The organism is Afifella sp. H1R (genome assembly GCF_021462425.1).
Taxonomy (GTDB): domain Bacteria; phylum Pseudomonadota; class Alphaproteobacteria; order Rhizobiales; family Afifellaceae; genus Afifella; species Afifella aestuarii.
Window position 1 is genome coordinate 1 of the sequence record NZ_JAKEDY010000003.1, and the last position, 57671, is coordinate 57671.

The window sequence follows — 57671 nt, forward strand, 5'->3', positions numbered from 1 at the left end:
ACTGCGGCGTCTGCATCAAGGGGCCGACATCCTTCACCGGGCGCACATCGACCTGCGAACGCGGCAGGAACGCCACGGCGCCGTCGAGATCGACGGTGAAACCGCCATTCACTTGGTTGCAAATAACGCCCTGAACGGCCTCGTTCTTCTCGAATATTTCCTCTAGTCGAGCCCAAGATCTTGAATATTCGAATCGCTTATAGCTTTTGCTCGATCTTGAAGTATAATCATGACATTGGTCGGGGGATATTTGCGTATAATTATCAATATAAGACTTATCAATATTTATCTTGAGGTCGAGACCTCTTAAGTCTTGCCCGCGTATATCAGCTCCATCGAGATTGATGCCTCGGTAAAAAATTTTCGGATCTGCCCCGGCAATTTGCGCAAGAATGCGGAGATCTCCCGTGTCGCTATCGAGTATTTCTACGACTTTATCGAGCCAGTTATTCATATAATATTACGTAGATTGTGATATAACATTTGCAATTGTTATGTACGCAAATTTTTCGTCAAGAGGTCCTGTATATAAACCCTCTCTAGATAGCACATCTCGAATGTATGCTTCAGCAGCTGCTATTTTATTTCGCGAGGAGGTGTTTTGTTTAACAATATCCCAGCGTTTTCGGTCTTTTAATTCCAGTTCGCTGATATGTAGATCTTCTCTGTGGGCTCGAATTTCGACATGAACGGCAGGCGGTATGCCGCTAGATGGGTCGTCTCTGCAGTCGATGAGCCGTAGTCTAGGATAGGATGTTGCGTCCCAAGGCTTTCCGTCAAGGTGAAGTTTATCGGAGCCAGCATACGGGCTAACTCTCCATCGATAAAATCCGTCTTCGGTTATTGATTGGGTGACAGAAAAATCTTTTGATCTTCTTTCTACGGTCAGTTTGTCGGATTCAGAATGGGTTATATTGGCGGAAAAACTTCCCCCTAAACGAGCGCGTGGCGTAACGTTGCTTAGGTGCACCCCTGCGGCCGTCCCGGCATCAACGCCGGAACTCTGCTCAACGGTCCGAAGGTGCACCGTCCTCAGTGATACGTGGTCCCGTGAGACAGAGGACGGATCAACACGAACGGGCTCCGTCTCGGGAATAACTACGACAATCTCTGCATTCTTGAGGCTTAGTCGAAAGCGTACGGGAGATGATTCTTCAGCACCAAACCTACCTACACCGAACGTAACGTCTACGTGCAAGTCGGCGCGTGGATGTTCGGAGCCGAGTTCATTATGCCAAGCGTCGACGCTTACAACATCTGAGAGTATCCGAGCATAATTGTTTCTCTGCATTGAAGCATGAAAGAGCAACGTACACAGAAAATCAACTGCACCCGCTCGTCGAGCCGCACGTGTCGCACTTCAGGCAGGTGCCGTTGCGGACCATGGTGAAGTTGCCGCATTCGGTGCAGGCTTCGCCCTCGTAGCCCTTCATGCGGGCCATCGCGACTTGCGTCGCCTTGTCGGGGCTGGCGGCCGTTTCCGTCTGTGGCTCTTCGATGTCGAGCGGTGCCACATGGGCATGCTGTTCCGCCTCCGGGGCGAGATCGCGCTTGAAGGCGAGGTTGCCCTTGGCCATCGGCTGGCCTGAGGAGATCGCCGTCACGTTGGAGCTTGCAGGCTTTGCCGGAGCCGTGTCGGCGGAGCCTTTCGGCTCGTTGCCGGCGAACACCCGGAAGCGGCTCGTCTGGCCGCGCACCAGCCCGTGCGAGACGGGGGCAGGGGCCGGCCGGTCACCTTCCACGCCGCGTCCGATCGAGGTGGAGCGGATGTCCTCCGGGGCGACATGTGCGAGATCGTGGCGGCCGAGATAGGAGATGGCGAGCTCGCGGAAGACGTAATCGAGGATCGAGGTGGCGTTCTTGATCGCCTCGTTGCCGGTCACCATGCCCGCGGGTTCGAAGCGGGTGAAGGTGAAGGCGTCGACATATTCCTCAAGCGGCACGCCGTATTGCAGACCGAGCGAAATGGCGATGGCGAAATTGTTCATCATGGCGCGGAAGGCGGCGCCTTCCTTGTGCATGTCGATGAAGATTTCGCCGATGCGCCCGTCGTCGAACTCGCCGGTCCTGAGATAGACCTTGTGGCCGCCGATGATCGCCTTCTGGGTATAGCCCTTGCGGCGGTTCGGCAGTTTTTCGCGCTCGCGCACATGCACTTCGCGCTCCACGATCCGCTCGACGATCTTTTCCGCCGCGATCGCCGCCTTCTGCGGCGTGTTGGCGGCGGCGATCTCTTCCACGAGATCCTCCGCCTCCTCCTCGTCGTCGGAGAGAAGCTGGGAGTTGAGAGGCTGCGAGAGCTTTGAGCCGTCGCGGTAGAGCGCGTTGGCTTTGAGGCCGAGCTTCCACGACAGCATATAGGCGTTCTTGCAATCCTCGACGGTCGCATCGTTCGGCATGTTGATCGTCTTGGAGATGGCGCCGGAGATGAAGGGCTGGGCCGCCGCCATCATGCGGATATGGCTCTCCACCGACAGATAGCGCTTGCCGAGCCGTCCGCAGGCATTGGCGCAGTCGAAGACCGGCAGATGCTCGTCCTTCAAGTGCGGCGCGCCTTCAAGCGTCATCGCCCCGCAGCAGAAGGTGTTGGCGGCCTCGATCTCGCTCTTGGAAAAGCCGAGATGGGCGAGAACGTCGAAGGCGGGATCGGCCATCGCTTCGGCGGAGACGCCGAGAGACGCCATCTCTTCGTCGCCGAGCGTCCAGCGGTTGAAGACGAATTTGATGTCGAAGGCGGAGGCAAGAGCTGCCTTCACCTTGGCGATCGCCGCCTCCGACAGGCCCTTCTCCTGAAGGGCCGCAATGTTCACGCCCGGGGCATCGTCGAGCGAGCCGTGGCCGACGGCATAATCGGCGATGTCGGACATCTGTTCGGCCGTATAGCCGAGCCGCTTCAAGGCTTCCGGCACCGCCCGGTTGATGATCTTGAAATAGCCGCCGCCGGCGAGCTTCTTGAATTTCACCAGCGCAAAATCGGGCTCGATGCCGGTCGTGTCGCAATCCATGACGAGGCCGATCGTGCCGGTCGGGGCGAGCACCGTCGCCTGGGCGTTGCGATAGCCGTGCTTCTCGCCGAGATCGAGCGCCCGGTCCCAGGCCGCCTTGGCGTGCTCCGACAAGGCCTTGCCGTCGTCGCCGAGGCGAACGCAGACGTCGTGATCGAGCGGCACCGGATTGGTGTTGAGTCCGTCATAACCCGAGGCCTCGCCATGCGCGGCCTGCCGGTGGTTGCGGATGACGCGCAGCATATGCGCCCGGTTCGGCGGAAAGCCCTGGAAGGCGCCGAGTTCGGCCGCCATTTCCGCCGAGGTGGCATAGGCGGTCCCGGTCATGATGGCGCTGATCGCCCCGCAGATGGCACGGCCTTCCTCGCTGTCATAGGGGATGGCCGAGCTCATCAGAAGCCCGCCGATATTGGCGAAGCCGAGACCCAGCGTGCGGAACTTGTAGGAAAGCTGTGCGATCTCCTTCGACGGGAACTGCGCCATCAGGACGGAGATCTCAAGCACGACCGTCCACAGCCGCACGGCATGCTCGAAAGCTTCCACGTCGAAGGCGCGGTGGCCGCTCTCGTCGGCCTCCTTCAGGAACTGCAGAAGGTTGAGCGAGGCGAGATTGCAGGCCGTGTCGTCGAGGAACATGTACTCCGAGCACGGATTGGAGGCGTTGATGCGCCCCGAGGCCGGGCAGGTGTGCCAGTCGTTCATCGTCGAGTTGAAGTGGAGGCCGGGATCCGCAGAGGCCCAGGCGGCAAAGCCGATCTGGTCCCACAGCTCGCGTGCCCGCACACGCTTGGCGACCTTGCCGTCGATGCGGTTGATGAGGTCCCAGGTGCCGTCGGATTCCACGGCGCGCAGGAAGTCGTCGCGGATCGAGACGGAATTGTTGGAGTTCTGGCCCGAAACGGTGAGGTAGGCCTCCGAATCCCAATCGGTGTTGTAGGTCGGGAATTCGATGTCGGTGTAGCCCTGGCGCGCGAACTGGATGACGCGGCGGATATAGGCCTCCGGCACCTGCGCCTTCTTGGCGGCGCGCACTTCGCGCTTCAGGGCCGGGTTCTTGGCGGGCTCGAAGCAATCGCCGCCCGGACCTTCGCAGTTCACGCAGGCGCGCATCACGGCTTTGAGGTGCTGCGAAACGATTTTCGAGCCGGTGACGAGGGCGGCCACCTTCTGCTCTTCGCGCACCTTCCAGTCGATGTACTGCTCGATGTCGGGATGATCGATGTCGACGATCACCATCTTCGCCGCGCGCCGCGTCGTGCCGCCCGACTTGATGGCGCCCGCCGCGCGGTCGCCGATCTTGAGGAAGCTCATCAGGCCCGACGATTTGCCGCCGCCCGACAGCTTTTCGCCTTCGCCGCGCAAGTTCGAAAAGTTCGAACCGGTGCCCGAACCGTATTTGAACAGCCGCGCCTCGCGCACCCACAGATCCATGATGCCGCCCTCGTTGACGAGGTCGTCGGCGACCGACTGGATGAAGCAGGCATGCGGCTGCGGATGCTCGTAGGAGCTCTTCGACTTGACGAGTTTTCCGGTCTGGAAGTCGACGTAATAATGGCCCTGGCTCGGCCCATCGATGCCATAGGCCCAAAAGAGGCCCGTATTGAACCATTGCGGAGAATTCGGCGCCGCCTTCTGGGTGGCGAGCATGTAGCGCATCTCGTCGAAGAAGGCTTCCGCATCCTCTTCGCCGTCGAAATAGCCGCCCTTCCAGCCCCAATAGGCCCAGGCGCCGGCGAGCCGGTCGAAGACCTGACGCGCGTCGCTCTCAGAACCGGTGCGCTCTTCCTCGGGCAGATCGGCAAGCGCCTCCGAATCGGCGACCGAGCGCCACAGGAAGGAGGGCACGGAATTTTCTTCGACGCGGGTCAGCCGCGCCGGCACGCCCGCCTTGCGGAAATATTTCTGCGCCAGGATATCGGCCGCCACCTGGCTGAACTGCGCCGGCACCTCGAAATTCTCCAGCCGGAAGACGACGGACCCGTCCGGATTGCGGATCTCGCTGGTGGCTGTGCGAAATTCGATGGACGCGTAGGGCGACTGCCCCGCCTGCGTGTAATGGCGCGAAATCCGCATAATCTCTCCTCATCCCAAGGGCCGGCCATGCTGACCGCCCTTTGCCTGGAGTCCGTTTGAAAGGACTGCCGCATTTGTCCCAGAGAATGGCTCGCCCCGATGTTGGCGGGGTCGCAAACCGATCCTCCATATATAGTGTAAACAAACCCCTAAATCCACCATATATTGCGGTTTTGTGACGACGGGGTTCGTTTGCTCAAGGCACAGCTAAGGGCCGAGCGCGGGGCCCGGACTCTCACTCGAAAACTGTGATTTTACGCTGACTTATGACGGCGACGCCGTGGGCGCCTGTCGTTGTCCGGAAGCTATGTGCTTCGGCGCCGCTTCGTCAATCCCTTGTGGGCATCACAAGCGATGAATCGAGATGTTGTGGAGGAAGCGCAGATATGTGGGGAAAAGCGTGCACGCAGCCCCGAGGCCGGCAGCAGGCAGCGAGGCGATTCGCTCAAGGCAGCAAAGGCTTTGCGGGCAGTTTCTAAGGCTTTCTAGGGGCGTTGCCGGCCCGGCCAGCCAAGCACACAGCCGTGCAGATCGAGAAGCGGCATCGCCATGCCGAAGAGGCGTCCCTGGCCTTCAGGACAGCCATGCGTTTTGAGCCATTGCGCCTGTTCTGAGGTTTCCACGCCTTCAGCCGTCACCCCGAGACCGAGGCTCTTGGCGAGAGACAAGATCGCCTCGACGATCGTCGCATGGGTATCGTCAACGCACACCGAGCTGATGAAGCTCTGCTCGATCTTGAGACGCGTCACCGGATAGCGGGTGAGCATGGAGAGCGAGGCATAGCCGGTCCCGTAATCATCGAAGGCGAGGGAGCAGCCGAGATCGGTGATTCGGTCGAGCCTGGCGAGGGTCGCCTCGTCGTTGGACAGAATCACGTGCTCGGTGATCTCGATCTCGAGGAGATGCGCCGGCAGACTGCTTTCCGCGAGACAGCGCTCGATCGTGCGGTCGAGCGCGCCGCTCTGCAGCTGGGCTGAAAACAAATTGACGGCGACGCGCAAAGGCTCGCCCTGGGCCGCCAGTTTTGCCGCGTCGAGACAGGCCCGTCGCAGCACCCAGTCTCCCGTCGGTCGCGCCCAGCGACTTTGGGCGAGGATCGGCAGAAAGTCCTTCGGTTCGAGCAGGCCCCGCTCGGGATGACGCCAGCGCAAGAGCGCCTCGGCGCCGATGATGTTGCCATCCTGCAGCGCGACCTGCGGCTGATAGAAGAGATCGAACTCGTCCTCGTCGAGCGCCCGCTCGAATTCGTCGAAAAGCTGCTGTCGTCGATGCAGACGCTCACGCAGCGCAGGCGCGAAGAACGCCGTTTCCCCTTGGCCGGCCCGTTTTGCCTCCGCAACGGCAAGATCGGCTTCGACGAGAAGCGTGCCCATGCCTTCGCGGCGCTCTTTGGCAAAAGCGATGCCGATGCCCGCTGAAAGATGCACGCTGCGTTCGGGAGCCGGGAAGGGGCAGGCGAACGCCTCGTGGATCTGTTGCGCCATGGCGAGTACCTCGCCGCTGCGATCCATTCCGGGGAGGAGCACACCGAATTCGTCGCTGCCGAGGCGGGCGATCGGCGCCTCGTCCGGGATCACATCGCGCAGACGCCGCGCCACGGCGCGCAGAACCTCGTCGCCGATCGCATGACCGAATCGGTCGTTCGTGTCTTTGAAATTGTCGATGTCGACGATCAGAAAGCCCATGCGCGACACGCGCGCCCCATGCTCTGTGAAGAGCTGCGCGAGCCGTCGCCTGTTCGGGAGACCCGTGAGGTGGTCGTAATGCGCCAGTCGGAAGAGCGTCTCCTGCTGCCAGCGCCTCTCGGTGATATCACCGAGCGTACCGATGATGCGCGAGAGCGTGCCGTTCGCACGAAAGACGAGGCGGGCGGAACATGCGGCCCAGATCGTTTCGGCCGGGTCCCCGCGGCGGATGCGAAACTCGGTCTCGAAGCGCTCCTCGCTGCGCCGTGTCACCGCATCACGGAAAAGAGCCATCAACGCCGGGCGATCATCGGGATGGAGAACGGCATGGCGTTCCTTCGGCGTCAGGCGAAGGCCGGGACGCTGCAGCAGTTGAGCCGCGGTTTCCGACAGCCAGGTGACGCCTGTCGCAACGTCATATTCCCAGATGCCGAGGCCGGTGCTCTCCAGGGCGAGCCGCAAGCGTTCCTCGCTCAGACCGAGAGCGGCTTCCATCGTGACGTGGTCATGGATGTCGCCGACCGTGCCGACCCATTCCTGCACGCCTCCCTCGTCCGTCATCAGCGGGATGCCGCGCCCGCGTGTCCAGCGATACGAGCCGTCCGCCTGACGAAGGCGATAATGCATGTCGAAGGGCGACACCTCGGCAAGGCAGCGATGCCACTTCGCACGCATCGGCTCCTGGTCTTCTGGATGCACCAGCGCGATGCAGGCGAACGGCAAGACCGTCGGAGCCTCCATCTGGCGCGTATCCGCAAGGGCCGCCAAAGGCGTTCCATCCGGCGCCGCGCGCCAGATCAAAAGAGCGCCCGCCTCGGCAATGGCGCGAGCGCTTTCTTCCAGCGAATAGCGCTGCATCTCGCTGCTCGTTGCGGACACCGTGCCTGCCTGCCTTTCCCGTGCTTTGTTCAGCTTGTTTTTGGCAAGATTGACGAGGAGATGGACAGGCGGATGCCTTTGCTGCGATGCACCCATACGGCCCTTATTCGCCGTGGGGTAGAAATCGGTCGGGCCGTTCGCCTGGACGAATCACTTACCCGGGAATTATCGCTCTTTTACGTCGTGTCTGGAATGAGACGAAACGTACAAATTGTCGAAAAGTTATGTCTTTTTCACGCTTTGTGTGAAGCCTTCAGGTCGCCGGAACGGCTTCTCGAATGGGCTCTTCCGATGGCCTCGGCGGCTGCGAATACGCGGTGATGAAGCCGCCCAAATCGGCAAGGAGAGGGGCTCTGCGCTGCAGCAATGGCAGCAGAGTCCCGATAAGCTCCGCATGGCCGATTTTCGGATAGACGACATGCGTGACGTTCTCGTTGCCAAAGCTGCGCAGCTTTCTGGCGAGGCGTTCCGAATTGGCCGGATCGACGGTCCGGTCGGCGGTGCCGGTGGCGAGGAAGACCGGCGGTGTCGGGCCTTCCACGAAGGCGATGGGTTGGCTTGCCGCGCGCGTCTCCAAGGGAAAGACGCGCTTGTAGCGTTCCTCTTCGAGCGGCAGGAAGTCGTAAGGACCGGCGAGACCGATCGCGCCTTGCACAGCGGTCTCCACCGCGCTGCCGGCTTTTGCGAGATAGCGGCGGTCGAGCGTCAGAAGGAAAGCGATCTGGGCTCCGGCCGAATGCCCGGCGAGAAAGACCGGGCGACGGAGCCCGTCGGCCTTGCCGGAGGCGAGGAAGGCGACGGCCTTCGCCCCGTCTTCGACGAACTGAGGAAAGTGCACGTCCGGATAGAGGCGGTAATCGGGGATTGCGACGTCGCAGCCGAGCGCGGTGAACGCCTGGGCGACGAATCGATAATCCGCCTTTTTGCCGCTGTCCCATCCGCCGCCATAGAAAAACACCACCAGCGGTGTGTTCTCACGTGGTGATTCGCTCTTGTAGAGATCGAGCTTGCGGCGCGGTCCAACGCCGTACGCGATGTCGGATATCCGCTGATAGCCCCGCTTCGGGGAGGTGAGGTCGGCAAACCGCAAGGCGGCGTCCTGCCAGAGATAGGAAAGTGACAACATGGTGAAGAAGTTGGTGGGAACCTTGCCTCTATTATGGCTGCCGCGGCGAAATGGTTGCGGGAAACCCGCCGCGTTCGTTTGACCCGCTCGTCAAAACGTCTAAAACACGCCCAATTGCCCACCTCCTTAATGGCTGCATGGCGCCCGTCCTCCATATCCTCAACGGTCCAAATCTCAACCGTCTCGGTGTCCGGGAACCGTCGATCTATGGAATGGCTACGCTTGCCGATATCGAAGCGATGTTGCGCGACCGCCTTCAGGAGCGGGGATACGATTTGATTTTTCGTCAGACCAACCATGAAGGCGAACTTGTCGAGTTCGTCCATGCGGCGGATGGCGCGAAGGGTGTGGTGCTCAATGCGGGCGCCTACACCCATACTTCTGTGGCGCTCGCCGATGCGGTTCGTTCCATCGCTGCGCCCGTCATTGAAGTGCATTTGTCGAACGTCTTCGCTCGCGAAGCGTTCAGACACCATTCTTATATCGCGCCGGTGGCGCAAGGTGTGGTCTGTGGCTTCGGCGCGCAGTCCTACTGGCTGGCAGCCGAAGCGCTGATCGAGATGAACGAGGCCGGGAGGCTTGAGACTTAGGCATGGCTGAAAAGAAGCGTGCGATCGACAAGGAGCTGGTGCGTGAGCTGGCCGAGCTCCTGAAGGAAACCGAGCTTTCCGAGATCGAAATCGAAAACGAAGATTTGCGCATCCGCGTGGCGCGCAATCTGGGGCCGGCGCCGGCGGCGAATTATGCCGTCTCCGTGCCGGCGGAAGCTGCACCCTCCGCACGCGACGCGGCGGATGCATCGGAAGCGATGGACGATCCGAGCCGGCATCCGGGCTGTGTTCCTTCGCCCATGGTCGGAACGGTCTACCGTGCGCCCGCGCCAGGCGCGCGGCCTTTCGTCGAAATCGGCGATACGGTGCGCGAAGGCCAGACGGTCCTCATCGTGGAAGCGATGAAGCACATGAACGAAGTCGCGGCTCCGCATTCCGGACGCGTCAGCGCCGTCCTCGTCGAGGATGGCCAGCCGGTGGAATACGGCGAGCCCCTGTTGATCATCGAATGAGACGAACAGGCGGGCCGATGTTTTCCAAGGTTCTGATCGCCAATCGCGGGGAAATCGCACTCAGGATCCTGCGTGCCTGCAAGGAGCTGGGCGTGCAGACCGTGGCTGTGCACTCGACCGCCGATGCGGACGCCATGCATGTGCGTCTCGCCGACGAGAGCGTGTGTATCGGTCCGCCCTCGGCTTCCCAGAGTTATCTCAACATTCCTACGATCGTCTCCGCCTGCGAGATCACTGGCGCAGACGCCGTGCATCCAGGCTACGGCTTTCTGTCGGAAAACGCGCGCTTTGCCGATATTCTCGCCGCCCACGGCATCACCTTCATCGGCCCGACGGCCGAACATATCCGCCTTATGGGCGACAAGGTGCAGGCCAAGGAAACGGCGATGGCGCTCGGCATCCCCGTCGTCCCGGGCTCCAAGGGTGCGATCACCGACGCCGCCGAAGCCTCGCGGATCGCTGCCGAAGTCGGCTACCCCGTCCTCTTGAAGGCCGCAGCCGGCGGCGGTGGCCGCGGCATGAAGGTGGCCAACGGGCCCGATGAAGTGGCGTCGGCGCTCGCAACAGCCAAAGCCGAAGCGATGGCGGCCTTCGGCGACGATTCCATGTATGTGGAAAAATACCTCGCCAATCCGCGCCACATCGAAGTTCAGGTCATGGGCGACGGCGAGGGGACTGCGATCCATCTCGGTGAGCGCGATTGTTCGCTGCAGCGCCGCCACCAGAAGGTCTGGGAAGAGGCGCCGTCTCCCGCCCTCAACGAGGAAGAGCGCAGCCGCATCGGCGAGACCGTCGCCAATGCCATGGCCAATCTCGGCTACCGCGGCGCCGGCACCGTCGAATTCCTCTACGAGAACGGCGAGTTCTATTTCATCGAAATGAACACCCGTCTGCAGGTGGAGCATCCGGTGACGGAGGCGGTGACGGGCATCGATCTCGTCGTCGAACAGCTTCGGGTCGCCGCCGGTTCGCCTCTCTCCGTGCGTCAGGAAGACGTGGTCATAAGGGGCCACGCCATCGAATGCCGCATCAATGCGGAGAACCCGGAGACGTTTTCGCCTTCTCCGGGCCGTATCAGCTATTATCACCCGCCGGGCGGCCTTGGCGTGCGTGTCGATTCGGCCGTCTATCAGGGCTATCGGGTGCCGCCGCATTACGACAGCTTGATCGGCAAGCTGATCGTCTATGGGCGCACGCGGGTGGAATGCATGATGCGCCTGCGCCGCGCCCTCGACGAGTTCGTTGTCGATGGCATCGAGACGACGCTGCCGCTCTTCCGTGATCTTGTGGCGAATGCCGATATTGCCAATGGCGCGTATGATATCCGCTGGCTCGAGAAGTTTCTGGCCGACACGCGCTCGCGCGACAAGCTGATCGCCTGAGCCGATGCGCGGCGAAGACGCATTCGCCATTACGCCCGATATTCTGCTCAAGGCCTATGCCTGCGGCATCTTTCCGATGGCCGATTCGGCCGACGATCCGAACCTGTTTTGGGTCGAGCCGCACGAGCGGGGCATCATCCCGCTCGAGACTTTTCATGTGCCCCGCCGGCTCAGGCGGACCATGCGCTCAGGGCTTTTCGAGATCCGCGTCGACACCGATTTCGACGCGGTGATCGGCGGATGCGCCAGGCGGCGTCCGGGGCGCCGCTCGACATGGATCAACGGCGAGATCCGCCGTCTCTTCGGCGCGCTCTTCAGGCGCGGCTATGTGCATACGGTCGAGGCGTGGCAGGAGGGACGGCTCGTCGGTGGCCTCTACGGCCTGTCGCTGGGCGGCGCCTTCTTCGGCGAGAGCATGTTCTCTGATGCCCGCGATGCCTCGAAGGTGGCGCTCGTCGCCCTCGTCGAACGTTTGCGCGCGGGCGGCTACGCGCTCCTCGACACGCAATTCACGACCTCGCATCTCGAAACCTTCGGCGCCGTGTCCGTGTCGCGTGCGCGCTATCAGGAGATGCTGGAAGAGGCCCTGCAGGTGGAGGCCGACTTCTTCCGTCTCGACAAGATGGATCAGAGTTCGGCCGAAGAGACGGAAGGCGGGGGCGGCCCTGGGGGCCGCGCTTAGTCTTCCGGTGGGGCTTCTTCCTCGGTCCCCTGACTGCTGTCCGGCGCGACCTCGGGCAGAGCATCGGGCCCGCGTGGCTCTTCGCTCATTTCGTCGACACTGGCCTTACAATTGACGAGCCACACGTCGTAGACCGGATGCTCGACGGCGTGCAGGCCGGGGCTCGAGGCGAACATCCAGCCGGTGAAGATGCGCTGCACTTCGTTGGACAGCGTGATCTCGTCGATCTCGACGAACGCCGTCGTCTGCTCCGGCTCCGTCGGCGGGCGCGTATTGCACACCCGGGGCGTCACCTGCAGCGCACCGAATTGCACGGTTTCGTCGATCCGCACATCGAAGGTGATGATCCGGCCGGTGATCTTGTCGAGGCCGCGAAACACGGCCACGGGATTCTTGATGGGCTCTGCCGCTGCAGCCTGGATCGACATGGCGATCGCAAGAGCGGCGAGAAAAATCCGCGTCATAAAAGATATCCGTTCAAAGGGAACGCGATCCGAAGAGCTCCGCTTGCGCCTGCTGGGCTTTGCCAAGTGAGGCTGTGCCCAGTGGCGTTGTGCCCAGTGGCGTTGTGCAAAGACACCCTTTGTGCGGCAGGATCAGGGCGTCCACGGCTCGTAATCGCCGGTGACATTGGGGCGCGTTTCCGGCGTCGTGAGGGATCCCGGCGGATGATAGGCGCCGGCGGTACCGGTCATGTTCGGCCGATGCGGTTTCTCCCAGGCTGGCGCAGTGTAGCTCTCGTCCGTCGGCGGGATATCGGTCCGGTAATGCAGCCAGCCGTACCATCCCGGCGGCACGCGTGATGCTTCCGGATCGCCGTTGTAAAGCACCCAGCGAGAATTGGTCTTACGGTGCCGGTAATAGCGGTTACCGGCATCGTCCTCGCCGACGAAGATGCCTTTGCGCCAAGTGAAGAAGCGCGTGTTGAGGGTCGCGTCGTGCCACCAGGTGAAAAGATGCAGGAAAAACTTCTTCATACGGCCGCTACCCTTTGTTCAAACTCGCGCTCTGACATCAACGCCTCGTTCCCGTCTGTGCCTCAAGCCCAGCAACTCTCTCAGCAACTGAGCGTGTTGCCACCGCATTTGCGCGCAGCGGAAACTTTCTGCTGCAATTGGTCGAAGCCGACCGCGCCCGGAACGGCCTCGTCGGCGATGATGTAGGACGGCGTGCCCGAAATATCGAGAGCGCGCGCCAGAGACTGCACCTCGGTCAGGTTTTCGTCGACGGAGCTCTCGCCGGCCTTGGCCTCGATCGCCGCGACATCGAGATTGAGATCGCGCACCACATCGAGCGCCTTGGCACGGTCCGCCTGGCCGCCGCGCGTCATCATTTCCCGGTGAAAATCGCTATAGCTGTCCGGAGCGACGACGTCGACGGCAACGGCGATCCTGGCGGCCTGCACCGAGCCTTCGGAGAGGATCGGGAACTCCTTCAACACCATCTTGAGGTCGGGATTGTTGTCGATGAGCGCCATCATGTCGGGATAGGCGCGCCGGCAATAGCCGCAATTGTAGTCGAAGAACTCCACGAGCGTGACCGCACCGTCAGGATTGCCGAGCACGACCTGGTTCTTGGAATTGAACAGCTGGTCCTGCATGCGCGTGATCATCTCGCTCTGCTGGCTCCGGGCTTCCTCGACGCGCTTGTTCTGCAGCGCCATGAGCGCCTCTTCGATGACCTCCGGATTGGAGACCAGATAATCGCGCACCAGCTTTTGCGTCGCGCCGGTGCTCTCCTCGGAGACGGCACCTTGCTCGGTCGCTGCGGGCGATGTCTCAGACCCGCTCGTCTGGCTGATCACATAACCGACCGAAACGGCAAGGATCAAAGCTGCAGCGACGATCGAGGCGTAGAAGATACGAAGCGCGTTCATACGGAATACCTGGCTGTGTTCTGTTCCATCAGGACTTAGCGTTGGGTGTCAGGCGGCTTATAGGTGAGAATGTCATCGGCCTGCAGCCATTCCGGCGAGCCGCGCTTCACCTTCGCTTGAACCCGTTTGGCGTAGCTCTGCGCTGTCCGGACGTCGCCGTCAATGAGAAGGCCGTTGGCCGTGGCAAGTTCAGCCTGCGGGATATGGCCCTGACGGGCATAGGCCATGGCGAGATAACGATAACCGAGCGAGGAAAGCGGCTCGCTGGTGACGCCCGCCCGCAAATGACCGATCGCCTCGCCAAGAAGATTGTCACGGCCCGTCTCCAGGATCGCGTGACCGAGCAGGATGCGAATGAGACCGGCATCCGGAGCGAGCGAATACGCTTGCCGCAACGGCGCGACGGCGGCATCGGCCTTGCCGGATTCCAGAAGCGCCTGCCCCTTCAATTCGTAGAAATAGGGATTGTTCGGATCGCTCCTGATGAGGGCGTCGATCTGGCCGAGCGCATTGCGCACGCCTCCCGTGCGGTAGGCGAGGATCGCATGGGCATAGGCGGACGGCAGTGTCTTCTGTGAGCGCGGAAAGCGCTGCTCCACCCGCGCAGGCGATTCCGTGTAGCCGGAGAGTTTTGCCCGCATCATGTCGTGGCGAAGCTGCAGCGAAGGGGGATCCTTGGCATCCCAATACTGGCTCTTGGCTGCAATCGTCTCCAGCTGCGCGATGCGCTCGGCCGGCATCGGGTGCGATTGCACGTAGGGATCGACATATTGCGCCGAAAACAGCGACTGGTCGGCGAATCGGCGGAAGGTCTTGATCATGCCCTTTGCCGATTGGTGGGTGGCATTGAGATAGGTGAGCGCCGCACGGTCGGCCGAGATTTCCTGAGCTCGCCGATAGCTGAGGACGGAGCGCATGGCCATGCCCGGTCCGGCCGTCATGGCCGCCGCGCCCCCGCGCCCGACGGCGCTGGAGCCGGCGGCTGCTCCGGCCACCATCGCACCGGCGCTCAGGATCGAGGCGATGGCGCCGATCGCCTGGGCGCGGGCCATTTCGTTGCGGAGGTTTTGAAGGTGTCCGCCCGCGAGATGTCCCGTCTCGTGGGCAATGACGCCGATGATCTCGTTGGGCGTCTCCGCCTCCAAGAGCGCGCCCGAATTGATGTACATGCGCCGCCCGCTCGCCACGAAGGCGTTGAAATCGCGGTCGTCGATGATGACGATCTGCGCTCCCGAAGAACCGATGCCGGCCGCCCGAAAGATCGGTCGGGCATAATCCATCAGGAGCGCCTCGATCTCCGCATCGCGGATGATCTTCATCTGCCGCTGCTGCGCCGAAGCCGTCTCGGGCTGTGCGGCGAAGGCGAGGCTCGCGGCGAGGCCGAGACTGAAGACGGTCTTTGCAGTGTAGCGGAAGCGGCGCAGGAGGATCGAGGTCATGGCGCGGAAAGGGGACGCAGATGGCCGGTGATGCTGTTCACGGATGCAACTTCACGCTAGGAATTGCGGAACGGCCGGTCAATCGTTCTCAGGCTGGATCCAAGATTAGCATCGACAAAGGGCAAACAATGTGGCGTGCAGATGACGCAGGAGGACGCGTGTTCCCACGTAAGCCGTCCCTGCGCAGCGCGGTGGAACCGTTCATCGCAATGGATGTGCTCTCCGCCGCCGCGAAACTTGAGAGCGAAGGCCGCGACATCGTTCACATGGAAGTCGGCCAGCCCGGCGCCCCGGCGCCCGCCGGTGTCCTGGAGGCTGCCCGCCTGGCGCTCAAGGACGGACGTCTCGGCTACACGGAAGCGCTCGGTATTCGCACGCTGCGGCAAAGGATCGCCCGCCATTACGGCGAAACCTACGGCATCGACCTCGATCCGGAACGGGTGGCGGTGACGACAGGCTCATCGGCCGGCTTCATGCTCGCCTTCCTGGGGGCTTTCGATGCCGGCGCGCGCATCGCCATGGCGGTGCCCGGCTATCCAGCCTACCGCAACATCCTCTCCGTGCTCGGGCTCGAGGCGGTCGAAATCCCGGTCGGTCCCGATACGCACTGGATCCTGACGCCCGACCATTTGCGGCGCGCGCATCGCGAAACGCCGCTGTCAGGCCTTTTGATCGCAAGTCCGGCCAACCCGACCGGCACCATGACCCCGCCTGAGGAACTCGAGGCGCTGGTCGCCACCTGCAACGAGCTCGGTATCCGATTCATCTCGGACGAGATCTATCACGGTCTCGATTTTGCCGGCCGCGCGGAAACGGCGCTGAGGTTTTCCAACGAAGCGATCGTGATCAATTCGTTCTCGAAATATTATTGCATGACCGGCTGGCGCATCGGCTGGATGGTGCTGCCCGAATATCTCGTGCGGCCGATGGAGTGTCTGGCGCAGTCGCTCTACATTTCCGTGCCGGATCTGTCGCAGCGCGCGGCGATCGCCGCCTTCGACTGCACGCAGGAGCTGGAAGCGATCAAGGCCGGTTACGCGCGCAATCGCACGCTTCTTCTGGAGCGGATGCCGAAACTCGGCTTCCAGGCGATACCGCCGGCCGACGGTGCCTTCTACGTCTACGCGTCTGTCGCCCGCTTCACCAACGATTCGACGAGCTTTGCCCGTCGCATGCTGGAGGAGGCAAGCGTCGCTGCCACGCCCGGCGCCGATTTCGATCCGGCGCGCGGCCACCTGACCATGCGCTTCTCCTTCGCAGGCGCGGAGGAGGCGATGCAGGAAGGGCTGAGCCGCTTGGAGCGGTGGCTGGCCTGATCAGCCCTTCTGCGCGGCCTTGGCCTGAGCGCTTTTCATCGTGGCAGCGGCCCGGACGGCCGGAATGCCGATCTGCTGATAGCGCTGGCGCAGCCGCTCCGCGACTTGTTGATCGTGATGTTGCGACTGGAAAGCCGTCTCTTTTCGGTCGTGCATCTTGAAGGTCCATTCCGCAGTTGCGGTGTTGAAATTGTGGGCCTCGTAGACTTAAAGCGCTCTTAACGGCAATCCGAAATCGACACCTGCGGCGCTTCGCGCAACACTTTGTTTTAGTTCTCGGTTTCGGCGAGAGGCGTCACGATCTGAGCGTCGGATTGCATACGCCGCAAAACGTCAATCGAGGCGTGCGCGAAATCCTTCAATTCCTCGTCGATCGCCGCCTCGGCCTCATAATGGAAGCCGTCATCATCGTGGCTGACGGCGATGAGAACATCCTCCTTCCCATCGGGCAGACGCACCATCGCCTTCTCCGTGGCCTCGCCGTCGCCGGAAAAACTCGGCAGGACGAAAAGCAGGTCTCCGCCTGAGGTCTCGGCCGCGTGACGCACCAGGTCGATCCAGGAGGCGGTGTCGCCGTCGGCCATGTCGAGAGCCATCTCGAAATCCAACTGCGGCAGAGAGAAACTGTCTTCGCGTTTGTCTTTGCCGTTGCCGGCTTCGATGCCGGCGAGATTTTCTTGAGCCATACGAAGCGCCTAACGCCTGTCTTGGGAAAGAGTTCGACGCGATTGCGGCTTTTTGCGAGCCGAGAGACAATGCGCGCACGCTGCAGCGCTCAATTGTGCTGGGCGATGACATAACGCCGAAAGGCGAGAGGGAGGAACAACATGCACGGTCTCATGCAAGACTGGCCCTTGAACTGCCATCGCATCCTCGATCATGCCGCGACCTATCATGGCGACCGCGAGGTGGTGTCGCGGCTCGTGGAAGGGGAGATTCATCGCACAACTTACCGTGAGATCAGGCGACGGGCCCTGAAGCTGTCGCAGCAGCTGACGGCGCATGGGATCCGGCTCGGCGACCGGGTGGCGACGCTCGGCTGGAACACGATGCGCCATCTGGAAGTCTGGTACGGCGTGATGGGCATCGGCGCGATCTGCCACACGGTCAATCCGCGCCTCTTTGCCGAGCAGATCACCTACATCATCAACCACGCGGAAGACCGACTTCTCTTCACGGATCTCACTTTCGTGCCGCTCGTTGAGAAGCTGAAGGATGCTCTGCCCACCCTGGAGAAGGTGATCGTGATGAGCGATCGGGCGCATCTGCCGTCTTCCTCGCTCGATCTCGTCCCGTATGACGAATGGCTCGACGAAGCGGACGGGGATTTTGCCTGGGAGAGCTTCGACGAAAACACCGCTGCCGGCATGTGCTACACCTCCGGCACGACGGGCGTTCCGAAGGGCGTCATCTATTCGCATCGCTCCAACGTCCTGCATGCGATGGTCGCGAGCCTTCCCGACATGATCGATTTGTCGAGCAGTGACCGGATCATGCCGGTCGTGCCGATGTTTCACGCCAATTGCTGGGCGATCTGTTTTGCCGCTCCCATGGTCGGCGCCGGAATGGTGATGCCCGGGCCGAAAATGGATGGCGCATCCATCTACCAGCTTCTCGACGAGGAGAAGGTGACGGTGACCGCCGCCGTGCCGACGGTATGGCTGATGCTTCTGTCATATCTGGAAGAGACGGGCAGCAAGCTCCCGCATCTCGAGCGGGTGGTCATCGGCGGCTCGGCCTGTCCGCGTGCGGTCATCGAGAAGTTCCAGAACAATTACGATGTGGAGGTCATCCACGCCTGGGGCATGACGGAGACGAGCCCTCTCGGAACGGTGTGCACGCTGACCCCGGAATATCAGGGTCTCAAGGGCGAAGCGCGTCTCGACGTGCTGCAGAAACAGGGGCATCCACCCTTCACGGTCGAGATGAAGGTCACCGACGATGCCGGTGAGCCGCTGCCCTGGGACGGCAAGACTTTCGGGCGCCTGAAGGTCCGCGGACCGGCTGTCGCGAAAGCCTATTTCAAAGGCGAGGGCGGTCCGCTTCTCGACGAGCAAGGTTTCTTCGACACGGGCGACGTCGCTCATATCGACCCTTACGGCTATATGCAGATCACCGACCGCTCCAAAGACGTGATCAAATCGGGTGGCGAATGGATCTCGTCGATCGAGCTCGAAAATGCGGCAGTCGCTCATCCTGATGTCGCCGAAGCCGCGGTGATTGGCGTGGCTAACGAGAAATGGGGCGAGCGCCCGCTCCTCATCATCGTGCCGAAGAAGGATGTGCGGCCCGAGAGGGAAGACATTCTTGACTTCGTTCGTCAGAGAGTGGCCAAGTGGGCCGCTCCCGACGATGTTGCCTTCGTTGAGGAAATCCCACACACGGCGACCGGCAAGATCCAGAAGATGGCGCTGCGCGACCAGTTCCGCGATTACCGCCCGGCCGTCGAAGCCTAGGAAAAGACGATAAGTGGCTGCGCGTCCGCCGATCCGACATTCCCGATCCGCAAGGTGGGCGCGCAGGCTCGCTGTCCTGTCGTTGCCGGTCCTGGTCCTGACGGGGCTTGGCAACCGCTTCGGCTTGATGCCGACGGAAGCCGTCGCGCCGACCGTTGCGCTCGGCTATGGCCTGGCGCTCGTCGCCTTCGCGCTGGCGGTGTTTGCGCTGGTGCGCATCTGGAACGCCAGCGACGAAGGCGCCGGAAAGGCTTTTTCGGCGCTCTTCTTCGCTGCCCCCGCCCTCGTCCTCTTCGGACTCGCCATGGGGGCGCTGGTCGTCTACCCGCCGCTCAACGACATCTCGACGGATGTGGACGATCCGCCACGCTTCTGGACGCACCCCCATGAGGCGATCTCGCTCGCCGATGCGCAGAGCCAGGCATCCGCGTATCCACGCCTTACCGCGCGCTTTTACCCGTTAACGGTCGAGCGCGTGTTTGCCGCCGCGCAGGCCGTCGTGAAAGATCGGGGCTGGAAAGTCGAAGAAAGCCTGGATCCGGTCGAGGGCGAAGGCATCGCGACGATCGAGGCGGTCGCCCGCACGATCCTCTTTGCCTTTCCCGACGATGTGGTGATCCGTATCGCGCCCACGACCGACGGCGACATCGATGGCGCGATCGTCGATATGCGGTCGGCCTCACGCTTCGGGCGCCACGATCTCGGCAAGAACGCGCGCCGCATCAAGGATTTCCTGCGTGATCTCGACGGCGTGTTGCAGGGGACGATCGAGGTCGAACCGGCCCCCGAAGACGAGGAAGAGGAGCGCTTCGGCCCGCTTCCGAGGCCGGAGCCGCCGAGTTCGTGAGCCGCTAAAGCCAGAAACGGTTCGACGGACTCAGAGCGGGCCGCCCGTGTCTGGAGATTTGACCGCGCTTTCCGCCCGTTCCGCAGGCTCGGTTCCGGCATGGTCCGGCATCGGCGCTTTGCCGCCTCCCGGCGGGACGGCGGTGTAGTCGATCCAGCCGTCGTCGATGCCGTGGCAGGCGACCTTCGTCGGCCCGTGCAGCGTCAATTCCGGCCTGACCTCAGCGCATTTTTCCCGAGCGTAACGGCAACGCGGATGGAAGGGGCAACCGGAGGGCGGATTGAACGGGGAGGGGAGTTCGCCTTCGAGCTTGATGTTCTGGCGCGGGCGTCGCGGATCGGCGACAGGCGTCGCCGACAGAAGCGCCACCGTGTAAGGGTGCAGCGGTTGCTCGAACACCGTTTCCACGGGCGCAATCTCCACCGGCCGGCCGAGATACATCACCATCACCTCGTCGGCGACGAAACGCACGACGGAGAGGTCGTGGCTGATGAAGATGTAGGTGAGGCCGAGCTCTTCCTGGAGATCCGCGAGGATGTTGAGAACCTGCGCCTGGATGGAGACGTCGAGCGCCGAGACCGGCTCGTCGAGGACGAGGATTTTCGGGTCGAGCATGAGGGCGCGCGCAATCGCGATCCGCTGGCGCTGCCCGCCGGAGAACATGTGCGGGTATCGGCTGTAATGCTCCGGCCGCAGGCCGACGCGTTCCAGCATATCGAGCGCCTTTTCGCGGCGCGCCTTGCCGGGCATGTCGGTGTTGATGAGAAGCGGCTCTTCCAGAATGGAGCCGATCTTCTGCCGTGGATTGAGAGAGCCGTAGGGGTTCTGGAAGACGATCTGCACCGTCTTGCGCAGGGCGGCGAGATCGCTGTGCCCGGACTTGCCGACATCATGCCCGTCAATGACGAGTTCGCCGTCCGACGGCGGCTCGATCATGGTGAGAAGCCGTGCGAGCGTCGACTTCCCGCAGCCGGATTCGCCGACCACGGCGAGCGTCGTGCCGGCCGTGACCGAGAAGCTTGCCTCCGTCAGCGCCTGCACCTTGCCGGGTTCTGCAAACAGACCGCGCCGGACTTCGTAGACGCGCGACAGGTTCGCCGCTTCGATGATCGTCGTCATGCCGCCTGCTCCGCACGGTTGAGAGGATAGTGGCACAAGGCCTCGCCGAGGGCCGGCGGCTGCCGCGGCGGCACGACGGTGCGGCAGGTGTCGTCGGCATAGGGGCAGCGAGGATTGAAGAGGCAGCCGTTCGGCCGGTCGCCCTGGCCCGGGACGACACCGCGGATCGCCGGCAGCCGGTCGCCCGTCGCCCGGTCGGGAAGCGCGTCGAGGAGCGCCGAGGTATAGGGATGATGCGGCGCGTCGAAGAGGCCGATGACGTCCTGGCGCTCCACCTGCTGGCCGGCATATTGCACGACGACACGCTGAGCCGTCTCCGCCACCACGCCCATATCGTGCGTGATGAGGATGAGCGCCATGCCATGCTCCTTTTGCAGATCAACGAGGAGATCGAGGATCTGCGCCTGGATGGTCACGTCGAGAGCCGTTGTCGGTTCGTCGGCGATGAGAAGCCGCGGCTGGCAGGCGGTCGCCATGGCAATCATCACGCGCTGGCTCATGCCGCCGGACAGCTGGTGCGGGAAGGCCGAGAGGCGCCGTTCCGGCTCCGGGATGCCGACGGAGCGCAGGAGTTCCACCGACCGCTCACGCCTTTGAGAACGTGTGAGGTCGGTGTGAGCCGAAAGCGCTTCGTTGATCTGAAAGCCGACCGTGAAGCACGGATTGAGGCTCGACATCGGTTCCTGGAAGATCATGGCGATATCGCCGCCGACCACCCGACGCCGGGCGCGCCGCGACAGGTGCCGCAGATCCTGCCCGTCGAAGGCCATACGATCCGCAGTGACCGTCGCCGTCGGCGGCAGAAGGCCCATGACGGCGAGCATGGCGACGGATTTGCCCGAGCCCGATTCCCCGACGATCGCGAGACGCTCGCCCGCATCCACGCTGAAATCGACGCTGTCGACGGCAAGGAACGGACCGGAGGCGGTCTGGAACGTGACGGAGAGGTTTTCGATGTGAAGAAGGGGCATCGCGGTTCAAGCTTGGCGTTGGGACGTGGACCGCCCGGTTTTGTCAGTGGCGCAATCTCTCACGGCGGTTCATCAGCTCCGCTTCAGCTTCGGGTCGAGCGCGTCGCGCAGCCCGTCGCCGACGAGGTTGATCGCAAGCACGGTCACGAGGATCGCAAGGCCCGGGAAGGTCACCACCCACCAGGCGCGCAGGATGAACTCGCGTGCTTCGGCGAGCATGGTACCCCATTCCGGCGTCGGCGGCTGTGCGCCCATGCCGAGGAAGCCGAGTGCTGCAGCATCGAGAATGGCATTGGAGAAAGACAGGGCCGCCTGCACGATGAGGGGAGACAGCGAATTGGGCAGGATGGTCACGACCATCAGCCGGAGCGGGCTTGCGCCCACGACACGCGCAGCCGTGACGTAATCGCGCTGCTTTTCCGCCATCACCGCCGCACGGGTAAGGCGGACGTAATGCGGCTGCTGCACGATCGCGATGGCGATCATCGCATTCGTCAGGCTGGGACCGAGGATCGCCACCAGCGCCAGGGCGAGAAGCAGGCTCGGAAAAGCGAGGATAATGTCCATCACCCGCATGACGAGGGTATCGAACCAGCCGCCGAGATAGCCGGCGAGAAGGCCGACGACGATGCCGACCGCAAGCGCACCAGCGACCACGACGCAGCCGACGAACAAGGAAAAGCGGCTGCCGTAGATAAGACGCGAAAGAATGTCGCGCCCGACGGGGTCTGTCCCGAGGATGAAGTCCCACGAGCCGCCATCTTCCCAGACGGGCGGCACGAGCAGCGAATCGCGAAACTGCGCGCTCGCCGAATGGGGGGCGATCACGTCGGCGAAAATCGCCACGAGGCAGATCAGGACGAAGACGACGAGGCCGATGACGGCGCCGCGGTTCTCGCTGAAATAGGCCCAGAACTCTCGCAGCATCGCCATACGGGGCGATTCCGCTGCGATCTCCTGAGCTTCGGCTTCCATACGGCTCATAGCGTCACCTCGTATGCCGGATGCGGGGATTGATGAGCCCGTAGAGCAGATCCACGATGAGGTTCACGAACATGATGATCACCGCGATCATCAAAAGACCGCCCTGCACGGCCGGATAGTCGCGTCGGAAGATGGAATCGACCATCCACTTGCCGACGCCCGGCCACGAGAAGATGGTTTCGGTCAAAATGGCGCCCGCCATCATCACCCCGACCTGGAGGCCGATCGTCGTCACCACCGGGATCAAGGCATTGCGCAGCGCATGCAGGCCCACGACCCGGGCCTGCGACAGGCCTTTGGCGCGCGCGGTGCGCACATAATCCTCGCCGAGCACTTCGAGCATCGCCGAACGCGTCTGGCGCGCAATCACCGCAAGCGGGATCGTGGCAAGCACGACCGCTGGCAGGATGAGATGCGATACCGCCGAAACGAAGGCGCCCTTCTGCCCCGACAGCAGGCTGTCGATCAGCATGAAGCCGGTATGGGCGGGAAAATAGTAGAGCAGCGAGATGCGCCCGGAGACCGGGGTCCAATGCAGCACGCCGGAGAAGAAGATGATGAGCAGGAGGCCCCACCAGAAGATCGGCATGGAATAGCCGACGAGCGCGGCGCCCATCACCGACTGATCGACCCATGTGCCGCGCTTCATCGCAGCGATCACGCCGATCGGAATGCCGACGACGGTGGCGATGATGATGGCGCAGACGGAGAGTTCCAGAGTGGCCGGAAAAAGTGTGGAAAATTCAGCCAGGACAGGCCGATGAGTGACAAGCGATCGGCCGAGATCGCCTTGCAGCACCGACCATAGAAAGTCGAAATACTGCACCCAGATCGGCCGGTCGAAGCCAAGTTGATGCATGAGCTCTGCATGCCGTTCGGGGCTGACGCCATGCTCGCCGGCCAAAAGCAGGACCGGATCGCCGGGCAAAAGGCGGACAAAACCGAAAGCGGCAATCGTGATGCCGATGAAAGTCGGCACCAGCAGGCCGATGCGCACGAAGAGGAAGCGCAGCATATCTCAGAGAGTTGGCTCGATGATTTGAAGCCCCGCCGATAGACGGCGGGGCTCCTTGATAAAGCGGTTGGACTGATTACTCCGCGATGTCAACGCCGTCAAAGCGATGCGAGCCGAGCGGGTCCATCTTGTAGTTCTGAACGGAGTTGCGCATCGGCATGTAAACGACCGAATGCGCGAGCGTCGCCCAGGGCGCGTCTTCCTTGAAGACTTCCTGCGCCTTTTTGTAGAGCTCGGCGCGTTCCTCCTGGCTCGAAAGCGTCTTCGCCTTCTGGATCAGGCTCTCGAAATCGTCGTCGCAATATTCCGCGACGTTGTTCGAGGTGCCGACGCCGTCGCAGCCGAGAAGCACCGCGAGGAAGTTGTCGGGGTCACCATTGTCGCCGGTCCAGCCGAGGATGATGGCGCCGTCGTGGTCCTTCTCCGCAGCGCGCTTCAGATACTCGCCCCATTCAAAGGAGACGATCTCTGCATCGACGCCGACTTCGGCATAATCCGACTGGATGAGCTCCGCGGCGCGGCGGGCATTCGGCATATAAGGCCGCTGCACGGGCATCGCCCAGATCTTCATCTTGAGGTCGGTCACGCCGGCGTCTTCGAGCATCTTCTTGGCGGCTTCGGGATCGTACGGATCGTCCTCGATGGCGTCGTTGTAGCCCCACATCGTCGGCGGGATCGGGTTCTTGGCCACCGAGCCGGAGCCCTGGAAGACGGCGTCGATGATCGCCTTCTTGTTGATCGCCATATTGAGCGCTTTGCGCACTTCCGGCTTGTCGAACGGCTCCTGCAGCGTGTTGTACGCGAGATAGGCGACGTTGAGGCCGTTCTGCTCCATGACGTTGATGTCGTCGTTCGACTTCATCGCCTCGATGTCTGCCGGTGCCGGATACGGCATGATCTGGCACTCGTTGGCGAGAAGCTTCTGGTAGCGAACCGCTGCGTCCGGGGTGATGGCGAAGACGAGGTCGTCGATCGCTTCTTTCCCGCCCCAGTATTCGGGATTGGCCTTGTAACGGATCACCGCGTCCTTCTGATAGGCGACGAACTGGAACGGCCCGGTGCCCAGCGGCTGCTGGTTGAGCATCGGCATGTTGTCGTCAGCCTGCAGCTGGTCGGCGTATTCCTTCGACATGATCGAAGCGAAATCCATCGCCATATTGGCGATGAAGGGCGCCTCCGGCCGAGTGAGCACGAACTTGACCGTGTGGTCGTCGACCTTTTCGATGTCCTTCAGGAGGTCCGGCATCGACATGGCGTCGAAATACTGCCACTGGCCGCCCGCGTAATTGTACCACGGGCTTTCCTTGTCGAGCATGCGGGTGAAGCTGAACACCACGTCGTCGGCATTGAATTCGCGCGTCGGCGTAAAGAAGTCCGTGGTCTGGAACTTGACGCCTTCGCGCAGATGGAAGGTGTATTCCATGCCGTCGTCGGACACTTCCCAGCTTTCGGCGAGAGCCGGGACGACTTCCGTCGTGCCGCTCTTGAACTCGACCAGGCGGTTGTAGACCGTCTTGGAGGAGGCGTCGAAATCGGTGCCTGCGGTGTAGAGGCCGGGATCGAATCCGGCGGGCGAGCCTTCAGAGCAGTAGACAAGCGTCTTGGCCGAAGCCGCGCCAGCTACCATGGCGGCCACGCTGACGCCCAATGCGAGCGCCCGGATGGTGGTTTTGAGGATCATATACGCTCCTTACGAGGGAACTTGAGCAGCGCGGGCCCCACGCCCTCGCCTGCTTGCGACAGGTAACGACGGAATCTAAGCGGAAATCAACAGCAACCTCACGCGGCGTTGGACGTTGAAAGGCCGCATATCGAGCCGCTGACCCGCGATCTTTTGGCCCTTATGAAAGACCCATGGCATTTCCCGAACAGCTGTTAAGCATGACCCGGCGCACCATTCACCACGTGCGCCATCACTGGGCCCGGCAGGAATTTCTGCTTCTCCTCCTGATCGGTCTCGGGGCCGGTTCGGTCTGGGGCTTCATCGCACTCGCCGACGAGGTGGTGGAAGGCGAGACCCACGCCTTCGACATGTTCGTCATGCTGGCGATGCGCAATCCCGCCGACCACGCCGACCCTCTGGGGCCGTTGTGGTTCGAGGAGACGATGCGCGACGTCACGAGCTTCGGCTCGACGTTCGGTCTCGTCTTCGTCTCGTTGACGGTGATCTTCTGGCTCGTTCTGACGAAGCGCCCGCATGCCGGCCTTCTCGTTTTCGCCTCGCTTGCCGGCGGTGCGATCGTCGTCAACGCGCTGAAATACGGCTTTTCCCGACCGCGACCCGATCTGGTGGCCCATTCGGCCGAGGTTTTCACGACGAGTTTTCCGAGCGCTCACGCCGCCATGTCGGCGACGGTCTATTTGACGCTCGGTGCGCTCGTCATGCGGTTCAGCAAGGGCAGGGCTCTCAAGCTCTACGCGCTTTTCGTCGCCGTTCTCCTGACGATCCTCGTGGGCCTGTCTCGGGTTTATCTCGGCGTGCACTGGCCGACCGATGTCCTCGCCGGCTGGGCGATCGGGGCAGCGTGGGCGACCTTTGTTTGGGTGGTGGCGCTTTGGCTGCAGCGGCGGGGCCGCATCGAGCCGAGCGGCGTCCAGAGCGAGGAGGCCGCCGCGCCGGCCGCCAAGGAGTGAGTGTGCCGGCGTGCTCTCGGCGGACGTTTCTGGCCTTGAGTGCCGCGCTTCTGGCCGGTCCCCCCCGGGCGGCCGAAGGAGCTCCCGACCTCGCGGGCCTTGCCGTCACGGACGGCGATGGGAACGTCCTCTCGTTCGGGGATATGTTGGGGAAGGGGCCGGCGGTCGTACATTTCTGGGCGACCTGGTGTGGTCCCTGTCGCGATGAACTGCCGGAAGTCGCGCGATTTGCGGCCTTCCTGGCCGAGCGGAACCGGAGAGACCGGTTCTTCGTCGTCTCCGTCGATGATCTTCCCTTCGAGCGGGTCCGAGATTTCTACGTCGATGAACTCGGTCTTCCGAACCTTCAGAGCTGGCAGCTCGTCCGCGGCAATGCAGGCATGGCCTTTCGTCTGCGCGGCTATCCGGCGACGGTCGTTCTCGGCGATGATCGCTCGCTCAAGCGGACGCTCCGCGGTCCTGCCGACTGGGACGATCCGGCATTTCGTGAAGAGCTCCTGCAAGATCTGGCCGCGGGTCGGTAATCCATGGCGCGCTTCTGCTGCGTTCAGTGTGTATGCCCGACATGGCTGTGGTGCATGGCGCCTTCCGCCTCGACCTGTACGAACATGTCGACATGACCCGCGTCGAAACGGAATTCCATCTGGAACTCGTCGCCCTGGTGAAGTTGTCGCGTGAGGCCGTCGAGACGAAGCGCCAGACCGTTGGGTGAAAGTTTGACCTCGCCGCCCGCCGTCACGGGCATCTTGGGAAGCGCGACATAGTCCGGCTCGCCGTCTTTGAGCTGGAAGCCGACCAGCTCGACCGTTTTGGCGATTTCGGTCTCTCCGCCTTCGAGGACGACCTTCTTCTCGGATTTGTTTTGGATGTCGACGAAGACGAGCGCCGTCTTGGCGTTCGTCGCACGCGTCCAGGCATGGAGGAGACGCACGCCATCAAGCTCGGCCTCATGGTGACTGTGGTCGTCATGGCTTTCTGTGTGCCCGCTTTCCACCGCATGCTCGTGCTTCTCTTGTGCGGTGGCGGGAGAAGCTGCGAGGCCGATGGCGGCAAAGGCCGCAGCAAGGGACACGAGACTTAGCTTGAGCATTTTCCGCACTCCCTCATGAGACACTCACCCTCGAAGGTCGCTCACCACCGGCCGCGAGAGGGTGATGAACGCGGGGACGAGCGCGAGCAGGACCGTCAGGCTGACGAAACCTGCGACGAGATGGAATTCCGGCCAGCCGAGGCTCGCGCGGATCAGAATATCGGTCTGAGCGGTCAGGATCCGCGAGATGATGGCGGTGGCAGCGATGCCGATGACGACGCCGAGGATGGCACCCGCACCGATCAGGAATGCCGCATAGGACCAAACCACGGCGAAGACGAAGCGCCGCGGCGCACCCAGGGCCCGCAACAAGGCGAGACGGCGCGCGAACAGCCGCATCAAGATGATGAGACCGGAGAGAACGCCGGCCGTGACGAGCACCTGCGTCACGATCGCCATCACCGAGAGGATCTGGCGGACATCGCCCAAGAGCGCATGCAGACTGGCGAGGACCGCGCCCGGAAAGAATGCCATCGTCTCCGCTGTCGTGAATTCGGAGCGCAGCGCATAATTCGCCCAGAGCTGATCGGCGCGCACCAGAATGGCGGGCGTGCCCGGAAAATAATCCGCATCAAAAGGCGGCCCGATCTGTTCGGCGCGTGCCGGGCGATGTCCGACGGGGAGATTGTGGACCTCCCAGACCGCTTCCACCGGGACCAGAATGGCTTTGTCCCATGGGCTGCCGGATGGGGGCATCCGCCCGACGACGGTATAGGAATGGCCCTCATGCGCATGCTCTTCGGCCGACGGGCCGACGCCATGTGCAGGGGTGAAATGATCACCGAGGCGAAGCGCGACGCGTGCGCCGACGACCGCCTCCTCGTGCGCCGTAAAGAGCCGGCCTTCGGCGAGCGCGCCGGAGGAGAGATGCGACACGAAATCCGGCGTCGTCCCGACGACCGGCGCACCCTCAAAACTGTCGCCGAAGGCGATCGGCGCGGCGAGGCTGACATTGGCGTGGTTGGCGATGCGATTGTAGACCTCGCCGGAAAGAAGCGGCACGTCGGAGGGCTGGAGATAGACGGCGGCAAGCATCATCGTCACTTCGCTGCCGGGGGCCGTGACGACGAGATCGAATTTGTCGGCCGCGCGTGCCGTTCCCTGCCGCAGGCCGCGTTCCTGGGCGATGAGGCCGACGCCGATCCCCACCGAAACCCCGATCAGAACGACGAAGAGAAGGCTCGTCCATCGAAAGCGCCAGAGCATTGCACGCACCAGAGCGAATGGCCGGTAGCCCGTGACGACGAGAAACCCCGTGAGGATCGCGGGCGACAGCAAGAGGAGGAAGAGGAGCCCGTCCTGAAGGTCGGGCGCGAGCCCGTTCCACCAATCGCTAGCGGTCTCAAGCATCGCGCCGGACCTCGCCGATGAGGCGCCCGTCGGCAACGTCGATCACGCGGTCGACGGCCTCGTGCACTTTGAGATCATGGCTTGCGACGATGAGGGTGCGTCCGCTCTCTCGCGTCAGTTGAATGAGGTCGTCGACGAGCGCGTCGGCCGCTGCCCGGTCGAGGCTCGCTGTCGGTTCGTCGGCGAGGATGATGGAGGGTTCGGTGGCGAGCGCACGTGCCACGGCGACACGCTGACGTTCGCCGCCGGAGAAGGTCGCAACCGTACGCGCATCGTCTCCCCTGAGGCCGAGCCTTTCGAGCGCTCTCCGCGCGCCTTCGCCGATCTTATGGCGCCGCTTGCGGACATAGGCGCCCGCAAGGCTCGCATTCGCCGCGGCGCTCAACTCCTCGAAGAGAAGGAAATCCTGAAAAATCATGCCGATATGGGCACGGCGGAAGGCGGCGCGTCCGTCCTCCTTCAAGGAAGAGATCTCCGTCTCGCCCCAGCGCACGGAGCCTTGTGCGATCGGCACCAATCCGGCGAGCGCGAAGAGAAGCGTAGACTTGCCCGCCCCGGACGGGCCGCGAATGGCGATCGCCGTACCTGCTGCAACCTCGAAGGCATCCGCCTCGAGAATGGCCCGACCGGCATCACCCTCGACCCTGAGATGGGAGACGGAGAGGGAGAGCGTCATCGTCGTCAATCGCGGGCGTAATGCGATTCGACCGTGCGCACGCGGCTGACGAAGCCCGTCTCGGGGTCCTCATAGGTGCCGAGCTGGAGCCTGCCTTCCACGGTGATCGGAACGTTGTAGGGCACCACGTCGATGATGCGTTTGGTATAGACGGCGAGGATATCGTCCGGCCATTCGGCTTCCGTTTCGCAGAACGGACAGACGGCCATCGGCCGCTTGGTGAGCACGAAGAAACGCGATTCCGCCTTGAGCGGCGGCGCCATATAGCCCCGCACTTCGATGCGCTCGTTCTCCATCGTCTGCGCGAGATCGGAGAAGGAGAGGTCCTTGTTGTAGAGGTCGCGCATGCGCAACGTCTCTGCGCGGGCGTGGGAAGGACCGAGGGCCAACGCTGCTGCCAGAGCGGCAAGCAGAGTGCGGCGGTCGATGAGGGGCTCGTTTGGCATGACGTCACCCTAGCCGGGCTTTGTGACAGCTGAGAAAAGCTGGAGCGCCTGCGACACCGTCTTCCGGTGGGATGCACCTTTTCCGCAGCTTTTTATGCAAAGAGGCTCCGGCATTTGCCGGAGCCCCCGAGATCGAGCTGCCGTCGTGCGGCGTCTGTGACAGCCGCCTATTCGGCGTTCGCCGCGTGGTTCATCACGTGGAAGATGTAGTTCTGCTCGATGACGCCATCGAAGAGATGCGCAAAGGGGCCGCGCGCCCACACTGCCACGTCCTCGCCGGAATGGCTTTCCGACGACATCGGGATCAGGGCCTGCTGCACATATTCGGAATCTTCCGCCTCTTCCTCGGTGAGGTCGGGGCGCGAACCGGAATAGCTCTTGTCTTCCTGCTCTTTCAGGACGGCGCCCGGGCCGTTCAGGAAGCCGATGACGGTGAAAGGCTTGCCGTCGTCGCCGAGAACCGGCTCGTCGGCATGTTTCACCTGGCCCTTGCCGATATCGTAGCAGAGCCCGAGGATCGGCGAGCCGCGCCCGCAATAGCCGTTGAAGGCGATCGAATGCTCATGGTCGGCCGTGACGATGATGAGCGTCTCTTCCGGATTGGTCATCTCGGCCGCAGCTGCGACCGCATTGGCGAATTCCACGCCGTCCGTCACGGTGCGGAAGGCGTTGCCGTCGTGATTGGCGTGATCGACGCGACCGGACTCGATTTCGAGATAATAGCCTTCGTCGTTCTTGGAGAGGTAGTCGATGGCCGTCTTGGTCATCTCGGTCAGGGACGGCTCGTCGGCCTCGGTGCGGTCGTGCTCGTACTTCATGTGGCTGTCTTCGAAGAGAGCGAGCACCGGCGTTTTGCCGTCGAGATCGAGCGCCTTCGCGGTCTCCGTATTCCAGGCGTACTGGACGCCCGCGTCCTTGGCTTCATCGACGAGATTGTGGCCGTCCTTGCGTTTGCCCTTCTTGCCTTCTTCGTCGGTCACGGTCTCAGGCAGGAAATAGCGACGGCCGCCGCCCATGGCGAGGTCGACGACGCCCGCCTTCATCTGGTCGACAAGCTGCGTGGCGATATCGGTGCAGCCCTCCGGTGCTTCGCCTTCCCAGTTGCGGTTGGCCGTCTTGGCATAGGCCGCGGCCGGCGTCGCATGGGTTAGGCGGGCCGTGGTGACGACACCGACCGATTTGCCCATCTCGCTCATCAGCTCGGAGAAGAGCGTCAGCTTGTTGCCTTCTTCAGACGCGCATTCGTCCCAGACGGCATTTTCGCTCAGATTGATGGTGTTGAAGACCTGCTTCACGCCAGTGTTCATCGAGCCGGCCGTCGGGGCGGAATCCGGCGTCTGGGCGTTGATGTTGTAGGTCTTCACGAGCGCCACGTTCGGAAAGTCCTGATAGGCCTCGTAGGGCAGCACGTGCTCGGAGCCGTATTCGCCGTTCTGCTGGCCGGCATAAAGCCGAATGGCATAATTGGTGCCCACGCCCATGCCATCGGCAATGAACAGGATGACGTTCTTGGCGCGATTGGTGTTCGGCTGATGCTCGAGCCGCTGATTGAGAGCGGCCTCCGCATCGGTGTACCAGCTGCTGTTGCTCTGGACGATGTCCTGGGCAAAGGCCGCGGTGGATCCGAGCGCGAGCGCTGCGGAAGTGAAAAGGATGTTTCGAAACACGACCGTCTCCATGCGGAATTCCTGCGGTCGCATTCCTTAACCAAGCCGGATGACAGCCAGACGATTGCTGGGTGACAGCCCGACGACGCTTGAATCGGCTGTGTTTCTGCAGGTCTGAGCGGCGTTCGCCATGCGCGCTTCCTCCGGGGACGCCGCTCCCGCAAGCCTCAGCCGCGGTCGACCAGACCGTGAGGCGGCAGCCCGTCGCGGACACGGCGGAGATTTTCTGCCACGACGCGGGCGCCGGTTTTGGGGTCGGCACAGGTCGCGACGTGCGGCGTCAGGATCAGGTTTGTCGTGTCCCAGATCGGATTGCCGGCATCCGGCGGTTCGTCCCGCACCACGTCGAGCGTCGCCCCGGCGAGATGGCCGCTCTCGAGGGCTGCAATGAGGTCGGCTTCGACGAGCTGCGCCCCACGGCCGACATTGATGAAACGGCTCCCTGCCGGCATGCGCGCGAAGAAGGTCGCATCGTAGAGATTCCGCGTCTCCGGCGTGAGCGGCAGGATCCCCACGAGGATCTCGTTGCGACCGAGGAACGCGTCGAAGCCGTCCTTGCCGTGGAAGCTCGTCACGCCCTGCAGCGATTTTTCGCTGCGCGACCAGCCGGCGACGTCGAAGCCGAACGCGGCGAGCGCCTCGGCGACGGCCCCGCCGAGGCCCCCGAGACCGAGGACACCCACTCGGCGCTCGGCGGCGGGCGTGCGCGGCACCTCTTCCCAGTATCGCGCGCGCTGCCACTTCGCAAAGACATCGAAGCTGCGGTGATAGTGGAGAACCGCGTGGAGGACGTATTCGATCATCCCGGCCTTCTGGCCGGGCTCGATGAGCCGCACCACCGGCAGACGGGCGGGAATGTCCGGATTGGCGGCAATCTGGTCGGCGCCGGCGCTCAAGAGATGGATGCAGCGAAGATTGGGGAAGAGCTCGAACGCGCGGGGCGGGATCTGGAAGACGAGGAGGGCGTCGATCTCGCTCGGATCGCCGACCTCGGGCCAGACCCTGAGCTCCGCCCCTGGGAGCTCGGCGGCGAGCGCCTCGCCCCAGGCGACCGGATCGGCGGTCTGACTGTGAAAGAGGATGCGCATGGGTCAGACCGTCGGAGAGGTGGGACGGCGTCTCATCCGTGTTTCTTCGTGGCACCCGATGAAGGATGCGCGGCGAAGGCGGGTGGGTCGAAGGCGGTGATCTCCGGGACCTCCCCTTCGAAGCGTTCGACCTCGACGAGACAGGACTGGGCGCTCGGCCCCTGGCCGAGGCGCGACGTCCCCTCATCGCGGGTGAGGACGTTGGGATTGCCATGCTTGTCGAGACTGTCGGGCGCACCCGGATCGAGCGGATCGTACCAGGCGCCGGTGGAAAGCTGGACGACACCCGGCCGCAGCGTATCGGACAGCCGGACGGCAGAGAGACAGGCGCCGCGGGCGTTGAAGACCCGCACGATGTCGCCGTCGGCAATGCCCCGTGCGGCGGCATCGTCCGGATGCATGCGGATCGGCTCGCGGCCGTGCAGCTTGTGGGCGCGCGAATGGCTGCCGGAATCGTACTGGCTGTGGAGCCGCGTCTTCGGCTGGTTTGAGAGGAGATGGAGCGGGAAGCGGGCTGCCGCGGGGCTCCCCAGCCATTCGCGCGGTTCCAGCCATGCGGCGTGTCCCGGGCAATCGTCGTAACCGAAGCCGGCGATCGTCTCGGAAAAGAGCTCGATGCGGCCGGAAGGGGTCGGCAGCGGGTTCGCTTCCGGTTCGTCGCGGAAGTCGTCGAGAAGGTTGCTATCCTTTGCCGGCGCAGGAAAGAGGCAGAGCCCGGCGCGCCAGAACGTCTCGAAATCCGGCAAATCGAGGCCGGCTTCGCTGCCTCGCTGGCGGGCGATCCCGTAGAGATGGCGCAGCCATCCTTCTTCGTCGCGACCGTCCGTGAACGCCTCTTCGACCCCGAGGCGGGCGGCAAGCCCGGCGAAAATGGCGAAGTCGTCGCGTGCCTCGCCCGCCGGTTCGGCGATGCGATGCGAGGCGGAAATGAACCGGTCGCGGCTTGCGGCTGCGATGTCGTTGCGTTCGAGCGCGGTCGTTGCCGGAAAGACGATATCGGCATGGCGAGCGAGCGGGTTCCACCAGGATTCGTGCACGATGATCGTCTCCGGCCGCTGCCAGGCGCGGCGCAGACGGTTCAGATCCTGATGGTGATGGAAGGGATTGCCGCCAGCCCAGTAGACGAGCCGAATGTCGGGATAGCGGCGGCGTTCACCATTGAAATCGTAGGCTTCTCCGGGGCCGAGAAGCATGTCGGCGATGCGGGCGACGGGGATGAAGTCGGCGACCGCGTTATTGCCCTGCGGCAGCGACGGCCAGGACATTTCCGGCACGTCGTTGCCGATGCCGTTGACGGAGGCATAGCCGAAGCCGAAGCCGCCGCCCGGCAGGCCGATCTGGCCGAGCATGGCGGCGAGCGTGATGGCCATGAAATAGGGCTGCTCGCCGTGATCGGCCCGCTGCAGCGACCACGCCATCATGATGAAGGTGCGCGTGGCGGCCATGCGCCGGGCGAGCCCGCGGATCGTCTCGGCCGGAATGTCGGTCTGCGACGCCGCCCAGTCGGCGTCCTTGGGCGTCCCGTCGTGTCGTCCGAAGAGATAGGCTTCGAACCGGTCGTAGCCGGTGGTGTAGCGATCGAGAAAGGCGCGGTTCGTCAGGCCTTCCACGGCGAGCGTGTGGGCGAGGCCGAGCATCAGCGCGACATCGCTGGTCGGCCGGATCGGCAGCCATTCCGGAGCCGGATCGCCGACCGTGTCGTCGCGGATTGGGCTGACAGAGACGATCTCCGCGCCGTTTCGTTGCGCCGTCGCGATCGCCTCGCTGACGATGTGGCGCGCGATGCCGCCGGAGGAGACCTGCGCATTCTTGCGCGGCGCACCGCCGAACATCACGATGAGACCGCTCTCTCTGGCGATCACGTCCCAGGTCGTGTGGCGGGAAACGAGGCCGCGCTTGTCGCCGAGGACATGCGGCACGATCGCATCGGCTGCCGCGTAGGAGTAGTTCTGGACGGAGCGAGTGTAGCCGCCGATCGTGTTGAGGAAGCGGTGGATCTGGCTCTGCGCATGGTGGAAGCGTCCGGCGCTCGCCCATCCGTAGGAGCCTCCGTAAATCGCCGAATTGCCATGCTCTTTGCGCACGCGGTCGAGTTCGGCGGCGGCGAGATCGAGGGCTTCCTCCCACGACACTTCGACGAAGGGCTCGGCCCCGCGCCCCGCGCCGCCTGCCACATGGCCCTTCTCCAGAAAGGACCGGCGCACGGCAGGGCGCAGGATGCGGCTCGGATTGTCGAGCGCATCGATCATCGAGTTGGCGATGGGGGAGGGATCGGGGTCCTCCGCCACCGGATCGAGCGCTGTGAGTCGGCCTCCCTCCCAGCGGGCGCGGTAGGTGCCCCAATGGGTGGCGACGGTCGGCTTCTCGGGCTCAGGCAGCATGCGGCGGGATCCTCATCGATGGGGCCTCAGTGGGGAGAAGGGCGGCCGCGACCGCCCTAATTTGGCTCAAGGATGAAGGACGATCTGGCCCGTGGTGCGGCGGGCGGCAAGGGCCCGATGCGCCTCTGCCGCCTCGGCGAGGGGGAACGTCTGGTTGATGTCGCTGCGCACGATGCCCTTGCGGATGGCGGCGAAGAGGTTTTCCGCCGTCTCCAGAAGGTCAGCGCGATCAGCGATGTAGGGAAACACCTGCGGGCGCGACAGCGCGATGCATTTGGGCGCGAGAACTGCAATGTTGACCGGTGGCACGGCGCCGGACGCGTTGCCGAAGCTGATCAAATGGCCGAACTTCGCCACGGCCTTCAGCGATGTCTCGAAGGTATCCTTGCCGACGCCGTCATAAATGAGGCGGCAGCCCTTGCCGTCGGTGATCTCGGCGACGCGTTCCGCGACGTCCTCTTTGGTGCTGACGACGACATGATCGGCGCCTGCGTCGGCCGCGAGCTGCGCCTTGGCCTCGGAGCCGACCGTGCCGATGACGGTGGCGCCGATGGCTTTCGCCCAGGCGGTGAGAAGGAGGCCGACGCCACCGGCCGCCGCATGGATGAGGATCGTATCGTCCGCCGTCGCCACTGCCGTCTTGTGGAGGAGGCGCTCCACCGTCATCCCCTTTAGCATGAGGGCAGCGGCCGTATCGTCGCTGATGTCGTCGGGAAGCGGGACGAGGCGGTCGGCCGGCATGACCCGGCGTTCGCTGTAGGAGCCGGGCGCGGTCGTGACATAGGCGACGCGGTCACCGACCTTCAGCCCTTCGACGCCGGGCCCGAGGCTTTCAACGACGCCGGCCGCCTCCATGCCGGGCGTGCCCGGCAGCGTCATCATCGGATAAGCGCCCTCGCGCACATAGATGTCGATAAAATTGACGCCGATGGCGGTATGGCGAAGCGCAACCTCGTTTTCGGCGGGCGCCGGATCCTCGCGCTCGCGCCATTCCAGCACCTCTGGTCCGCCCTTGTCGGTCTGGATGATCGCTTTCGACATGAAAATCCTCTTTTTGCTGTGATCTTCGGGATGGGCTCAGGCTTTGCCCGGCCGCGGCAGGTCCGTCAGGCCGCGGAGGGTCATGGGCGGGTTCCATGCACCGAGAAGGCGCCACGCGAAGCCCAGATGTTCGCGCTGCAGATAGGTGAGGCGGTCGGCGTCGCGGGCCTTCAAGGCGTTGAGAAGCTCGCTGTGCTCCCCGGCGGCGGCCGTCCATTCCTGCGTGCTCATCACGGCCAGATAGCGGATGCGGTAGAGACGGATGTTGAGATGGCTGTGCATCTCCATCAGCGTGGAATTGTGGGAGGCGGCGACGATGGCAAGGTGGAAGCCCTGATTGGCGGCGAAATACGCGGCCCTGTCCTCCTCGGCGAAGGCACGTGCCATCACCTTGTCGTAATGGGCGACGCGCAGGATGTCGGCCTCCGTTGCGGCACCACAGGCGATGCGTCCGCCGAGCGCTTCGAGTTCCGAATAGACCGTCAGCATTTCGGCGATTTCGGCATCCGTGGAATGGACGACGACCGCCCCCTTGTTCGGGGTGAGATCGACGAGCCGCTCCATCGCCAGAATCTTGAGGGCATCGCGCAGAGGGGTGCGTGAGACGTTGAGCTCTTCGGCGATGCGGCGCTCGCGGATGCGTTCGCCGGGCTTCAGGTGATCGTGGATTATCAGGTCACGAACATACTCTGCGACCTGCTGGGGCAGGGGTCTCGGCGCCACGCTATGGGCACCGGACTCACCAATCCTGCTCGAAGGGAATCGGAGGTCGGAACTGGTCTCGTCCATCTTGCTCTGGCGCTCCTCGTCCTTCTGTCATCCCCGGCGCCTGGAAGGCAGTTTCTCGTGGCGAGCCAAAGGCCGAACGGCTTTCTTTCGGCACGCCCCACAGCAGATTCTTGTTGCTTCAAACCGAGGGAGCGGAATGCTCTGATAGAAGAATGTTGGCATACAATATTGACGGATGGCATGCAATACGCCACGCTTGCCTCGTCTGTTCTACTTGAAGCGGAAAGGACACGATGCCCGATAGCGGTTCGTCAGGCTCTCAGCCCCGCCCGGAGACGCTTCTAAGCCGGCTCGGCCGGCCGCTCGCCCATCCCGGGCCGGTCAACATGCCGTTGCACCGCGCCTCGACCATCGTCTTCGATACGCTTGAAGATCTGGAAGCGGCCAAGAGCGCCCGCTTCGACAAAGGCACTTTGTTCTACGGTCGTTTCGGCACTCCGGACGTGTTTGCTTTCGAGGAGGCCATCGCGACCTTGTCGGAAGGCTATGGCACCGTCGCCGTCCCCTCCGGTCTCGCCGCCTGCGTGCTGCCGCTCGTCGCCTTTCTGAAGCCGGGCGACCATGTCCTGGTGACGGACAGCGTCTACGAGCCGGCGCGCACCTCTCTCTCCGCCTTCATCGCCCGCAGCGGTGTCGAAGTGAGCTATTTCGATCCGCGCGCCGGGGAGAACATCGCCGATGCGATGCGGCCGAACACGCGCCTCGTCTATCTGGAATCGCCCGGATCGCTGACCTTCGAAGTCCAGGATCTGCCCGCAATCGCGGCCGTGGCACGCGCCCATGGCGCCCTCACCATGTGCGACAACACCTGGGCCTCGCCGCTTTTCATGAAGCCGCTCGCTCTGGGCGTCGATCTGGTGGTGGAGGCGGCGACCAAATATGTGGTCGGCCATTCCGATGCCATGATCGGCACGGTGACGGCGGCATGCGAGGACCATCACCGGCTGCTGCGGCAGGCGGCGAACTGGCTCGGCTACCGCATCTCCCCTGACGACGTCTATCTCGCCGCGCGGGGCTTGCGCACGCTCGGCGTGCGGCTGGAACGGCATTACCGCACGGGGCTTGCTCTGGCCGAATGGCTGGAGAGCCAGCCGCAGGTGCGGCGCGTCCTGCATCCGGCACTTGCCTCCCATCCCGATCATGCCCTTTGGCGCCGAGACTTTTCCGGTGCTTCGGGCCTCTTCGCCATTGAGCTCGACGCCAGCAGGGCCGGTGCGACCGCCTTTGTGGAAGCGCTGCAGCTCTTTTCCCAGGGCTTCTCCTGGGGCGGTTTTGAAAGCCTCGTCCTCCTCACCGATCCGGGACATGCCCGCACGGCGACGCGCTGGGAGGCCGAGGGCAGTCTCGTGCGTCTCTACGCAGGCCTCGAGGACGCGGACGATCTGAAGGCGGATCTCAAATCCGGCCTCGACCGGCTCGATGCCTTCACCCGCGGGTAGCTGCCCGGAGCTCTCCGCTCCGAGCCGTCTGCCTGCCATAAGCAAAAGGGGAACGTGATGAAGACAGGAATTGCAGCGTTCGGGGCGAGGCTGGCTGCCGCCGTCGTTCTCGGCGCGGGACTGCTCCTCTCGGCGGCGCCGAGCCGGGCGGCTGAGAACCTCGAATGGGCCGCCGGCTCGCCGGGCGGCAGCTGGTTCACGATCGTGACCGGCCTTGCCAACATCGTCATGGAGGAAAATCCGGACATCAAGATCCGTGTCGTGCCGGGCGGTGGCCGAGACAATCCCACCAGGATCGAAAGCGGCATCAGCCAGATGGGCATGGGGATCGACTTTCTGGCCGCGGCGGCGATGAAGGGCGAGGATCCTTATGATCGCAAGCACGAGACGCTGCGCTCGCTTGGCGGGACCTGGGCGCCGGCGGAGTTCCACGTCATCGTGGCCTCAGACGACCCGCGCCCGCTTGCCGAGATCCTCGCCGATCCGAAGATTCGCATCGGCACCTCGCCGCGTGCGACATCGGAGGAGCTGACGCTGCAGCGGGCGCTCGCGTTCTACGACAATTCCTCCGAAAAAATCTCCGAGGCGGGTGGGACGCTCATCAACGGCACCTACACGCAGCTCATCTCCGCTTTTCAGGACGGACAGATCGATGTGCTGTGGGGTGCGGGCAGCGCGCCGACCGGCATTGCGCTGGAGACCGAGACCGGCCGCCGCGAGGCGCGGCTCGTGCCCTTCGGCGACGATCTGATGACTTACCTCTCCGACACCTATGGTTACGGCAAGGGCACGATCCGCGCCGGGTCGTACGAGAAGCTGCAGGCGGGCGAGGGCGATGTCCCCGTCACCACGATGGAAGCGCTCATCCTGATGTCCTCGGACGTATCGGAGGACACCGCCTACACGATCACCAAGACCTTGATCGAGAACCGTGACCGCTTCGGCAACATCTACAAGGTGCTGGGCCGATATGATCCGAGCGTGGCCTGGAAGAACCAGCCGGTGCCGCTGCATCCGGGCGCCGAGAAGGCGTACAAGGAACTCGGCTTCATGAAATGACCACCCGGGAGCGCCCGCTCCCCGGGCGCTTCCGCAGCGCAGCGGAGTGGTGAAGCATGCGTGACCTCAAAGGACCGATCGGCATCGCTGTCGCCGTCTGGCTGGCCGCGATGGCGGCCCTGCACTTCTATTTCACGGGCTTCGGCTTTCCTGAGCCGCTGAAGCTCGCGAGCCTGCACCTCATGTTTGCGGTGCCGCCGATCTTCCTGCTCTACCCGGCCTTCAAGACTTCGCCGCGCCACCGCCCGAGCATCGTCGACGGCATCTTCGCCATCGCCGCCTTTCTGCCGAGCCTTTATATCTATCTCGACCCCGGCCGGGTCTACGACCGCAGCGCCTTCATCGATCCGCCGACGCTTCTGGAGACGGTTCTCGGCACGATTCTCGTCGTCCTGATTCTGGAAGCGGTGCGGCGCGCGCTCTCCATTGCGCTCTCGATCCTGACCGGCCTCGTCATCCTCTATATGTTCATCTGCGATCTTCTGCCCGGCGTCTGGTACTACCGCGACTTGCCGTACAATCAGATCATCGACGTTCTTTATTTGATGAACGGCAGTGGCCTTTACGGCCAGCTCACCGGTATTTCTGCGACCATCGTCGCAGCCTTCCTCGTCTTCGGCGCCTTCTTGCAGACGAGCGGCATGGGCCGGCTCTTCATGCATCTCGGCACCTTCCTCGCCGGGCGCTACAAGGGTGGCCCGGCGAAAGTCGTCGTGGTGGAATCCGGCCTCTTCGGCATGACGAGCGGTTCCTCCGTCGCCAATGTCGTCGTCACGGGCTCCGTCACCATCCCGGAAATGAAGCGCATGGGATTCCCGCCGGCGATGGCCGGCGGCATCGAGGCGGCGGCAAGTGTCGGTGGCCTCATCATGCCGCCGATCATGGGTGCCGCGGCCTTCGTCATGGCTGAGATGATCTCGGTCCCCTATGTCGACATCATCTCCGCCGCCTTCATCGGCGCGGTCCTCTACTATCTCGGCATCTTCGTCGCCGTGCACTTCCAGTCGAAGCGGCTCGGCATCGCCTCGCTGCCGAAGCACGAGATCGCCACCTTCCGGGACGTCCTTGTCGACGTGCACTTCGTCATCCCGATCGTCGTGCTTCTGACGCTGATGACGATGCATTTCTCGCCGTATTTTTCGGCCTTCTGGGCAACGGTTGCCGTCGTCGTCAGCGCCTGGTTGCGCACGCATACGCGCATGGGGCCGGTGAAGATCTGGACGGCGCTCGTTAATGCCGGGCGGACGATCTGCGTCATCGCGGTCGCCGTCACCGCTGCCGGCATCATCACCGCAGCCCTCACCAATACCGGCCTCCTGCTCGCCTTCACCGGCATCATCAAGGGCCTTGCCGGGGATTCCCTGTTCCTGCTCGTCGTCCTGGTGGCGATCAGCTGCCTGTTCCTCGGCATGGGTGTGCCGACCACGCCTGCCTACATCATCACCGCGGCCATCGGAGCGCCGATCATCGCCGAGCACGGCGTGGCGCCGCTCCTCTCGATCCACCTCTTCGTATTGTATTTTGCCGTCCTGGCCGATGCGACGCCGCCGGTCGCGGCCGCCTCCTATGCGGCTGCGGCGATCGCGAGAGCCAATCCGATCATGACCGGATTCCACGCCTTCCGCATGGCCGTCGGCGGCTTCATCGTCGGCATTTCCTTCATTTACGAGCCGGCGATCACGCTTGATGGCTCGCTCTACGAGATCGTCACCGCCACGGCGGCGATCGCCAGCGGCATCGTGCTCATCAGTCTCGGCTATGTCGGCTACACCGACGGACGTCTGCCGTTCTGGCTGCGCGGGCTTCTTATTGTGGCCGGCATCGGCTGCGCGCTCTTGCATGAGGTGCCGGAGCTCTATCGCGCCCTCTTCGGCTTTGCCCTCGTCGCCACCGTCATTTTTGGAGGACGGCGCTATTTCGCCGCCATGGCCGAGCGAGAGCCAACCTCCGAACTCAGGAACGAAGCTTAGGGGAATTCAATGGACAGAAAGAAAACCTATTACGGTGTCTCCGTCGGCATCCTGATGGTGCATTCCTATTTCCGCCGCTACATGGGCGATATCGGCCATGCCGGTACCTGGAATTTCCCGGTGCAGTACAAGGTGGTGACCGGCGCAGTGCCGTCGATGATGACGGACCTGCACAATTCGAGCCTGCTCGAACCGTTCAAGAAGGCGGCGGACGAGCTCATCGAGGCCGGCGTCGATGGCATCACCACCACCTGCGGCTTCCTCTCGATCTACCAGCGCGAGCTCGCAGATTATTGCAGCGTGCCGGTGGCGACGAGCAGTCTCCTGCAGGTGCCGATGGTCGAGCGTATGCTGCCGACCGGCAAGAAGGTCGGTATCCTCACCTACAATGGCGAGGTGCTGAACGGCCCCTATCTCGAGGCAGTCGGCGTCGATCCGGCAACGCCCGTCGGCGGCATGCCGCAGACGTCCAACTTCGTGCGCTGGATCCGCGAAGGCGACAACTCCGTCACCTTCGAGACGTTGCGCGGCGAGGTCGTGGCGACGGCGGAGAAGTTCCACGCTGAAAACCCGGATGTCGGCGCCATCGTGCTCGAATGCACCAATCTCGCGCCGTTCACCGCCGACATCGCCGACCGTCTCGGCATCCCGGTCTATGACACGGTGTCGATGGTGAACCTCTTCCACGCCGGGCTGCGGCCGCGCCGTTACGTGCAAGACTGAGCCGTGAGCGGCGCGCGTTCCACGCAATGGGCAGTGATCGGCGGCGGCATTGTCGGCGCCGCCATCGCCTATGGGCTCGCCCGTGCCGGCGAAAAGCCGCTCCTCCTCGACGAGGGCGATGTCGCGCACCGGGCGGCCCGCGGCAATCTCGGCAATGTCTGGGTGCAGGGAAAGGGCGCGGCGCTTCCTCCCTATGCCGATCTCAGCCGGCGCGCCGCCAATGACTGGGCCGCCTTTGCCGGCGAGCTGGAGGAGGTGACGGGCATAGACGTCCACTTCCGCCGTCCGGGAGCCTTCTTTCTCTGCTTTTCGCCCGAAGAGCTTGAAAAGCGAGGCGCCATGATGGGGCGCCTCAACGAGGCCGCGACGGTGAAGAGCCGGTTCGAGGTGCTGGAGGGCGACGAACTGAGACGGCGGCTGCCGGCGGCTGGTCCCACGCTTGCCGGTGCCATCTTCTCGCCCGACGACGGCACGGCGAACCCCTTGCGGCTCCTGCGCGCCCTGATCCAAGGCACGGTCACCCTCGGCGGCGAATACCTTCCCTGTCAGAGGGCGGAGAATATCGCCTTTTCCGGAGGCGGTGTCGAAATCACTACGCCCAAGGGGTCGGTCAGGGCGGAGCGGGTGGTGCTGGCGGCCGGGCTCGGCAATGCCCGGCTTGCGCCGGTTCTCGGCCTCGACGCGCCGGTGCGTCCGGTCCGCGGCCAGATCCTGGTCACCGAAAAGCTCAGGCCCTTCCTAGACTGCGGCACCAATTTCGTCCGCCAGACGGTGGAAGGCGGCTGCGTCTTCGGCGAATCCTCCGAAGAAGCCGGTTTCGACGAGGGCACGACGCTTCCGGTGCTGCGGGAAACCGCCGCGCGCGCCGTCGCGGCCTTTCCGCTCCTGCGCCACGTCCAGGTGGTGCGCGCCTGGGGGGCGCTCAGGATCATGAGCCCGGACGGCGCGCCGATCTACCAACAGACGGAGGACGGCCGCGCTTTCCTCGTCAGCGTCCACAGCGGCGTGACGCTTTCCTCCTTCCATGCCGGACCTCTGGTGGAGACCCTCATGGGTGAAGGTTTCTCCACCCCCGCCTATCGGCCCTTCTCGCCGGAGCGTTTTCATGTTCAGGCGGCTTGAGAGAGGCGCCGGTGGGCGCGTCACGGTGCATGTCGACGGGCGCCCGGTGCAGATGAAAGAGGGGGCGAACCTTGCCGCCGCCCTTCTTGAGGCCGGCTTCTCGCCCTTTCGTACCACGCCGGCGAGCGGCGCACCGCGCGAACCCTATTGCATGATGGGCGTGTGCTTTGACTGCCTTGCGATCGTTGATGCCGTGCCGAACCGTCAGACATGTCTCGAAAGGGTCCGCGCCGGCATGACGATTGAGATCCAGGACGGGGCAGCGGGCGTCGCTGAGGCGGAGGGCGAGCTTTGAGCGACGCAAACCGTGTCGATCTCGCGATCGTTGGTGCGGGTCCGGCCGGCATGACTGCAGCCATTGCGGCGCGCCGGCATGGGCTCAAGGTCGCCGTCTTCGACGAGCAGCCGGCGCCGGGCGGCCAGATCTACCGCGATGTGGAGACGGCGGAGGCGGGCCGCAGTGCAATTCTCGGTGCGGACTATGTTGCCGGCCGGCCGCTTGCCGAGGCGTTTCGGGAAAGCGGTGCGAGCTACTATCCGCGCGCCACGGTCTGGCGGCTTGCCTCCGACGGTCTCTCGTGGAGCGCGCCTGCGGGCGGGGATGAAATCGCGGCCGAGCGTATTCTTGTGGCCGGCGGCGCGATGGAGCGGCCGTTCCCTGCAAAGGGCTGGACGCTGCCCGGCGTTATGACGGCAGGGGCGGCGCAGATCCTCCTGAAGAGTGAGGGAGTGGTCGCCGACGACGCCGTCTTCATCGGCTGCGGACCACTCCTTGCGCTCGTGGCGTGCCAGTATCTGAAGGCTGGTGTTCGCATCCGAGCGATCCTCGACACGACGCCGCCGCAAAATCGCATGGCCGCGCTGCGGCATCTGCCAAAGGCGCTCGCCGCGCCGGGCATGCTTTCCAAGGGGATCGGTATGCTCGCCCGCATCGCCGCCTCGCCGGTCGCCGTTTACCGGCGCGTGGAAAGCGTCGAACTGGTGGGCGATGGGCATCTCGCTGCCGTGCGCTGGCGCGACCCACAAGGCTTCCATGAGATCGAGGCGGAACGGGCCTTCCTGCATCAGGGCATTATCCCGAACCTCAATATGACCATGGCGGCCGGATGCCGGCACGTTTGGGATGAGCGCCAGCTCGCCTTCCGGCCTGAGACCGACGCATTCGGCCACACCAGCCTCGCCTGGCTTATGTCCGCCGGCGATGGCGCCGGCATCGCTGGGGCCAAGGCTGCAGCTTTGTCGGGCGAGATCGCCGGTCATACGGTGGCGCACGACCTTGAGCGCCTCGACGGCGCATCCTTCGAGGCGGCCACGGTACCGCTCCTCAAGGCGCGTCGGCGCGAACGTGCGTTGCGCCCTTTCCTCGATGCGCTTTACCGCCCGGCGCAGAGCATGCGCGTGCCGGAGGACGATGATGTCGTCGTCTGCCGCTGCGAGGAGGTGCGGCGAGGCGAGATTGCGCGTGCCGTCGCCGAAGGCTGTCCCGGCCCCAATCAGCTGAAGAGTTTTACCCGCGCCGGCATGGGCCCGTGCCAGGGGCGCTTGTGCGGCCACACGGTCGTCGAGACGATCGCCGCACTGTCCGGAGCCGCGCCGGAAGCGGTTGGATACTATCGCAGCCGGATGCCGTTGAAACCGGTCACTGTCGGCGAGATCGCCGGTCTATCGTTTGAGAACAACTTGAGGGAGAAAAGCCATGGGTAAGCCGCAGCCGATCGAATATGCGGACGCGTCACCGGAGGTGAAGGCGGTTTTCGACGACATCAAGACCTCGCGCGATATTCCCGACGTCAACAATTTCTGGAAGTATCTTGCGAACGACCCGACGACGCTGAAGCGCACCTGGGAAAGCGTCAAGGAGGTGATGGCCCCCGGGGCGCTCGATCCGCTCGTCAAGGAGCTCATCTATGTCGCCGTCAGCGTCACCAACAATTGCGGCTACTGCATCGCCAGCCATACCGCGTCCGCGGAGAAGGCGGGGATGACGGAGGCGCAGTTCGGCGAGCTGATGGCAGTCGTCGGCATGGCCAACGAGACGAACCGGCTCGTCAACGGCTACCGTGTGCCGATCGATCCTGCCTACGAGAAATAGATCTCTGCGCGCAGTCCGGGCGTGGACGCATAAGAAGAAACACGCAGGGGGCTGAAGCGGCCAGGATCAGTCGAAAAACGCGCCGGTGATGGTGCGGACAGGGAGGGGAGAGGCACCATGGACACGGACACAATCCGGCATCTGAAGGCGGTGGAGAGGGAGTTGTTGTGGCTCTCCTCCTGGATGATCCACAACGCCAACAATGTGCGCGAGAAAGATGCGGTGAAGGTTGGCGGCCACCAGGCTTCCTGCGCCTCCATGGTGTCGATCATGACGGCGCTTTATTTCCACGCCCTGCGGCCGGAAGACCGGGTGGCGGTGAAGCCGCATGCCTCGCCGCTCTTCCACGCCATGCAGTACCTGATGGGCAACCAGACCCGCGACAAGCTCGAAGCTTTTCGCGGCTACGGCGGTGCCCAATCTTATCCGAGCCGCACCAAGGACGTCGACGACGTCGATTTCTCCACCGGCTCGGTCGGCCTCGGCGTCGGCATCACCGCCTTCGCGTCGCTGGTGCAGGACTACATCACCGCCCACAGCTGGGGCCGCGATGTGCCGCTCGGGCGCATGATCGCCCTTGTCGGCGATGCCGAGCTCGATGAAGGCAATGTCTACGAATGCCTGCAGGAAGGCTGGAAGCACGAGCTGCGCAACACCTGGTGGATCATCGACTACAACCGCCAGAGCCTCGACGGCGTGGTGCGCGAGGGGCTGTGGCAGCGCATCGAGGCGGTGTTCCGCGCTTTTGGCTGGAATGTCGTGGTGCTGAAATACGGCGCCCTGCAACGCGCCGCCTTCGAGGAGCCCGGCGGGGACCGCCTGCGGGCTTGGATCGACACCTGTCCGAACCAGCTCTATTCGGCGCTCGCCTTCCAGGGCGGGGCCGCCTGGCGCAAGCGGCTGATGGACGATATCGGCGATCAGGGGGCGGTGAGCGAGCTATTGGAACGGCGTTCCGATGCCGAGCTCGGCGAACTCATGAACAATCTCGGTGGTCATTGTGTGCGCTCGCTCGCCGACGCCTTCGATGCCGTGGACGACGATACGCCGACGGTCTTCCTCGCCTATACGATCAAGGGCTGGGGCACACCGCTCGCCGGCCATAAGGACAACCATGCCGGCCTGATGACCGGCGCCCAGATGGGCGAGCTGAAATCGGCCCTTGGCGTTGCCGACGGTGCCGAATGGGGGCCTTTCGCCACCTGCGGTGATGATCCGGGGCTTCGCCGCTTTCTCGCTGCCGTACCTTTCTTCGAGAAGGGAACGCGGCGCTACAAGGCGAAGAAGGTCGCAACGCCCGGGCCGGTCCTTCTCGACGACAAGGTGCTCTCCACCCAGGCCGGCTTCGGCAAGATCCTCGATGGCCTGGCGCGTGCCGGCTCTGATATCGTCGATCACATCGTCACCACTGCGCCGGACGTTACGGTCTCGACCAATCTCGGGCCCTGGGTGAACCGCCGCGGCCTCTTCGCCCGCCAGGCGCTCTCCGACACGTTTCGCGATGAGCGCGTGCCCTCAGCGCAGAAATGGATCTTTTCACCCGAGGGTCAGCACATCGAGCTCGGCATCGCCGAGATGAACCTCTTCCTGCTTCTCGGCGCCGCCGGGTTGTCGCACGCGCTGTTCGGCGAGCGGTTGATCCCGATCGGTGCTGTCTACGATCCCTTCATTGCGCGTGGCCTCGATGCCCTCAATTATGCCTGTTACCAGGATGCGCGCTTCCTCATCGTCGGCACGCCCTCGGGCGTTTCGCTGGCCCCGGAAGGCGGCGCGCATCAGTCGATCGGCTCGCCGCTCATCGGCATCAGCCAGGACGGGCTGGCGAGCTTCGAGCCGGCCTTCCTGGACGAGCTTTCGGTGATCATGGATTGGGCCTTCGACTATCTGCAGCGCGACGGCGAGGGCGATCCTGACGAACGGACCTGGCTGCGTGACGAGACCGGCGGCTCGGTCTATCTGCGGCTGACGACGCGGCCACTGGAGCAGCCGATCCGACGCACCGACGAAGATTTTACGCGCGGTGTCATCGATGGGGCCTATTGGCTGCGCGAGCCGGGGCCGAATGCCGACGTCGTGCTCGCCTATCAAGGCACTGTCGCCCCGGAAGTGATCCAGGCGGCCGGGCAATTGGGGGAAGGACGGCGCGATATCGGTGTCCTCGCCGTCACCTCTGCCGACCGCCTCAATGCTGGCTGGACGGCGGCGCAGCGCGCCCGCCGGCGCGGTCACCGTCACGCTGCCGGTCATGTGGAAACGCTGCTGAAGCCTCTGCCGCGCCACTGCACCATCGTGACGGTGACGGACGGCCATCCTGCCACGCTTGGCTGGCTCGGCGCCGTCGCCGGCCATCGCACCGTGCCGCTCGGCGTGGAGCATTTCGGTCAGACAGGCACGATCGCTGACCTCTACCGCCATTACGGCATCGATACGGCGAGCATTGTGGAGAGCGTCGCGGCGCTGACGCCAGGCCGCCAGATCCGCGGCGTGCTGACGAGCTGAGGGCGCAAGATTGCTCGCCGCATCCCAGGCGAGCGTTTTGGATGGCTAGATGAAAAGCCGCCGCCTCAGTGCTGCGGCTCTGCCAGGAGCTTGTCGCGCAGGCCGAGCATGTCCTCACAGACGGCTTCCAGCGCCTGGACGTCGAAGCCCTGCGCATGGGCAAAGCCTTCGCGTTCCAGAAGCTCAGCGAGCCGCCCATGAAACACCGCCTGCGTCCCTTCCACGGTGAGACCACTTTGCCTCTCGAAAGCGTCGTTCCAGGCAATCGCCTCATCCTCTGAGACGCCGGCGGGCAGATCGAGCGACAGAGCGTCGTCCTTGAGCGCGACCGGATAGCCGCCGGGCAGGCCGTTCGGCCCGGGCACATGGCCCGACCAGGGAAGGCCAGCGGCAAGCGCCAGGATGAGCGTCACGCCGCTCGCCCCGGAAACCTCGATGGCGGGCTCGGGCGTCAGGCGCACGTCGGCGAAGGTGGCGAAGACGTCGGAAATCTCGCTGTCGCCGACGAAGACGCGCGGGGCGGGAGCGCCTTTGCGGTCCTCCGCTTTGCGCCGCCACGGGGCAAGGCACTGATAATGCGCCAGGATGCGGAGAGGGCCGTCGCCGAGCGTGGTACGCGCCTCGGCACCGTCGAAGACATTCGACAGGATCGCCACATTGCCGGTGCCGCACAGAACGCGGTGGCCCATAGCGGTAATCAGGCCGTTCACGACGTCGGGGAAGGAGCAGTTGATGAAATGCGTGCCCGGCGCGTTCTGGCTGATCGCGGCAGCCATGCGGCTGGAAATCAGTGCTTGAAAGATCGCCGTTGCCGACAGCCCGCCATCGGCGACGAGTTGGCTCCAGCGGTTGCCCGACTGCGCGATCACGGCCGATGTCTGGATCGACGCGGCCTGCACGACGATGCGCGGCGCGGCGATTTCGAGGATCCGTTCGCTCGCAGACTCCTCAAGAAGGTCCAACCGGTGCGTGACGACGCGCGCGGGCGTACCGAACATGCGGGCGCGGGCATTGCCGGCGGTGCGCAGCCAGTCGAACCGCTCCGCATTGCGGCCCGCGACCATGACGGTGACCGGGCTCTTCGCGGTTGCGGCGATATCGAGAACGATCCGGCCAGCGAACATGCCGGTTCCGGTCACGAGGACATCGACGCTCATGGCTTTCTCCGCTCCGTATATGCTGCGCTGTCCCACCGGCCCTCGGGCGCTTGCGGGAGACGGTGTTTCTGAATCCGCTGGCTTGGTGTCTTCGGGAATGCCTCGACGAAAGCGATGTAACGCGGCCGCTGATACGGTGCGAGCCGGCCGGCGAGCCAGGCATGCAGCACGTCGGGCTTAAGCTCGGAGCCCTTGCGCCGGACGACGAAGAGCTGAATGTCGTATTCGCCGACCTCGGCAGGCACGCCGACCATGGCGCATTCCTCGACGTCGGGATGGTGCAGGGTGACCGATTCCACCTCATGGGATGAGACGTTCTCGCCGCGGCAGCGGATGCTGTCGCCCATGCGTCCGTGGAAGAAGAGGAGGCCATCTTCGTTCCACGAGCCGAGATCGCCGGTGTGGAAGCCGTCGTCGCGCAGAGCCTTCGCTGTCGCTTCCGGATTGCGGTAATAGCCCGGAAAGATCGCCGCCGGCAGCGACGTGTTGACGATGATCTCGCCGCGGCCTTCGCCGGCGCCGAGCAGCTTGCCGGTCTCGTCCTTCACCGTCACGGTGAACCAGGGCAGCGGGCGGCCGACGGAGCCGAGGGCGCCTTCGGTGTTGCAGGTCGTCAGGCTCGAGGATTCCGTCATGCCGTAGCATTCGCGGATCTCGACGCCGAAGCGGTCCTCGAAGGCTTTCCAGACATCTGCCGGACAGCCGCCGCCCCAGGCGATCCGCACATCGTGGTCACGGTCGAGCGGAGAGGGGGGGTGCTTCAGGAGAATCTGGATGATGCCGCCGAGATGGTGGATATGCGTGCAGCCGGCTTCGCGCACATCGGCCCAAAAGCGGCTGGCGCTGAACCGGTCGCGCAAGGTCACAACGACGTCGTGCAGGAGCGGCATGACGATCACCTGTGCGCCGCCGATATGGTAGAACGGCTCCCACATATAGAGGTTGTCGCCCGGCCGCAGCCCGGCGCAGAACGCCGCCGCCTGCGCCGACAATTCCAGCATGGCATGCGTGACCATGACGGCTTTGGACGGGCCCGTCGTGCCGGAGGTGAACATCAGAGCGACGAGGTCGTCAGGGGCCAGAGCGCGCTCTTGCAAGCTTGCGTGCTCAACCGCTGGAGGCAGCCCGGCCAAGGGCAGGATGCCGTTCTCGGCCGTCGCTCCGCAGCTTTCGATGGTCGCCACGAGATCGGGATCGCAGACCACGATCGCGGCTTCGACGAGCTTGATCGCATGAGCGAGCCCGTCGCCGACAAGTGCTGGGTTGGTCGGGACCCAGATCATGCCGGCCCGCATCAACCCAAAGATGAGCGCCAGCGACGCAGGGCTGTTGCGCATCATGACGACCACGCGATCGCCGGCGCGCACGCCATGCGTCGAAAGGTGCGCGATCATCGCATCGGCGCGGGCCGAGAGCTCGCCGAAGGTGAGCGGCCCCTCCGGCGTGTGCGCAAACACGCGTTCGGGGACGCGGTTGGACAGCTCGTTGAAGCTTTTCGCCAGGCCGTGAATGCGCACCTCGGAGCCCGGCGCGAAAAACCCATCGCTCTGCGGCTCGCCCGGCCCCCGCTTGTTCTCGGGCGGCATGGCGCCGTCTGTCGTCGCGCCGTCTGTCATCGCATTGCCCGGCTCAGCGCTTGCGGCGCGCTTCGAAGAAAGCTTCCATCATGGCCTGCGGCTCGCCGGTTCCATAGGCTTCGACCTGGACCCGGATGCCGGAGTTCATGGCGTCATCGAAGCCGGCCTGTGTCACCTCGGCGATCCGCTGACGGTCGAGACGCATGGCTACGGGGGGCTTCGCGGCAAGAAGCTCGGCCAGTTCGAGCGCCGTCGCCTGGACCTGGTCTGCCGGCACGAGGCGGCTGATGAGACCGAACGAGAACGCCTCTTCTGCCTCGATCATCCGGCCCGTCAATGTGAGGTCGATGGTGCGGGCGAGACCGAGATGCTCGCGCATGATCCAGTTGCCGGTGACCGTCGGGATGCCGGAATTGATCTCCGGCTGTCCCATCTTCACGCCCGGATGTGCCACGCGGAGATCGCACAGGAGTGCCACCTGGAAAGCCGATCCGGCGGCCAGGCCATTGAGAGCGGCAATGATCGGCTTCGAGCCGAGGCGGAAGCGATTATAGAGCGCCTTCCATTCGCCCATCCACGTTTGGGCGCGGTCCGCGTCGAAGGTCTTGCTTTCGCTGAGGTCCTGCCCCGCGCCGAAGGCACGATCGCCGGCGCCCGTGAGGACGATGGCGCGAATGCCGGGATCGGCCTCGGCATCGTCGAGGGCGGCGTTGAGCAGGTCACGCATCTGCGTGTTCCACGCATTGAGCTTGTCCGGCCGGTTCAAGGTGATGCGGCGGACTTGGCCGATTGTCTCGGTGAGGATGGAATCTGCCATTGTATCCATTATATTGCAATAACAGTTATTATAATAATGCAGCCGGCAGCGCTCTGTCAACCAACGGACCTCTGCACGGCGGGTGATCGCACTGGACGGCACGCCTTCAGGATGTAAAACGCTAACCGCGGATCAGGGGCAGAGATGAGCACGCAGGGGCAAAAAGGGCGGAAAACCAACCCGCTGATGGTGCAGTCGGTGGCGAAGGCGTTTCGGGTTCTCCAGGCCTTCGATTCCAAGCACCCGTCGATGAGCCTGTCGGAGATCGCTGAGCAGACCGATATGGATCTGAGCGCCGCGCAGCGTTTCGCTTACACGCTCCAGCATCTCGGCTATCTGACGAAGAATCCGGTCACGCGGCAATTCTCCCTGGCCCTCAAGACGCTCGACCTTGGCTACAATTACCGGCAATCCTCGGAACTCGTCGGCCGCGCGATGCCGGTCTTGCAGCATCTCAGCAAACAGACCGAGGAGACCGTCAATCTGACGATCCTCGATGGTACCGAGATCGTCTACATCGCCCGAATCCAGAGCCGGCATGTGCTCAATGCCGACGTCACCACCGGCACAAGGCTGCCGGCGTATTGCATGTCGCCGGGTCGGGCGATCCTCTCGCAAATGAGCGAAGAAGACGTACGCGCAGTGATCGCGAACTCGGATTTGCAGATGCACACGCCGGCGACGGTGACCGATCCTGACCGGCTGATGGAGTTGATCGCCGAGGTGCGCGTGCAGGGTTACGCGGTTTGCTTTGAAGAGCTCTACCGGGGCGATGCCTCGATCGCTGCGCCGATCATCGGTCCCGGCGACAAGGTGACCGGCGCGGTCAGCATCGCCACCTCTTTGGCGCGTTTTTCTCCTGAAGAAGTGACGGAAAACTACGCCAATCTGATCATTGCCGCCGGACGGTCGATCTCGATCCCTTGAGGGGTGTGAGATTTCCGATGCCATCTCTGAGGCTCCCCTGCAGTCCAGCTTGACAGGGGCGTGAGCTGCGTTCAGCCTTAATGCGATAGATGTTATCGCAATGAAATGACAGCACCCGCCGCGTCCCCTCCCGGGCTTTTCGTTCCGATCTATGAACTTGCCGCCGAGCTCTTCATCAGCCTCGATGGCATTCGCATGCCGGGCCGGCGCGGCGAGACCGTGATGTCGGTGCTGCTCCGCAACGCGGCCGCTCTTGGCCGCTCGGAATTCGATGGTCGTTCCCGCGCGGGCTTCTGTCTCATGGGCGCCTGCCAGGATTGCAGTCTTTGGAGCATGGATGGCGGTCGCATCCGCGCCTGCATGACAATGGCGGAAGACGGCATGGCGCTTGTGACGGCGCCGCCGCTTGCCGAGATATGATGCGATGAGCGGCGCCCCCCAAGACGCTCCGCCCGTGATCGTCGGAGCCGGCCCGGCGGGTCTTGCTGCCGCCGGAGCCTTTGTCGAGGCTGGGATCCGTCCGATCGTGCTCGACGAGTCCGACCGACCTGGCGGGCAGGGCACGCGACGTCTGACGCCTCTGCTTCGCGACAAGGCCGAGCCCCTGTTTGGGGCGCGGGCAGCAAGGCGCCGGCAGGAGCGCGAAGCGCGGGAGGATCACATTCTGTCGGGTTGCGATTACCGGGCGAACACCCTCGTCTGGGGCGCTTTCGACGGCGGTCTTGAGCTTTTGAGCGGGGGTGCGTGTCAGGAATTGCGTTATGCGCAGCTCCTCCTCGCGACTGGCGCGACCGACGCTATTCTTCCTCTCCCCGGCTGGACACTGCCCGGCGTCTATTCGCTCGGCGGGGCGCAAGTGGCCTTGAAGCGTCACGGCAACTTCATCGGCCGCAAGATCGTTTTCGCCGGCTCTTCGCCGCTCCTTTATCTCGCTGCGGCCCAGTATTGCCGCCTCGGCCCATGTGAGATCACCGTCCTCGATACGACGCCCTTTCGCGGCAAGCTGCGCGCCGCCGTCGGGATGGCTCGACACGCGGCGGGAACGCTTCGCCAGGGCCTTTCACTGATGGCGGAGCTGCGGCGCGCGGGCATACGCATTCTCGCGGCGGCAGATCTTCTCGCGGTCGAAGGCAAAGACCGCGTCGAAGCATTTCGTTTTCGCGATGCCGCCGGCCGGGAGGATCGTCTTGACTGCGACGCTGTGGCGATCGGCTTCGGCCTGCGGCCCGAGACGCAGCTGGCCGAACTCGCTGGTGCTGCCTTCGAATTCGATCCGGTGCTGCGGCACTGGTTTCCTCGCCTTTCGCCGGATGGGCAGGCCGGGCCGGCTTTGTGGATCGCCGGCGATGGCGCCCGCACGATGGGGGCGGAAGGGGCCAGTTTCGCTGGCCGCCTTGCGGCGCTCTCGATGCTTCAGGCAATGGGCCGCGGCGATGCCGTGAAGCCCGATAAGATGAGGCGTTTGCGGCGACGGCTCGAGCATGCGAGGCGTTTCCAGCTCGCGGCTGCGGAGGCCTTCCGCATTCCCCGCGAGATGCTGTCGCGTCTGCCCGAAGACACCATTCTTTGTCGCTGCGAGCGCGTGACCTTGGGCGAAGTCCGGTCGGCCGTGCCGCGCGCGTCGGGACCAGTGGAAGTCAACCGCGTCAAGGCGATCACCCGCTGCGGTATGGGGCGCTGTCAGGGGCGGTATTGCGGCGTTGGGCTCGGCGAAGTGGTGGCGAAGGTGACGGAACGTGATCTTGCCGAGGTCGGGCGCCTGCGAGCCCAGGCTCCGATCCGACCGATCCCGATGTCGGCGGCGATGCGGGACGCGGCCGAATGACTCGTCCGACCGCCTTCGATGCGATGGTGATCGGGGCCGGTCTCTTCGGCGCCTTCACCGCGTTCTTTCTGGCGCGCGCCGGCCTGAGAGTGGTGCTCCTCGAACGCGGCTTTGTCGGCGCGCAGTCGAGCGGCGCAAATTTCGGTGGCCTTCGACTTCAGGGCCGCGATCCCGCTCAGTATCCCCTCTCGTTGCGCGCCCAGTCCCACTGGGAGGGCTTCGTCGAGCTCGTCGGCGAGGATTGCGAGTACGATCGCGCCGGCCATGTCTATTTTGCCCGAACGCCCGAGGGCAGGGCAAAACTCTTGAAATATGCTGCGACGTCCGAAGCCTCCGGCCTCGCGGTTGAAATCCTGGAAGGCGACGCACTCCGTGCCCGGCTGCCTCTGCTTGCGCCCGAGATTGCGATTGCGAGCTATTCACAGCGCTGCGCGACCGCGAATCCGAGGCTGGCGACACCGGCCGTCTGCCGGGCCTTCCTGCGGGCGGGAGGCGTGCTTCACGAGGGATTCTCGGTCGCCGAGATCCGGCATGACCAGGGGCTTTTTACGGCTGTCTCGGCGGACGGGCGGGGGCATTCTGCGCCCATCCTAGTGAATGCCGCCGGTGGCTGGGCCGGCGCTCTTGCCGCGATTTTCGGCGAGAGAGTACCGATCTTCGCTGCCGGCCCCCCGCAATTCGTGACGGAGCCGCTGCCGTATATTCTGCGCCCCACGATTCAGGCCGTCGAGGGCGATGTGATCGTTCGCCAAATCCCGCGTGGCAACGTCATTTTCGCTGGCTATCCGCGCACGCGATCGACCGCCGATGGCAAGCATACTTTCGTCCCGCCGCAGAAGATCCGCACGGGCATGGGGGCTCTCGTCTCCGCCCTGCCGGCCTTCCGGCACGCCGAGGTCATTCGGAGCTGGTCGGGTGTCGAAGGCTATCTGCCCGACATGCTGCCAATCGCAGGGGCAAGCGCGACGACCGAAGGCCTCTTCCATGCCTTCGGAGGAAGCGGCGGCGGCTTTCAAATCGCACCCGCCGTGGGCGAGTGTCTGGCCGCGAACATCCTAGGTGAACCGCCACCTACGTCGCTTCATCCGTACCGCATTGGCCGGTTCGATGGTCATCTCGAAGAGAGCGAAAAGATCCTGGCGGAGTTCGACCGCGCGGATGAGAGAAGCGTGGGCGAGGGCATCTTGGCGGGATAGCAGGCGAAGATGCGTCTGCGGTCCGGCCGCAACATGAGCCTTTGCACGAATTGCCGACAATCAGACTGGAGGCAAAGCCCCTGTAGCCGCTCGGCTTTCTGTGTGGCGCTTGGAAAATTTGCTCGGGCTCGCCTTTCCCGCGTGAGCTCCCGCTTGACAGGCCTGCCTCTGCTGGGCTTCATTTCAATAAGTACTATTGAAATCCAATAGTACAGTTTCGGAGAGGAACCGTTTGGGCGACAGCCTGGTGATCGAATTGGCAGACGGCATCGGGCAGTGGACCCCGGCGCCGCCGCGCGACCATCGTCTACCCGGGCGAGACGCGGACGGCAGAGCTTCGGCACAATTGGATACGCGCTGCGATCACTCCCGGGACCTGCTGTGGAATTGCCGGAGCGATCATAAAGGCCCCCGGGCGGGCCCGACGACATCGACAGCGCTCAGGCCGCAGATCGCATGCCCTCAAGCGGCATCGCCGCTCCCACCCGCGAGGGACGATGGGCGGATCGCCCGGCCACCCCGACAGGTGGATGACGCTTTTCTTCAAGACGGGACTGCGTTTGGGCAGGCTCTCAGATCCCGCACACAGAACACCTGCAGCCTGTCCCGCCTATGAGCACGTCTCACGAGAGGAAAGGAACAGAACCATGCCGTTAAACAGGAAGATCTCCCGCCGCAGCATTCTCCTTGGGAGTGCGGCGAGCCTCGCCGTCAGCGCAGTCGGCCTTTCCATTCGCCCGGCGCGCGCGGCGGATTCCCTGACCGTCGCCGACCCCGGAGGCCCCTTCAAGGATGCCTATGGGGCTGCCTTCTACAAGCCCTACGAGGAGAAGACAGGTCTCCAGATCGTCAACGTTGCCCGCGAGCACCAGCCGACGAGCCAGGTTCAGGCGATCGTCGACACCGGCAATTACAGCTGGGACGTCGTCACGATCACTCAGGGCGACGAGGTTCTCCTGCATGACCGCGATCTGCTCGAGCCTCTCGACTGGGATCTGGAGCATATGGGAGACATCATGAAGGAGGCGAGGGCGCCCGACTGGATGGGTGTCGACGTCTACGCCACGATTCTCGCCATCCGTTCCGACCACTTCAAAGACAAGAAGCCGGCCTCGTGGGCGGATTTCTGGGACGTCGAGAACTTCCCCGGCCGGCGTGCGCTGCGTAAGAGCCCGATCGATACGCTCGAGATCGCGCTTCTCGCCGACGGCGTGACGCCGGAGGAGCTTTATCCTCTCGACCTGGATCGGGCCTTCAAGAAGCTCACCGAGATCCGCCCGCATATCGACGTGTGGTGGACGGGCGGTGCCCAGACGAGCCAGATGCTGCAATCCGGCGAAGTCGACATGCTGCCGACCTGGAACGGCCGCGCTCAGACCGTCATCGACGCCGATGGCACCGTCGAGATCGTTTGGAACCAGGGGCTCTATTCGATCGAAGGCTGGGCGATCCCCAAGGGCAGCCCGGCGAGCGACGAGGCCAAGAAGTTCATCGCCTTTTGTGCCGATCCGAAGCGCCAGGCCGAATACACGAAGACGCTGGCCTATGGGCCGACGAACCCGAAGGCCTACGACTACATCCCGCCGGAGCGGGCGAAGTTCCTGCCCACTGCGCCTGCGCATTTCGACAAGCTCATTCTCGCCAGCCAGGAATGGTGGGGTGAGCACAAGGAAGAGGCTGAACAGCGCTTCAACGAGTGGCTCCTGTCCTGACAAGATCTCGTCCTCCCGCTCCTGTGCGGGAGGACGACCTCCTATCCAAGGTTTCCTTCATGAAGATGGCTGACGGTTCGTCAAATTCCGATTCGCTGAAGCTCGAAGTCCGCAACCTCCGCAAGACTTTTGGAGAGTTCGTGGCGCTCGAGGGAGCCTCCGTCGAGGTCCGCGCCGGCGAATTTCTCACTCTTCTCGGCCCTTCCGGCTCGGGCAAGACGACACTCCTGCTGGCGATCGCGGGTCTCAACGAACCCGACAGCGGCGAGATCAGGATCCATGGGGATCTCGCGACCTATCTCCCGCCGTATCAGCGTGACATCGGCATGGTCTTCCAGAACTATGCTCTGTTTCCGCATATGACGATTGCCGAGAACATCGGCTTTCCGCTCCGCATGCGCCGCTGGTCAGCTCCGAAGATCGATGAAGCAGTGAGCCGGATTCTGGAAGTCGTGCAGCTTCCGGGCACGGAAAAC

Annotated in this window: 50 protein-coding genes and 1 pseudogene (1 of these 51 running past the window's edge); 24 read left to right on the forward strand and 27 right to left on the reverse strand. The window is 63.8% G+C overall.

Going from position 1 to position 57671, the window contains the following annotated elements; all coding sequences use genetic code 11:
* The 4 genes from L0F51_RS17050 to L0F51_RS17065 form a co-directional block, all read right to left on the reverse strand.
* A partial coding sequence (locus tag L0F51_RS17050; protein ID WP_234630397.1) for a S1 RNA-binding domain-containing protein occupies positions 1-454 on the reverse strand: 454 nt, incomplete at its 3' end.
* An 868-nt stretch (positions 455-1322) separates the two neighbouring features.
* Positions 1323-5078 carry a vitamin B12-dependent ribonucleotide reductase gene (locus L0F51_RS17055; protein ID WP_234630398.1) on the reverse strand — a complete coding sequence of 1252 codons (3756 nt, stop codon included), beginning with the start codon at positions 5076-5078 and terminating at the stop codon, positions 1323-1325.
* 485 nt (positions 5079-5563) lie between these two features.
* Entirely contained in the window at positions 5564-7621 is a 2058-nt protein-coding gene (locus tag L0F51_RS17060) for a bifunctional diguanylate cyclase/phosphodiesterase (RefSeq protein WP_234630399.1), read from the reverse strand.
* Between the two features lie 274 nt (positions 7622-7895).
* On the reverse strand, positions 7896-8768 hold the full coding sequence (locus L0F51_RS17065) for an alpha/beta hydrolase (RefSeq protein WP_234630400.1): 873 nt from the start codon (positions 8766-8768) through the stop codon (positions 7896-7898).
* Positions 8769-8905: 137 nt separating this feature from the next.
* On the opposite strand from L0F51_RS17065, the gene aroQ reads away from it, so the two are divergent.
* The 4 genes from aroQ to aat are packed head-to-tail and all read left to right on the forward strand — an operon-like array spanning position 8906 to position 11895.
* Positions 8906-9358: a type II 3-dehydroquinate dehydratase gene (gene aroQ, locus L0F51_RS17070; RefSeq protein WP_128292463.1), complete on the forward strand. Its 453-nt coding sequence runs from the start codon at positions 8906-8908 to the stop codon at positions 9356-9358.
* Between the two features lie 2 nt (positions 9359-9360).
* Complete coding sequence (accB, locus tag L0F51_RS17075) at positions 9361-9831, forward strand: acetyl-CoA carboxylase biotin carboxyl carrier protein (protein ID WP_234630401.1); 471 nt, start codon at positions 9361-9363, stop codon at positions 9829-9831.
* A gap of 17 nt (positions 9832-9848) precedes the next feature.
* Positions 9849-11213, forward strand: coding sequence for an acetyl-CoA carboxylase biotin carboxylase subunit (gene accC / locus L0F51_RS17080; protein ID WP_092809252.1), 1365 nt, complete (start codon positions 9849-9851; stop codon positions 11211-11213).
* 4 nt (positions 11214-11217) lie between these two features.
* On the forward strand, positions 11218-11895 hold the full coding sequence (gene aat, locus L0F51_RS17085) for a leucyl/phenylalanyl-tRNA--protein transferase (RefSeq protein WP_234630402.1): 678 nt from the start codon (positions 11218-11220) through the stop codon (positions 11893-11895).
* Here the strand turns inward: aat and L0F51_RS17090 are convergent.
* From L0F51_RS17090 to L0F51_RS17105, 4 genes are all read right to left on the reverse strand, one after another.
* Positions 11892-12359, reverse strand: coding sequence for a DUF2155 domain-containing protein (locus L0F51_RS17090; protein WP_234630403.1), 468 nt, complete (start codon positions 12357-12359; stop codon positions 11892-11894). The genes aat and L0F51_RS17090 overlap by 4 nt on opposite strands.
* A gap of 132 nt (positions 12360-12491) precedes the next feature.
* Positions 12492-12872 carry an NADH:ubiquinone oxidoreductase subunit NDUFA12 gene (locus L0F51_RS17095; protein WP_128292468.1) on the reverse strand — a complete coding sequence of 127 codons (381 nt, stop codon included), beginning with the start codon at positions 12870-12872 and terminating at the stop codon, positions 12492-12494.
* 80 nt (positions 12873-12952) lie between these two features.
* The gene (locus L0F51_RS17100; protein WP_234630404.1) at positions 12953-13771 is read right to left on the reverse strand and encodes a DsbA family protein; all 819 of its coding nucleotides are present in this window, start codon (positions 13769-13771) and stop codon (positions 12953-12955) included.
* A 35-nt stretch (positions 13772-13806) separates the two neighbouring features.
* Positions 13807-15210: a M48 family metalloprotease gene (locus L0F51_RS17105; RefSeq protein ID WP_234630405.1), complete on the reverse strand. Its 1404-nt coding sequence runs from the start codon at positions 15208-15210 to the stop codon at positions 13807-13809.
* A gap of 128 nt (positions 15211-15338) precedes the next feature.
* Between L0F51_RS17105 and L0F51_RS17110 the strand changes: the two genes are divergently transcribed.
* Positions 15339-16526: an aminotransferase class I/II-fold pyridoxal phosphate-dependent enzyme gene (locus L0F51_RS17110; RefSeq protein ID WP_370642442.1), complete on the forward strand. Its 1188-nt coding sequence runs from the start codon at positions 15339-15341 to the stop codon at positions 16524-16526.
* Here the strand turns inward: L0F51_RS17110 and L0F51_RS17115 are convergent, their stop codons facing one another.
* Together L0F51_RS17115 and L0F51_RS17120 are read right to left on the reverse strand one after the other, a co-directional pair.
* Complete coding sequence (locus tag L0F51_RS17115) at positions 16527-16682, reverse strand: hypothetical protein (RefSeq protein ID WP_164879643.1); 156 nt, start codon at positions 16680-16682, stop codon at positions 16527-16529.
* Positions 16683-16795: 113 nt separating this feature from the next.
* Positions 16796-17212, reverse strand: a complete 417-nt coding sequence (locus tag L0F51_RS17120) for a hypothetical protein (RefSeq protein WP_234630406.1) — start codon at positions 17210-17212, stop codon at positions 16796-16798.
* Between the two features lie 141 nt (positions 17213-17353).
* Here L0F51_RS17120 and L0F51_RS17125 point away from each other — a divergent pair, with 141 nt between their 5' ends.
* Positions 17354-18982 (forward strand): long-chain-fatty-acid--CoA ligase, encoded by a 1629-nt coding sequence (locus tag L0F51_RS17125; RefSeq protein WP_128292472.1) that lies wholly within the window; start codon positions 17354-17356, stop codon positions 18980-18982.
* 13 nt (positions 18983-18995) lie between these two features.
* A complete protein-coding gene (locus L0F51_RS17130) occupies positions 18996-19829 on the forward strand; it encodes a DUF1499 domain-containing protein (protein WP_234630407.1) in 834 nt (277 codons plus the stop codon).
* A gap of 171 nt (positions 19830-20000) precedes the next feature.
* Here the strand turns inward: L0F51_RS17130 and L0F51_RS17135 are convergent.
* The 5 genes and pseudogenes from L0F51_RS17135 to L0F51_RS17155 all read right to left on the reverse strand — a co-directional run.
* Positions 20001-20948, reverse strand: a pseudogene (locus tag L0F51_RS17135) (dipeptide ABC transporter ATP-binding protein); the annotation flags it as partial.
* Complete coding sequence (locus L0F51_RS17140; protein ID WP_128292476.1) at positions 20945-21919, reverse strand: ABC transporter ATP-binding protein; 975 nt, start codon at positions 21917-21919, stop codon at positions 20945-20947. The gene L0F51_RS17140 and the pseudogene L0F51_RS17135, both read right to left, overlap by 4 nt.
* A 72-nt stretch (positions 21920-21991) precedes the next feature.
* Entirely contained in the window at positions 21992-22903 is a 912-nt protein-coding gene (locus L0F51_RS17145; protein ID WP_234630408.1) for an ABC transporter permease subunit, read from the reverse strand.
* Positions 22904-22907: 4 nt separating this feature from the next.
* The gene (locus tag L0F51_RS17150; RefSeq protein ID WP_128292478.1) at positions 22908-23918 is read right to left on the reverse strand and encodes an ABC transporter permease subunit; all 1011 of its coding nucleotides are present in this window, start codon (positions 23916-23918) and stop codon (positions 22908-22910) included.
* 76 nt (positions 23919-23994) lie between these two features.
* Entirely contained in the window at positions 23995-25599 is a 1605-nt protein-coding gene (locus tag L0F51_RS17155; protein ID WP_234630409.1) for an ABC transporter substrate-binding protein, read from the reverse strand.
* A 173-nt stretch (positions 25600-25772) separates the two neighbouring features.
* Between L0F51_RS17155 and L0F51_RS17160 the strand changes: the two genes are divergently transcribed.
* Positions 25773-26552 carry a phosphatase PAP2 family protein gene (locus L0F51_RS17160; protein ID WP_234630410.1) on the forward strand — a complete coding sequence of 260 codons (780 nt, stop codon included), beginning with the start codon at positions 25773-25775 and terminating at the stop codon, positions 26550-26552.
* Between the two features lie 2 nt (positions 26553-26554).
* Positions 26555-27076: a TlpA disulfide reductase family protein gene (locus L0F51_RS17165; RefSeq protein WP_234630411.1), complete on the forward strand. Its 522-nt coding sequence runs from the start codon at positions 26555-26557 to the stop codon at positions 27074-27076.
* Between the two features lie 23 nt (positions 27077-27099).
* On the opposite strand, the gene L0F51_RS17170 is transcribed toward L0F51_RS17165, so the two are convergent.
* From L0F51_RS17170 to L0F51_RS17210, 9 genes are all read right to left on the reverse strand, one after another.
* Positions 27100-27642 (reverse strand): copper chaperone PCu(A)C, encoded by a 543-nt coding sequence (locus L0F51_RS17170; protein ID WP_234630412.1) that lies wholly within the window; start codon positions 27640-27642, stop codon positions 27100-27102.
* Positions 27643-27666: 24 nt separating this feature from the next.
* The gene (locus L0F51_RS17175; protein ID WP_234630413.1) at positions 27667-28992 is read right to left on the reverse strand and encodes an ABC transporter permease; all 1326 of its coding nucleotides are present in this window, start codon (positions 28990-28992) and stop codon (positions 27667-27669) included.
* A complete protein-coding gene (locus L0F51_RS17180) occupies positions 28985-29668 on the reverse strand; it encodes an ABC transporter ATP-binding protein (protein ID WP_234630414.1) in 684 nt (227 codons plus the stop codon). The genes L0F51_RS17175 and L0F51_RS17180 overlap by 8 nt, the downstream gene beginning before the upstream one ends.
* Positions 29669-29673: 5 nt before the next feature.
* Positions 29674-30114 carry a hypothetical protein gene (locus L0F51_RS17185; RefSeq protein WP_234630415.1) on the reverse strand — a complete coding sequence of 147 codons (441 nt, stop codon included), beginning with the start codon at positions 30112-30114 and terminating at the stop codon, positions 29674-29676.
* A 167-nt stretch (positions 30115-30281) separates the two neighbouring features.
* The gene (locus tag L0F51_RS17190) at positions 30282-31781 is read right to left on the reverse strand and encodes an alkaline phosphatase (RefSeq protein WP_234630416.1); all 1500 of its coding nucleotides are present in this window, start codon (positions 31779-31781) and stop codon (positions 30282-30284) included.
* 167 nt (positions 31782-31948) lie between these two features.
* A complete protein-coding gene (locus tag L0F51_RS17195) occupies positions 31949-32869 on the reverse strand; it encodes a glyoxylate/hydroxypyruvate reductase A (RefSeq protein ID WP_234630417.1) in 921 nt (306 codons plus the stop codon).
* Positions 32870-32901: 32 nt separating this feature from the next.
* Positions 32902-35250: a molybdopterin-dependent oxidoreductase gene (locus L0F51_RS17200; protein WP_234630418.1), complete on the reverse strand. Its 2349-nt coding sequence runs from the start codon at positions 35248-35250 to the stop codon at positions 32902-32904.
* A gap of 66 nt (positions 35251-35316) precedes the next feature.
* Positions 35317-36291 carry a quinone oxidoreductase gene (locus L0F51_RS17205; RefSeq protein ID WP_234630419.1) on the reverse strand — a complete coding sequence of 325 codons (975 nt, stop codon included), beginning with the start codon at positions 36289-36291 and terminating at the stop codon, positions 35317-35319.
* 36 nt (positions 36292-36327) lie between these two features.
* Positions 36328-37014, reverse strand: coding sequence for a GntR family transcriptional regulator (locus tag L0F51_RS17210; RefSeq protein WP_234630420.1), 687 nt, complete (start codon positions 37012-37014; stop codon positions 36328-36330).
* A 299-nt stretch (positions 37015-37313) separates the two neighbouring features.
* Between L0F51_RS17210 and metC the strand changes: the two genes are divergently transcribed.
* From metC to L0F51_RS17255, 9 genes are all read left to right on the forward strand, one after another.
* Positions 37314-38519, forward strand: coding sequence for a cystathionine beta-lyase (gene metC, locus L0F51_RS17215; RefSeq protein ID WP_234630421.1), 1206 nt, complete (start codon positions 37314-37316; stop codon positions 38517-38519).
* A 57-nt stretch (positions 38520-38576) separates the two neighbouring features.
* Positions 38577-39578, forward strand: coding sequence for a TAXI family TRAP transporter solute-binding subunit (locus tag L0F51_RS17220; protein WP_234630422.1), 1002 nt, complete (start codon positions 38577-38579; stop codon positions 39576-39578).
* 56 nt (positions 39579-39634) lie between these two features.
* Positions 39635-41548: a TRAP transporter fused permease subunit gene (locus tag L0F51_RS17225; RefSeq protein ID WP_234630423.1), complete on the forward strand. Its 1914-nt coding sequence runs from the start codon at positions 39635-39637 to the stop codon at positions 41546-41548.
* A 9-nt stretch (positions 41549-41557) separates the two neighbouring features.
* Positions 41558-42271: an aspartate/glutamate racemase family protein gene (locus L0F51_RS17230; RefSeq protein WP_234630424.1), complete on the forward strand. Its 714-nt coding sequence runs from the start codon at positions 41558-41560 to the stop codon at positions 42269-42271.
* Between the two features lie 3 nt (positions 42272-42274).
* The gene (locus L0F51_RS17235) at positions 42275-43393 is read left to right on the forward strand and encodes an FAD-dependent oxidoreductase (protein WP_234630425.1); all 1119 of its coding nucleotides are present in this window, start codon (positions 42275-42277) and stop codon (positions 43391-43393) included.
* The gene (locus tag L0F51_RS17240; RefSeq protein ID WP_234630426.1) at positions 43377-43688 is read left to right on the forward strand and encodes a 2Fe-2S iron-sulfur cluster-binding protein; all 312 of its coding nucleotides are present in this window, start codon (positions 43377-43379) and stop codon (positions 43686-43688) included. The genes L0F51_RS17235 and L0F51_RS17240 overlap by 17 nt, the downstream gene beginning before the upstream one ends.
* Positions 43685-45097, forward strand: coding sequence for an FAD-dependent oxidoreductase (locus tag L0F51_RS17245; protein WP_234630427.1), 1413 nt, complete (start codon positions 43685-43687; stop codon positions 45095-45097). The genes L0F51_RS17240 and L0F51_RS17245 overlap by 4 nt, the downstream gene beginning before the upstream one ends.
* Positions 45090-45485: a carboxymuconolactone decarboxylase family protein gene (locus tag L0F51_RS17250; protein ID WP_234630428.1), complete on the forward strand. Its 396-nt coding sequence runs from the start codon at positions 45090-45092 to the stop codon at positions 45483-45485. Before L0F51_RS17245 ends, L0F51_RS17250 begins: the two co-directional genes overlap by 8 nt.
* A gap of 117 nt (positions 45486-45602) precedes the next feature.
* Complete coding sequence (locus L0F51_RS17255; protein ID WP_234630429.1) at positions 45603-47984, forward strand: transketolase; 2382 nt, start codon at positions 45603-45605, stop codon at positions 47982-47984.
* 65 nt (positions 47985-48049) lie between these two features.
* Here L0F51_RS17255 and L0F51_RS17260 read toward each other — a convergent pair whose 3' ends face one another.
* The 3 genes from L0F51_RS17260 to L0F51_RS17270 are packed head-to-tail and all read right to left on the reverse strand — an operon-like array spanning position 48050 to position 51535.
* A complete protein-coding gene (locus L0F51_RS17260) occupies positions 48050-49141 on the reverse strand; it encodes a hypothetical protein (RefSeq protein WP_234630430.1) in 1092 nt (363 codons plus the stop codon).
* Positions 49138-50757, reverse strand: coding sequence for a class I adenylate-forming enzyme family protein (locus L0F51_RS17265; RefSeq protein ID WP_234630431.1), 1620 nt, complete (start codon positions 50755-50757; stop codon positions 49138-49140). Before L0F51_RS17265 ends, L0F51_RS17260 begins: the two co-directional genes overlap by 4 nt.
* A gap of 13 nt (positions 50758-50770) precedes the next feature.
* Positions 50771-51535, reverse strand: a complete 765-nt coding sequence (locus L0F51_RS17270) for an enoyl-CoA hydratase/isomerase family protein (RefSeq protein ID WP_234630432.1) — start codon at positions 51533-51535, stop codon at positions 50771-50773.
* A 144-nt stretch (positions 51536-51679) separates the two neighbouring features.
* On the opposite strand from L0F51_RS17270, the gene L0F51_RS17275 reads away from it, so the two are divergent.
* The 6 genes from L0F51_RS17275 to L0F51_RS17300 all read left to right on the forward strand — a co-directional run.
* Entirely contained in the window at positions 51680-52462 is a 783-nt protein-coding gene (locus L0F51_RS17275) for an IclR family transcriptional regulator (protein WP_234630433.1), read from the forward strand.
* A gap of 105 nt (positions 52463-52567) precedes the next feature.
* Positions 52568-52882 (forward strand): (2Fe-2S)-binding protein, encoded by a 315-nt coding sequence (locus L0F51_RS17280; RefSeq protein ID WP_234630434.1) that lies wholly within the window; start codon positions 52568-52570, stop codon positions 52880-52882.
* Between the two features lie 4 nt (positions 52883-52886).
* Positions 52887-54287 (forward strand): NAD(P)/FAD-dependent oxidoreductase, encoded by a 1401-nt coding sequence (locus L0F51_RS17285; protein WP_234630435.1) that lies wholly within the window; start codon positions 52887-52889, stop codon positions 54285-54287.
* The gene (locus L0F51_RS17290) at positions 54284-55483 is read left to right on the forward strand and encodes an FAD-binding oxidoreductase (protein WP_234630436.1); all 1200 of its coding nucleotides are present in this window, start codon (positions 54284-54286) and stop codon (positions 55481-55483) included. Before L0F51_RS17285 ends, L0F51_RS17290 begins: the two co-directional genes overlap by 4 nt.
* A 647-nt stretch (positions 55484-56130) precedes the next feature.
* On the forward strand, positions 56131-57195 hold the full coding sequence (locus L0F51_RS17295) for an ABC transporter substrate-binding protein (RefSeq protein WP_234630437.1): 1065 nt from the start codon (positions 56131-56133) through the stop codon (positions 57193-57195).
* A gap of 59 nt (positions 57196-57254) precedes the next feature.
* Positions 57255-57671: the beginning of an ABC transporter ATP-binding protein gene (locus tag L0F51_RS17300; RefSeq protein ID WP_234630438.1), read on the forward strand. Its footprint extends 690 nt past the window's final position; the window shows 417 of its 1107 coding nt (coding positions 1-417); its start codon is at positions 57255-57257; its stop codon lies off the right edge, out of view.

Excerpts from the sequence above, each read along its gene's own strand:
- L0F51_RS17155 (WP_234630409.1), bottom strand. The coding sequence starts at position 25,599 with ATGATCCTCAAAACCACCATCCGGGCGCTCGCATTGGGCGTCAGCGTG.
- L0F51_RS17100 (WP_234630404.1), bottom strand. The coding sequence starts at position 13,771 with ATGAACGCGCTTCGTATCTTCTACGCCTCGATCGTCGCTGCAGCTTTG.
- L0F51_RS17055 (WP_234630398.1), bottom strand. The coding sequence starts at position 5,078 with ATGCGGATTTCGCGCCATTACACGCAGGCGGGGCAGTCGCCCTACGCG.
- accB (WP_234630401.1), top strand. The coding sequence starts at position 9,361 with ATGGCTGAAAAGAAGCGTGCGATCGACAAGGAGCTGGTGCGTGAGCTG.
- L0F51_RS17115 (WP_164879643.1), bottom strand. The coding sequence starts at position 16,682 with ATGCACGACCGAAAAGAGACGGCTTTCCAGTCGCAACATCACGATCAA.
- L0F51_RS17060 (WP_234630399.1), bottom strand. The coding sequence starts at position 7,621 with ATGCAGCGCTATTCGCTGGAAGAAAGCGCTCGCGCCATTGCCGAGGCG.
- L0F51_RS17125 (WP_128292472.1), top strand. The coding sequence starts at position 17,354 with ATGCACGGTCTCATGCAAGACTGGCCCTTGAACTGCCATCGCATCCTC.
- metC (WP_234630421.1), top strand. The coding sequence starts at position 37,314 with ATGCCCGATAGCGGTTCGTCAGGCTCTCAGCCCCGCCCGGAGACGCTT.
- L0F51_RS17120 (WP_234630406.1), bottom strand. The coding sequence starts at position 17,212 with ATGGCTCAAGAAAATCTCGCCGGCATCGAAGCCGGCAACGGCAAAGAC.
- L0F51_RS17145 (WP_234630408.1), bottom strand. The coding sequence starts at position 22,903 with ATGAGCCGTATGGAAGCCGAAGCTCAGGAGATCGCAGCGGAATCGCCC.
- L0F51_RS17230 (WP_234630424.1), top strand. The coding sequence starts at position 41,558 with ATGGACAGAAAGAAAACCTATTACGGTGTCTCCGTCGGCATCCTGATG.
- accC (WP_092809252.1), top strand. The coding sequence starts at position 9,849 with ATGTTTTCCAAGGTTCTGATCGCCAATCGCGGGGAAATCGCACTCAGG.
- L0F51_RS17065 (WP_234630400.1), bottom strand. The coding sequence starts at position 8,768 with ATGTTGTCACTTTCCTATCTCTGGCAGGACGCCGCCTTGCGGTTTGCC.
- aat (WP_234630402.1), top strand. The coding sequence starts at position 11,218 with ATGCGCGGCGAAGACGCATTCGCCATTACGCCCGATATTCTGCTCAAG.
- L0F51_RS17170 (WP_234630412.1), bottom strand. The coding sequence starts at position 27,642 with ATGCTCAAGCTAAGTCTCGTGTCCCTTGCTGCGGCCTTTGCCGCCATC.
- L0F51_RS17185 (WP_234630415.1), bottom strand. The coding sequence starts at position 30,114 with ATGCCAAACGAGCCCCTCATCGACCGCCGCACTCTGCTTGCCGCTCTG.
- L0F51_RS17270 (WP_234630432.1), bottom strand. The coding sequence starts at position 51,535 with ATGGCAGATTCCATCCTCACCGAGACAATCGGCCAAGTCCGCCGCATC.
- L0F51_RS17250 (WP_234630428.1), top strand. The coding sequence starts at position 45,090 with ATGGGTAAGCCGCAGCCGATCGAATATGCGGACGCGTCACCGGAGGTG.
- L0F51_RS17200 (WP_234630418.1), bottom strand. The coding sequence starts at position 35,250 with ATGCTGCCTGAGCCCGAGAAGCCGACCGTCGCCACCCATTGGGGCACC.
- L0F51_RS17110 (WP_370642442.1), top strand. The coding sequence starts at position 15,339 with ATGTGGCGTGCAGATGACGCAGGAGGACGCGTGTTCCCACGTAAGCCG.
- L0F51_RS17260 (WP_234630430.1), bottom strand. The coding sequence starts at position 49,141 with ATGAGCGTCGATGTCCTCGTGACCGGAACCGGCATGTTCGCTGGCCGG.
- L0F51_RS17240 (WP_234630426.1), top strand. The coding sequence starts at position 43,377 with ATGTTCAGGCGGCTTGAGAGAGGCGCCGGTGGGCGCGTCACGGTGCAT.
- L0F51_RS17195 (WP_234630417.1), bottom strand. The coding sequence starts at position 32,869 with ATGCGCATCCTCTTTCACAGTCAGACCGCCGATCCGGTCGCCTGGGGC.
- L0F51_RS17285 (WP_234630435.1), top strand. The coding sequence starts at position 52,887 with ATGAGCGGCGCCCCCCAAGACGCTCCGCCCGTGATCGTCGGAGCCGGC.
- L0F51_RS17175 (WP_234630413.1), bottom strand. The coding sequence starts at position 28,992 with ATGCTTGAGACCGCTAGCGATTGGTGGAACGGGCTCGCGCCCGACCTT.
- L0F51_RS17140 (WP_128292476.1), bottom strand. The coding sequence starts at position 21,919 with ATGCCCCTTCTTCACATCGAAAACCTCTCCGTCACGTTCCAGACCGCC.
- L0F51_RS17280 (WP_234630434.1), top strand. The coding sequence starts at position 52,568 with ATGACAGCACCCGCCGCGTCCCCTCCCGGGCTTTTCGTTCCGATCTAT.
- L0F51_RS17220 (WP_234630422.1), top strand. The coding sequence starts at position 38,577 with ATGAAGACAGGAATTGCAGCGTTCGGGGCGAGGCTGGCTGCCGCCGTC.
- L0F51_RS17255 (WP_234630429.1), top strand. The coding sequence starts at position 45,603 with ATGGACACGGACACAATCCGGCATCTGAAGGCGGTGGAGAGGGAGTTG.
- L0F51_RS17290 (WP_234630436.1), top strand. The coding sequence starts at position 54,284 with ATGACTCGTCCGACCGCCTTCGATGCGATGGTGATCGGGGCCGGTCTC.
- L0F51_RS17090 (WP_234630403.1), bottom strand. The coding sequence starts at position 12,359 with ATGACGCGGATTTTTCTCGCCGCTCTTGCGATCGCCATGTCGATCCAG.
- L0F51_RS17105 (WP_234630405.1), bottom strand. The coding sequence starts at position 15,210 with ATGACCTCGATCCTCCTGCGCCGCTTCCGCTACACTGCAAAGACCGTC.
- L0F51_RS17225 (WP_234630423.1), top strand. The coding sequence starts at position 39,635 with ATGCGTGACCTCAAAGGACCGATCGGCATCGCTGTCGCCGTCTGGCTG.
- L0F51_RS17205 (WP_234630419.1), bottom strand. The coding sequence starts at position 36,291 with ATGTCGAAAGCGATCATCCAGACCGACAAGGGCGGACCAGAGGTGCTG.
- L0F51_RS17295 (WP_234630437.1), top strand. The coding sequence starts at position 56,131 with ATGCCGTTAAACAGGAAGATCTCCCGCCGCAGCATTCTCCTTGGGAGT.
- L0F51_RS17180 (WP_234630414.1), bottom strand. The coding sequence starts at position 29,668 with ATGACGCTCTCCCTCTCCGTCTCCCATCTCAGGGTCGAGGGTGATGCC.
- aroQ (WP_128292463.1), top strand. The coding sequence starts at position 8,906 with ATGGCGCCCGTCCTCCATATCCTCAACGGTCCAAATCTCAACCGTCTC.
- L0F51_RS17265 (WP_234630431.1), bottom strand. The coding sequence starts at position 50,757 with ATGACAGACGGCGCGACGACAGACGGCGCCATGCCGCCCGAGAACAAG.
- L0F51_RS17095 (WP_128292468.1), bottom strand. The coding sequence starts at position 12,872 with ATGAAGAAGTTTTTCCTGCATCTTTTCACCTGGTGGCACGACGCGACC.
- L0F51_RS17275 (WP_234630433.1), top strand. The coding sequence starts at position 51,680 with ATGAGCACGCAGGGGCAAAAAGGGCGGAAAACCAACCCGCTGATGGTG.
- L0F51_RS17160 (WP_234630410.1), top strand. The coding sequence starts at position 25,773 with ATGGCATTTCCCGAACAGCTGTTAAGCATGACCCGGCGCACCATTCAC.
- L0F51_RS17150 (WP_128292478.1), bottom strand. The coding sequence starts at position 23,918 with ATGCTGCGCTTCCTCTTCGTGCGCATCGGCCTGCTGGTGCCGACTTTC.